Genomic DNA, 57671 nt, shown 5'->3' with positions numbered 1-57671 from the left:
CCGAGATGAGGAGTATCGAGTTAAGAGGCGGTTATGGTCGCGCCAGCTCAATCGCGCAGATCTTTAATCAAAAGGGATACCGGCGCACGCAGCACTGCGTTATTCTGCAATGTCGCAATCTTAACCGGAGCGACGCCCGACCGCTCCAGGAACACTGTTGCTCGGTGGTTGCGGACTTCGTGCATGATAGCATCGTATCGCAGCGTCAGAGGAAATGTGGCCTGTGACGCTGAAAGTTGGACTACCAACACTTGGTAATCGCCAACATGATCGTCAAACGCCCCCTCAATCCGAGCTGACAACACCGAGAACTGAACAATATTTTCTTGTAAATCGGCCACAAAGAGGTGGCTCATTAGATAGTTGGAAATGCGCTGTACCTCAGCTTCCGAGAGCGCAGGCAAATCCTGATTGAACGCGACGTCACCCAGTTTACCTAAAACAAGGTTTAACTCTTCGAGCGGCATGGTGATACGCAATGCAACACGATCGCCTGTGGGTTGAAAGGTCAGCGAGGTCCCAGGAAGACCATGCGCCAAAAGCGCTTGTCCCCATAGCGCGAGCCCGAGGAAAAGAGCCATTCGCACGACACTTTTCATCCGGCTCACTCCGTATTCCCGCCGTAATCAGAGGATTTGTCACGCCAGACAGAATGGGGGTGGATCCCGGGAATGGACCTTCCGGGCTGCAAGGAAAACTCGATCCAAACGGACGGCCCATCGATGCGGACGTAATCGTTCTCCGCATCAACCGACCGGGTCCCGGAGAAGCCGAGGAATGTGTCGCCAAGCTCGGCCTTGTACTTGGCCATGACCACGTCTGCGCCAGTATCATTGACGTCGCGGACATAAGTTTCGATTGCAGCCAGCACGAGGGACTGAACAGTGGGCGTAGCTTCTTGCAACCGCAGGCCCTCCTGAACGACCGGAATTGCATCGTCTTGCTGCGGACCAGCGAGAATGTTGGTGTAGGTGCCAGACAGAGTCGCCTTGCTGGCCTCCTCCTGCGACAATGCCTCGAGAGCGGCGGCGAAGGCGACCCGCTCCTGTGCCATCGGCGCGTTCTCGCGGCCGTTCATCGTGAAGGGAGTGAAGGGCTCAACCCCGCGAAACGAGGGTGTTGCACCAACCATCTGGCCATCACGATAAGTGTTTGAAAGCGCGAAATGATGGCCACCGAAGTAAAGTTGCCATGTCCCGGTCTCAGCAGGGCTACCAAGGAATGCTATATGAAAGTTTGATGATGAAAAGCCAGCTTCACCTGTTTCCTCCAGGAGATAGTCGTCGGCGTTCAGCACCTGCTCGAGTTCGTCGTAACCTTCATTCGCCGCAATACTGGCGGCAGCCTGTAGGATCGCTTTCACCAAGCCGCGTTGCTCCGGAGTAAAATCGCCAAGTGTCGGTCCAACACGCTCTTGGAATCCCATTGGCGGAAAGTTCGGGCATCCTGCAGGTCGATGGCTATGCCGGATACAACAGACTGATCGCATCAGAGCGCGTTGGGCCGGACATTCGGCTTGCCTACTGCTGGGCACACGCCCGTCGCAAGCTGGTGGAGATCACCCGCAACGGAACATCACCCATTGCCGAGGACGGCGTTAACCGGATCGGAGAGCTTTATCGGATCGAGGCCGAACTGCGTGGTCTTGATCAGGAGGCTCGACTTGCCGGAAGACGGGAACGATCTGCGCCGCTCGTCGCCGACATGCAGGCTTGGCTCGTCCATCACCGTGCCCTTGTCGCGACGAAGTCCCCGCTCGGCGATGCCTTGGCCTACATCGCCAAATACTGGGACGGCCTGAAGCTCTTCCTGACCGATGGCCGCATCGAGATCGACAACAATAGCGTCGAGCGGACCATCCGGCCGATAGCCCTCAGTCGGAAGAACGCACTCTTTGCCGGGCACGATGCCGGGGCCGAGAACTGGGCGACAATCGCCTCGCTGATCGAAACCTGCAAACTCAATTCCGTCGACCCACAAGTCTACCTGACCCGCACGCTCTCAGCCATCGTCAGAGGGTATAAGCAGAGACAGATCGATGATCTGCTTCCCTGGAATCATCAGGCCGAGTAACGTTTGTTAGGGACAGGGATAGGCCCACCAATGTTCTTCCAATTGTATTGTAGCCGCCGATTGCGCATTGGTCAGCCCCGTGAGGTCAGCCATACGCCAACCAAGGTCACCGCCAGCCCGGCGAACATCGCGAAGGTCAGAGGCTCCGAGAACAACATCCAAGCCCATAGCATTGTCACGGGTGGGCTGAGGTAGATGGCGGCGCTCACCTTGGCAACCGGGAACAGCCGAAGACTGGTATAGTAGACCGCATACGCTAGGAACGTTGCGATCAGGACTAGCCAGACCATCCCGATTGCAAAGTCTCGGGTCATCGGTGGAGCAAGGCTGCCCTGCGTCAATGCGCACAGGCCGAAGAGAACCGACCCCATCAGCGTCTGGATGCAAAGGCTCTGGTGGACCGGCATGTGTTGAGTCTTGCGTCTCCTATGCAGGACCGAGGCGACGGCGAACACCAGCATCGAACCTACCGTCAGACCGTACGCCCAGATCGGAGCGGTACCGAAACTGAGGCTGTCGAAGGAGACGATCAAGACGCCGACGACGGCAATCGCGGTGCCCAGCCATTGCCGTTGCGTCAGCCGCTCACCGAGGACGGGCTGGGAAAGGGCGGCTATGGCGAGCGGAAGAAGGTCGGCGATAAGCGCGACCAACCCGGTTGGCACTTTCTGCTCTATGGCAAGCGCGAAGCCTCCCAGATAAAGGAAGACCGCCATGATGCCGAATACCCCCGCTCGGGCTACGCCCTCCCGGGGTAGCGTCCGCGCACGTGGTGTAATTTCGGAGGCGCATTGAGGTGGAAACGGCGGTGGAGAATGAGCTGCCGAATTCGTTGAGCGCAAGGTGGGCACCGGGCCTGTCGGAGAAGGTGGAGTTGCAAAGCTTCAACCAGCCGAAAGGAACCCCGATGACCGACGACAGATTAGCTCTTTCCGAGCTTGCCGCGAAGAGTGGCGATAGCGATTTTCTGCGCACGATTGCCGAAAGCGTGCTGCAACTGATCATGGAAGCCGATGTTGATGGCCTGATCGGCGCTGGGCGCTATGAACGTGGCGACAGCCGCCAGACATGGCGCAACGGCTACCGCGACCGCTCGCTCGACACCCGGCTCGGCACGCTGAACCTGAAGATACCGAAGATGCGACAGGGAGCCTACTTTCCCGGCTTTCTGGAGCCGAGGAAGATGGTGGAGAAGGCGCTGGTGGCCGTGATCCAGGAGGCGTGGATCAACGGCGTCTCGACGCGCAAGGTCGATGAGCTGGTGCAGGCCATGGGCATGACCGGCATCTCCAAATCCTCCGTCTCCAAGCTGTGCAAGGATATCGACGAGCGGGTGAACGCCTTCCTCAAGCGCCCCCTTTCCGGTGACTGGCCATACCTCTGGCTCGACGCCACCTATCTGAAGGTGCGTGAGGGCGGTCGCATCGTGTCGGTGGCGGCGATAATCGCGGTGGCGGTCAACACGGACGGGAAGAGGGAGATTGTCGGCCTGCACATCGGCCCCTCCGAAGCCGAGCCGTTCTGGACGAGCTTCCTGCGTGATCTGGTCCGCCGAGGCCTCACCGGCGTCAAGCTGGTCATCTCCGATGCCCATGAAGGGCTGAAAGCGGCCATTACCCGTATCCTCAGCGCGACATGGCAGCGCTGCCGTGTTCATGCGACACGCAATGCGCTGGCCTACGTTCCCAAGGGCCAGCACACCATGGTCGCCGCCGCGATCCGTCAGGCTTTCATCCAGCCCGACCATGACAATGCCGTGCAGACCTGGCGGCATGTCGCCGACCAGCTCCGCGCCAGATGGCCCAAGCTCGGTACCTTCATGGACAATGCCGAAGCCGACGTGCTGGCCTACATGGCCTTCCCCGCCCAGCACCGCACGAAATTACATTCAACGAATCCACTCGAACGCCTCAACAAGGAGGTCAAGCGCCGTGCCGATGTCGTCGGCATCTTCCCCAACGAGGACAGCATCGTTCGCCTCATCGGCGCGGTTCTGCTCGAAGCCAACGACGAATGGCAGCTCCTGAGCCGATACATGCAGGTCGAGGCAATGGCCGAGCTAAACCCACCAACAATCGAAGAGGAAACTACACTTCAGATTACACCCAGAGCCGCCTGATCATGACGGCCCGGTCCTACACCCGAAATTACACCAACTTGACGGACGCTATCCCTCCCGGCCGTCTCAGGCCGGCGCCACAGTGGCCGACTTTTGCTCCGCCCCGTGGCCGGTTTTTACTCCGCCGTTGACACATTTCCGTGACGGAGAGCGTTACGGAAACTCCGCGCATCCAGATCGAGCCGCCAGCGCTTGACCCGGTGGAAATGCTTGAGGAGACCCAGGAAATTTGCGTGACGGAAAGCGTCACGGAAATCCCGACGACACCAGCGCCGGCACAGCCAAGGCGCGGGCGTCCGCCTTTGCCGGGTGGAGCGATGACATCGGCGGAGCGAGCGCGGCGGTATCGTCAGACGCATGCCGTGGATCGGATGATCAGGCTCCCTGCTACTCTCGCCGATCGGTTGGCGCGGATTGCAGATGAAGCGGGTATCACGTCGGATGACGTGCTCATGCGGGCGCTGGATGCGTTCGAGAGGGCACGGCAGGGAGTCGAAGCATCATGAACTTGTTCATGATGGTCTTTCCCCCTCTATACCGCCTCAAGTCTCCCTTGCATGGACCCTATAAGCCTTGGCAGATGCCCAGGAGGGCATGCCTTGCTGAAATACCACCCCTGCAGGTGGTCGCACTGCATGCCAGTCAGCAACTCCACCTGTTCCAGGGTTTCAACGCCCTCTGCTGTTACAGTCTTGCCGAGGCTATGGGCAATATCGATTATACCGCGGATGATCGCCCGATCCTCTGGACACGTTACCATATTGGCAACAAAGCTACGATCAATCTTCAGTTTGCCGAGTGGTAGCTGACGCAGATGGGTCAGGGATGCATACCCCGTTCCAAAATCATCGAATGCGATTTCCACGCCGGCATCGTGCAAGCGACGCAATCCCTGCTCGACGCGTTTCTGATGGGAGCCAAGAAACATGCTCTCCGTCACTTCTACGCAGAATTTTTCCGGGCGGATTCCAGTTTGAGCAGATAGCTCAAAAAAGCGTTCCAAGAAGACATCCGATCGGAAATCGGAATTCGTCAGGTTGATGGCGATCCGTTCAAGAGGGATTTGCGCGGCCAGCATATCAGCCGTATCCTTGAATGCTCGTTCGAGCACGAACATGCCGATTGCCGCTCGAACTGCGGGATCGGAAAACCCCTCCTGAAATGCGCTTGGCGTCAACAGTCCAAGTTGTGGGTGCTGCCATCGCATGAGGGCTTCAAGAGAGACAAGCCCGTTGCTGACGACAGGCACGATCGGCTGGTAGTGGAGTTCGAACGCGTCCAGTCGCAAGCCATCTTCGATCTCCAGCAGGAGTTGGGAACGATGCTCGGCAGCTTCTTTGAGTTTGGGATGGAAGATTTCGAGACGATCGCGTCCGAGAGCCTTCGCGTGGTAAAGAGCAAGGTCAGCAGCCTGGAACAGGTTCTCTGCATCGTTTCCATTGCCTGGGAAAACTGCAATGCCGAGGCTCAAGGAGAACCGCCGGGCGGCCGCGCCAATCTGAATCGGCTGCCTGGGGCTCCGTGGTCATTTCTGCAATAATACACGCTAAGGGGCGTCACGACACGAAAGTGGCGAATCTGTCCGGCTTTTAAGAACGTATCCGGAACTCAGGTTGGTTTGACCGTGGATGTCGTTGCTTTTTCGGCCTTGAGAGCTTCGTAGAGGGCGGTTTTCCCGATTTTCACGCGGGCCGCGGCTTCCCGGACGTTCAAACCGGCCGCCAGATGCTGGCGGGCTTTGGCAAGTTTGTCCGGGGTTACGACGACTTGTCGGCCACCGCGTCGGCCGCGTTCCTCTGCGGCTTGCAGACCGGCACGTGTTCGTTCCCGGATCAGATCGCGCTCGAACTGTGCCAGCGCGCCGAACAGGTGGAAGACCAGGCGACCGCCGGATGTCGTGGTGTCGATGTTTTCGGTGATGGATCGGAAGCCGACGCCTTTGGCCTCCAGTTCGGTGATGATCTCGATGAGGTGCTTCATCGACCGGCCGAGGCGGTCGAGCTTCCAGACTGTGAGCGTGTCGCCGTCGCGAACGTAGCGGATCGCCTCCGCCAATCCGAGTCGGTCAGTCTTCATGCCGGATGCCTTATCCTCGAACAGCCTTTCACAACCTGCTTTGCGCAAAGCGTCGAGTTGCAGGGCGGTGTCCTGGTCGCCGGTGGAGACCCTTGCATAGCCGATAGCGGTCATGAGACGTGGTTTGTCCGTTTTTCCGTTGAATACGGACATTGTCCGATTTGCCGTTTCATGACAAGGTTTGCGGACAAGAACTGTGGATGCCGCGAAACGTTCGTTTGTCGGACACGCATTTTCCGTTTCGCTGCACTCTCCGCGGCGAAACGGGAAGATCAGTGAATGGCGCGAAGAGCATTACTGAGCGAGGCATGGTGGCAACAGGCGACGACCATCCCGGATAACGAAAGGGAGATCGCCAAACATTATACGCTGGATCGATCGGATCTCGACCTGATCATGCGACAGAACAAGGCCGCGAACAGACTGGGCCTCGCCTGTGTTCTGGCCACGCTACGATACCCTGGCCGACCGCTTGCGAATGGCGAGGTCCTGCCGGCTGGCGTCTTACGATTTCTGGCGCGGCAGATCGGCGTCGATCACCATGAGATCGAACGTTATTTCGAGCGCCCACAGACGCGGCGCGAGCATCTGGCCCTGCTTTTCGACAGAATGCAGATGCGTCCGTTTGTGCCTTCGGACGTGCGGGCACTCACAGGCTGGCTGACACCTGCCGCACAAACCCTGCGCCAGGCCGATGTATTGGCGGATATGGTCGTGGAAGAACTGCGACGCAGGAGAATTCTCTTGCCAGCGCGGCCAGCGCTCGAAGCCATCATTCATGTGGCGATCAGGCGCGGCATTCGTATTGCTCATCGGGCCTTGGCCGGCGGGATCTCAGAAGGCCAAAAGCTCGATCTGGACAAGCTTCTCGATCCGCGTGAGGGGACAAGCGTGACCATTCTTGCCTGGGCGAGAACGCCGGCATTGTCGCCAGCCGCCGTCAACCTCGACAGAATTGCCGAGCGCATTCGCTTTCTCCGGTCTCTGAACCTGCCGACGACGTTGATGGATCGAATTCCGGCCAAGGTCTTTGACGAATTTGCTGCAGAGGGGACGCGAATGAGCGCGCAGCATCTGCGCGACCTTAACACCGAACGCCGACATGCTGTCCTGGCTGCAACAGTGCTCCACCTTTCCCGCCATCTCACCGATTGCGCGATCGACATGTTCAAGAAACTCATGGGCATCCTGACGCGGCGAGCCAATAACCAGGCGGCTGCTCGCGTCACCCGATCCGTTCGGGAAGTGCAGACGCCGTTGAAGGACGTTTCAAAAGTCTGCCATGCGATCATCAAGGCTAGAGAGAAGGGTGAGGACATGGCCAAAGCGCTTGATCTGGTCATCCAATGGCCAGCTTTTACAACCAGTGTCCAGGCGGTCGATACGCTGATCGCGCCGGATGTTATCGACGGTAAAATCGAAATGCTCCAGCGCTATCCGACGATCAGGAAACTGGCGCCACAGTTTCTCTCCACTCTCGTGTTCCGCGGTCACGCAGTGGCGGCGACCCTCTTGCGGGCGCTATCCGTGGTCGCGGGTCTATATCGTACGGGCAAAAGGACCATACCCGACAAGGCACCGATCTCCTTTGCGCCGAAGGGCTGGATGCCTCTCATACTCAAAGATGGAAAGATTGATCGCAGGGCTTATGAGCTTTGCCTGTTCAGCGAATTGAAGCGCCGGCTCGATGCGGGCGATGTCTGGGTGGAAGGAGCCAAACGCTTCCAGTCTTTCGAAAGCTTTCTCATTCCCACGCCGACATTCGAGCTGATGCGTGAGGAAGGACCGCTTCCAATCGCCGTTGATACCGATGTCGAGACGTATCTTCGCCAACAGCGCCAGCTGCTGAACGATGGACTGGCTGACCTCTCGCGTCTGGCCGCAGCCGGCGAGCTCGACGATGTAGAACTGACCGGGGCGGGGTTTAGCGTCACGCCGCACAAGGCTATGTTTCCGGACATCGCCAAGCCGCTGAAGCTAAAGGTGGAAAGCCGTCTGCCTGCGATCCGCATCACTGACCTTTTGCTCGAGGTTGACGCCCGAACGGAATTTTCGAACGCCTTTACCCATTTGCGCAGCGGTCGGACGGCCGACAACAAGCTTGCGCTCCTCACCGCCATCCTGGCGGACGGCATCAATCTCGGTCTCACGAGAATGGCGGACGTTTCCCCCGGCATTACGATGCGCCAACTCGCCTGGGCGCACGACTGGCATATTCGCGAGGAAGGTTACACGGCCGCGCACGCCATTCTCGTCAACGCCCAGAGGCAATTGCCTCTGGCAAGCTTGTGGGGCGATGGAACAACGTCATCCTCCGATGGCCAGTATTTTCCGGCGGGCGGACACGCCGAGGCGATCGGCGACCTCAACGGCCGCTATGGTCCCAACCCCGGCGCCAAATTCTACCGGTTCACCTCTGACCAGTACGGCGCTTTCTACATCATCGCCATGAATGCCAATGCGAGCGAAGCCATCTATGTCCTCGATGGACTGCTCTATCATGGCAGCGATCTCGCCATCGAAACCCACTATGTCGATACCGGCGGGGTAAGCGATATGAGCTTCGCCCTTTGCCATCTCGTTGGTTTCCAGATTGTGCCTCGGCTGCGCGGTCTCAAGGATCGCAAGCTCTATCTCTTCCCGGGCGACGCGCCTCCCGAAAACCTGGCGCCGCTCGTTGGCGAGCACATCAACGTCGAGCGGATCAAGGCAAACTGGAACGACATCCTGCGGCTGGTCACGACGATCCGTTCCGGGCAGGTTCGGCCTTCGACGGTGTTGGCAAAGCTGTCCGCATTCCCACGCCAGAACGGACTGGCGTTGGCGCTACGCGATCTCGGTCGCATCAATCGGTCCATCTTTCTGCCCCAGTGGTGGCAGAACCCCGAAATGCGCAGGAACGCGACGGTCGGCCTCAACAAGAGCGAATCCCAGAACACCTTGGCCCGCGCACTGTTCTTCAATCGCCTCGGAGAATTGCGCGACCGGACTTTCGAGAGCCAGTTCTACCGAGCATCTGGACTGAACCTGCTAATCAACGCCATCGTCTACTGGAACACACTCTATCTCGAACCGGCGTTCGCCGAGCTCAACCGAGATGGCATTCCCACGCCGCTTGACATCATCAAACACATTACCCCACTCGGCTGGCAGCACATCAGTCTCACCGGCGATTACATCTGGACCCCAACAGACGGCGTTGATCTCAGGCCATTGCGGCGCGAAACATCTATCCTCGCAGCGTGATCACCATACGTTCTCAAAAGTCGGACAGATCCAACACTTTCGTGTCGTGACGCCTAAGGGCCTTTTGCATGTGACGGGAAACACATGATTTCCGTTCACCGCTGTCGCGTGACAAAGTTGGTCACACAATAGGGCGATTTTTTGCGCGACAAACCCTGTCGGAATGTGAGACTGTGCGGCAACTCCTGATTTGAGGTTTACCGTACATGTTGATCGGTTACATGCGGGTATCGAGTAGTGACGAGCGCCAGTCGGTAGCCTTGCAGCGGGATGCCCTACTCGCGGCCGGGGTCGATGAGCGCCATCTTCATCAGGATCGCGCTTCCGGAGCGCGTGATGATCGACCAGGCCTGAAGGCCTGCCTCGGCGAATTGCGCGAAGGTGATGTCCTGGTCGTCTGGAAGATAGATCGGTTAGGCCGGTCACTCTCCCATTTGATCCGCATCGTCGAGGATTTGAAGAAACGTGGTGTCGCCTTCCGCTCTCTGACGGAGGCGATCGACACCACGAATTCGCACGGCGCGTTCCTGTTCAATCTTTTCGGCTCGCTTGCCGAATATGAGAGAGTGCTGATCACGGAGCGGGTCAATGCCGGCCTGGCCGCCGCTCGCCGACGCGGCCGGAAAGGCGGGAGACCTCCGTCGATCGATGCGGAAAAGGTCGAGCAGGTTCTGGCTGCCTTGGAAGCTGGCGCCAGCAAGGCATCCGTCTGCCGGACGTTCAAGGTGGCACGCTCGACGTTGATCGACACGTTGAAGCGGACAGGATGGACAGGTCCCGGCAAGATCGGCCCCCCGAACTCGTGGTTTGACGAGTGAACGTGGCTGATGGCGTTTCTCGATGCGCAATCGCGTGCCGTTTTATTCGAACCACCCGAAGCTTATGAAGATGCCCAGGCGCGCTATGCCCTGAGTTGCGAGGATATTGCCTTCGCCAGGCAACATCGCCGGTCGCATAATCGGCTTGGCTTCGCGATCCAGGTCGCACTGGTGCGTGATCTGGGCCGTCTGCTGCGGACAGGTGAAGTTCCACCTCAAGCAGTTGTCTCGGTTGTCGCCGAGCAGCTTGGCGTCGATCCTGCGGTGTTCGGGCTATATGCCCAGCGCGAGGAAACGCGCCGGGAGCATGCGCGCGAGATCGTCTCTGCGCTGGAGCTTCAACCTGTCCGGACGAGTGATTATCGTGAATTGATTACGGCGGCGGCACGCGAGGCGGCGGCCACTGAACAAGGTGCGCCGATCGCCAAGGCCGTGATCGAAGCCTTGAAGGAACGAAAGTTGCTCGTTCCTATGCCGGAGCTACTGATCCGTCTGGCACTGGCCGGCCGGGCAGCGGCGCGTCGACAAGCCTATCGCGAATTGATCCGGGATCTGGAGCAGCCCTCGATCGAGGCGCTTGATCAGCTTCTCGCTGAGCGGGCCGGCGATCGGAGCCACCTTGGCTGGATTGCGGAAGCACCTGAAGGGGCGAAGCTGAAGAACCTCAAAGGCTTGATCGCCCGCCTAGAGGTATTGCGCTCGACCGCCATTCCTGACGACCGTCGCAAGACGATCCATGCCAATCGCTACGGCATCATCGCCAGGGATGCACGCATTCTGCATGCCCGCGAGATAAGACGCCTGACATCCGAACGTCGTCACGCCACGCTGGCTGCCTTCGTCATCGAGAGGCAGGCCGCAATTACCGACCTGACGATCGACATATTCTGCAAAATGATTGGCAGCAACCGCCGCAAGGCCGAGATCAGCCGCACGGAACGCCGGCTGAAAGAGGCCGAGGTTCTTGATGGGGTGGCGCTCGATCATCTCAAGCTCGGCGAGGCGCTTTTGGCCGCCCGAGAGGGCAAGACCGATCTTGAATTCGCGATCGCGGCCTCCCTCGGCTGGGACGGATTGATCGCCAGCATGGCGGCAGCCAAGTCTGTTGTCCATCCTGATCGCAGTGACGAATTCGACGAGCTCATTGAACGGCACAAATCGTTGCGCAAGCTGGGCAGACTGATATTCCGCACGTTCTCGTTCCGCTCGTTTCGTGCTGATGATCCGATCCTTGCGGCGGTGGACCATCTGCGCGCTCTCTATGGTGGCCGGAAATTGCCGGCACATTTGCCGCTCGCCTTCCTGACCCGCAAATGGCGACGCCGCGTGCGCCCGAACGGTACCGATATCGACCTGCGCGCCTGGGAAGTGGCGGTACTCGTTCACCTGCGAGACCGTCTGCGGGCCGGTGACATCTGGGTCGAAGGCAGCCGGGCATGGCGCAGTTTCGAAGATTATCTTCTGCCTCGGCCGATCTTCGACCTGATGCGCGCCGAGGGGCGGCTCGGGCTCGCACTCCCAGACAGCTTTGCCGAATGGCGAGCAGAACGGACCGCCACGCTCGATGCGAAGCTGAAACAGCTGGCAAAGGCGGCCGCAGCCAATGCCATTCCGGATGCGGCGATTTCCGACAAGGGGCTGTCGATCTCGCCCATCCGCGAGGAGGAACGCGACAGGATTCTTACGCTCAGCCGCCGACTTTATGTTCTGGTGCCACGGATCAGGATCACCAGCCTGCTTGCCGAGGTGCAAAGCTGGACGAGGTTCCTCGACAGCTTCACGCATTATCGGACCGGTGAGACGGCGAACGACGAGGCGGCGCTGATGGCTGCGATCCTTGCCGACGCCACCAATGCCGGAGCCGAACGGATGGCGGAAAGCTCACGCGGCGTCACGATCCACCAGATGATGCTGATGGTGGACCGGCATCTGCGGTCGGAAACCTATGCCACGGCGACCGCCGTACTGGTTGATGCGCAGCAGGCCCATCCCTTTGCGGCAATCTGGGGTGACGGCCATATCTCGTCCTCCGATGGCCAGTTCTTTCCGGCAGGCGGCCGCGGCGAAGCCAGCCTCGACTACAATGCAAAATATGGCAAACGACCGGGTGCGTCGATCTACGGCTTCCTGTCCAACCGTTTTGCTTCCTTCTTCTCCCGCATGATCCAGGCATCCGAGGGCGAAGCACCCTACGTGCTCGACGGCCTTCTTCACAACGAAAGCTCCGTCGAAATCCATGAGCACGCAACCGATACAGCCGGCGCGACCGAAACGACGTTCTCCATGTTCCATGCCTTCGGCTACAGGCTCATTCCCCGTATCCGAAATCTCGGCAATCGCAGGCTCTTCGTCATCGATCGCTATGCGGCTTACGAACCGCTCGATGCGCTGATCGCGGGATCCGTCAACATGGATGTCGTTGAGCAGCACTGGGATGAAGTGTTGCGGCTGAAGGCATCGATCGCTGCAGGACTGGTCCCGCCTTCCGTGATCCTCAAAAAGCTGGCAGCGTCGCCGCGACAAAACCGGCTGAACCAGGCCCTGCGCGAAATGGGCCGGATCGAGCGCTCGATCTTCATCTGCGACTGGCTGCTCGATACGAAACTGCGCCGTAGATCTCATGCAATCCTCAACAAGGGCGAAAGCCGTCACGCTCTTGCACGCGCCATCTTTCTCCACCAGCTCGGTGAATTGCGCAACCGCGTCGCCGAAACTATGGCTTACCGCGCGTCCGGTCTCAACCTCGTCGTCAATGCCATCATCCTGTGGAACACCGTCTATCTCAGTCGCGCCGTCGACTATATCCGCAGCCAGGGCATCATCATTCCGGACGAGCTGCTTTCCCAGGTCGCCCCCTTGCCATGGGCGCATATCGCGCTGACCGGCGACTACCTCTGGAACGAAATTGACCGACCCCTCGAACGCTTCAGGCCAATCCGAGCTAACCGCTTCAATCCAAACAACTTCAAATTCCCTTAGCGTGTATTATTGTAGAAATGCCCACGGAGCCCCATGTATGGCAAATGCACGGCATGTCAAAGCGCTGTCGCGCATCACTCCAGCCGCAGCCGCGCCGCCGCGATATCCGCCACGACCGACAAAGCGAGCGCATGGGAATCGCGCGCCTTGTCGAAGATGCCGATCGGGGCCTTGATGCGGGCGAGCGCCGCATCGCCATGGCCGTGCGCGCGCAGCGCCTCGCAGCGCTTGACATGGGTGCGGCGGCTGCCGAGCGCGCCGATATAGAAGACGGGCGCGGCAAGCGCGGCGTCGAGCATCGGCAGTTCGCGGTCGATATCGTGGAAGAGCAGCGCGACGGCCGTGTCGGCGTCGAGCTGGTCGGGCGTCGGCGTCTGGCCGCGCTCGAGGGTGACGACCTCGTAGCCCGAGGCGGCGGCCACGCGCGCCACCGTGCCGGCCTCCAGCGGGGTTCCGGCCAGAAGCAGCCGTTGTTTCGGGCGATAGGCGCGCACAAAACTCTCGCCCTCCCAGCCGCTCGTCCCCGCCCCCGGCTCGAAGGAAAGGACCTGCTGGCCGGGATGGTAGCGAAGGCGGGCGGCCGTGCGGCGTTGCAGGGCCGAAAGGGCAAGGCGCAGAACGGCGGCGTCGCGCAGGACATGGATGGCGAGCGTGATGCCGCCCCCGCAGGGCAGCACGATATCGAAGAAGGGCGAGCCTTCGCCGAGCTTGAGATTGCGGTCGAGGCCTTTTTGCAGGGCGATCACCGCGTCGGCGGCGACGGCCGCCTCGGTGCAGCCGCCGGAGACATAGCCGCAATAAAGGCCGTCGCCGCGCACCGCCATCTGCGCGCCGATGGCGCGGGCGGCCCCGCCGCGGATTTCCACGAGGGTGACGAGAGCGGCGGCATGGCCTTGATCGAGCGCATCCGCCGCGAAGGCGAGGATGTCGATCGCATCGTCCGAGAGGAAGGCGGCGCGGGGTTCGGGCGCGAGCGTTTCCGGGTCGGGAGCGATGCGGACGGCCATGTCATTCCCCTCCTTGCGTTCCTTCCCAGCGGCGCACGATGCCGGGGTCGAGATCGAACAGGTCGAGCACGCGGCCGACCGTGTGGTCGACCATCTCTTCCAGACTTTTCGGCTTGGCGTAGAAGGCGGGCACGGGCGGATAGATGATGCCGCCCATTTCCGTCACCTGCGCCATGTTGCGGATATGGCCGAGATGCAGCGGCGTTTCACGCAGCATCAGGACCAGCCGGCGGCGCTCCTTCAGCACCACGTCGGCGGCGCGCGAGAGCAGGTTGTCCGTGGTCCCGGTCGCGATCTCCGCCATGGTCTTGACCGAGCAGGGCGCGACGATCATGCCGAGCGTCTTGTAGGAGCCGGAAGAGCAGACCGCGCCGATATCCTTGTTGGAATGGGTGGTCGTCGCCAGCGCTTCCAGTTCCTGCTTGGTGAAGTCCGCCTCGGCGGCGAGCGTGATGCAGGCCGCGCGCGACATGATCAGGTGCGTCTCGATTTCGAGGTCGCGCAGCACTTCGAGGATGCGCTTGCCGTAGATGACCCCGGAAGCCCCCGAAATGCCGACGATCATGCGTCTTGGCCGTGTCATGCCCTTTTATCCCACGCTTTTGAGGAGCGCCGCGGCCCGGGCCGTGGCCTCGTCGCTGATGCGGGCGCGTACCCCATGGAAGTTCGGTCCGCGCGTGGCGTCGAGGCCCATGCGCGAAGTGGTGCCGATGCCGCTGGCCGACGGATCGAGCGCATTGCCCGGCAACCCCTCGATGATAACGACATCCTTGTGCGGCTGGAAGTGGGTGGCGAGCGCCCAGAGCACTTCACTGTCCTTGGTGATGTCGACATCCGCATCCACCACGATGACGTTCTTCAAATACTGGTCCCAGCCCAGAAGCCCGAGCATGACCTGCCGCGCCTCGCCCTCGCGGGTCTGGTTCATCGCGATATAGGCATGGAAATGGGTGCCCGAGGACGGGTAGTGAACGGCGGTGATCGAGGGGAAGCGGGCCTTCAGCTTCTCCACCACTTCCGCTTCGCGCGGCACGCGGCCGAGGTTGAGGTGTTCGGCCGAATTGCCGCCCGCGACGGAGACGAGCATGGCGTCGCGCCGGCGCATGACGGTCTCGACGGTGAAGAGGTTGTTGGTCGAGCGGTCGGAGGAATAGCCGGTGAACTCGCCGAACGGGCCTTCCTCGACATGCGCTTCCGGGTCCAGCACGCCTTCCAGCACGATTTCCGCATAAGCGGGAACGCGGATGCCGTATTTCGGCGTGCGCACGACCTGCAAGGGTTCGCCCATCAGGCCGCCGGCGACGTCGCGCTCGTCCTCGCCGAAGGCAAGGCGGGCGGAGGCGGCGATCATGAACAGCGGATGGCCGCCGATCACCATGGCGACCGGCATCGGCTTGCCCTTCTCCTTCGCCATGTTCATCAGGCGCCAGAGATGGCCGCGCGAATGCAGCGAGGTGGCGAGCGAATTCTTCGAATGGATCATCGCGCGGTGATAGCTGAGATTGCCGGCCCCGGTTTCCGGGTGCTCGCCGATGACGATGCCGGACGTGATGTATTTCGCACGGTCGGTGTCGAAGTGCTTGAGCATCGGCAGCGCATGGAGGTCCACGTCGTCACCGGAGATGATCTCCTCGGTGATCGGGCCGCTTTCCAGCACTTCCGGCGCGAAGGGCTTGTTGGAACGCGCCTGATAGGCCTCGTGCAGCTTGTCGGCGGTCGAGCCGAGAAGGCGGGCGATACGGTCGCGCGAGGCGAAGATATTGCAGACGACTTCAGCGCCGATGCCGCTGACATTCTTCAGGTGCAGCATCTGGTGCTGGCCCTTGTCCGCGAGGTTCCAGATCAGCGCGGTGGCGTCCTGATCGTCCGAGACCGGCCGGTCGATGGTGATGACGTCCTCGGGATGCTCGGCGCTGTAATCGGCCAGGAAGCGGCGGACGTCTTGCTTGTGGTACTGGGTCATGTTCGGCCTCGGGTCGCTCGGGGTTGGCGGCGCGTCTGTCCGCCCGATATGGAAAAGCCCCCTCATCCGCCTGCCGGCACCTTCTCCCCGGGGGGAGAAGGGGGAAAACCGTGAGGTCCGCACTCCCCTTCTCCCCTCGGGGAGAAGGTGGCCCGCAGGGCCGGATGAGGGGGCCTTCGCCCGCCGCTTGAGGCGGCGGGCGTCATTGTCAGGCCGGCTGCAGCAGGTGCTTGCCGGTGGCGCGGTCGACGCCGGCATAGGAGTCCGTCAGGCGCGCCTGGGCGTCCTTCAGGTCACGCGGCGGCGGGGACGGGTCGATGCCTACGAGCTTGGCGATGTTGTTGCCGAGATAGCCTTCCAGATCGTCCTCGGAGAGGTTGATGCCGTGCGGCGGATCCTTGCAGAGCACTTCCAGTTCGCGCAGCCACATGCCCGGGTCGTTCGGCGGGCTGTCCGTGCCGAAGACGATCTTGTTCTTCGGAAGCTGCTGGGCGAACTCCACGATGCGCGACTGGAAGCACCAGCCGGATTCGCAGTAGACGTTCGGCGTGTCCATCGCCATCCAGAAGGACTCGAACGAGTAGTTGCCGCCCGTCTGGATGCCGAAGTGACCGATGATGAAGTTGACCATCGGGAACTCGCGGATGATCGGGTAGAACATCGTCGGGATCGTGTAGGGGCCGTCGCCGGTGTGGATGAGGACGACGACGCCGAGTTCGGCGCACTTCTTCATCGCCGGACGCAGCCATTCCAGCGCGCGGTCGGGACGGTAGCCGTGCATGTTGGCATGCAGCTTCAGCATCTTGAAGCCGTATTCCTTGACGTGGAATTCCAGCTCCGCTGCGCCGTTTTCAGGCCCCCAGCGCGGGTTGTAGTTGAAGTTGCCGATGAAGCGGTCCGGGTACTTCTCGCACAGCTCGGCAATATAGGCCATGTAGTCGCGAATGCCTTCGCGGCCCTTGCGGTTGCCGTCACGGTAGCCGGTGTTGCCCGGCGGCGGCTGGATGAAGCCCATGTCGATACGGCGCGGCTTGCCGTTGATCATGTAGGGGCCGTCCATCAGCTTGAGCATGCGCTCGCCCGTGAAGGGCGTACCCGTATGACGCCACGCCTCGTCGACGAGGTTGGTCGGGTGAAGATGGGTATCGATGATCATTGTTCACTCCGTTCAGTTTACGCGGCGATGGAGATGCCGTGCTGGCGCAGATACGCCTCGGCTTCCTCGACGCTTGCCGGCGGCTTGGTCGGCTCGAGGCCGATCATGCGGGCGAGGTTGTTGCCCAGATAGTCTTCCAGGTCGTCCTCGGAGAGGTTCAGGCCCTGCGGCGGCTCGTGGCAGAGGACTTCCAGAAGGTTGATCCACATGCCCGGCTCGTTCGGCGGGGTGTCGGAGCCGAAGAGGATCTTGTGCTTGGGCAGGACCTTGGCGAATTCGACGATACGCGACTGGAGGCACCAGCCCGATTCGACGTAGACGCTCGGCGTGTCGAGGGCCATCTGCATCGGCTCGAACACGTAAACGCCGCCCGTCTGGACGCCGAAGTGGGCGAGGATGAAGTTGACTTCCGGGAACTCGCGGATGATCGGGTAGAACTCGGTCGGGATCGAGTACGGGCCGTCGCCGGTATGTACCTTCACCATCAGGCCGAGCTCGGCGCACTTCTTCATGGCCGGACGCAGCCAGTCGAGCGCGCGGTCCGGGCGGTAGGCGTGCATGTTCGCCTGCAGCTGGACCATCTTGAAATCGAACTCCTTGGCGTAGCGCTCGATTTCGTCGACGCCGTTCTGCACGCCATAACGCGGATTGTAGACGAAGCAGCCGAGGAAGCGGTCGGGATGCTCGGTCACCATCTTTTCCGTGTAGCCCATGTACTGGCGGATGGCGGCCTTGCCTTCCAGGTCCATGATCTCGTGGGTGTAGATGGTGTTGCCCTGCGGCGGCTGAATGAAGGCCATGTCGACGCGGCGCGGCTTGCCGTTCACGTAGTACGGGCCGTCCATCATCTTCAGAAGCTTGTCGCCGGTGAAGGGCGGTCCGTCATGGCGCCAAGCCAGGTCCACCAGATCGGTGGGGTAGCAGCTTAGGTCAATTATCATTGCGTTCTCCTGTCGTAGAGGGTCCGGTCGATGCGGGGCCGCACGATGTACGCCACGCCGGGACAAGCCGGGCGTGGATTCGCGATCTCAGGAAATGCCGGGGACGGGAGGAAACGGCCGGGACCCCGCAGGGGGTACGAACGGCAGACGTTCCTTTCGCAATCAGCATCGACATCGCAGCCTCATCTTCCAACAGACGGTGAGCAATTGTCGGTGCTTATACTCGACCTCAAAGGAACCACGACGGCGCCTTTATGTCAATAAAATAATCAATCCAACCGATTGTTTTTAAAGTAATTATATAGACAAACACAAAAGTCCGCCCGCGCGCTGGAGGGTGCGCGGGCGGTTTAGACAGAACGAGTTGAGCTAGGTTTCCTGGGGCGGGAGAAGCGCCGTCAGGAGACCAGGCATGCGCGCAAGCTTCTGTCGATGCCGTCACGGTCGAGGTTGCGGCCGATGAAGACGAATTTCGACTTCCGCGCATCCTCGCCCCAGGCGTGGTCCGGCCGGAAATCGACCAGCTTGTGGACCGCCTGGAGCACGAAGAAGCGGTTGTCGCCCGCCACCGAGACGATGCCCTTGGTGCGGAAGATGTCGTCGCCGTGTTCGCCGAGATAATCCTTCAGGAACGCGCCGAGCTTCTCGCCGTCGAAAGCCTCGGGATAGACGAAGGAATGGGACTTCACCGTCGCGTCATGGCTGTGCGGGCGCAGCGCTGCGGTGTTCTTGTGGCCGTGGTCATGATCGTGGTGGTGATGATCCGGGTTGTCGCAGGACGCATCGGTGCATGCATGGTGATGATGGCCGTGGTCGTGGTCCGGATGGTCGCAGGCCGCGTCGTGGCAATCGTGGGCATGATGGCCATGCGCATCGCTGTCGTCGTCCATGTCGATGTCGAGGATTTCCGCGCGCTCGCGCACGTAGGACGGGCGGAAGCCCTTGACGCCGAGGATGTTGGAAAGGTCGACCTGGCCATAGGTGGAGCGCAGGATCGGCGCGGTCTGGTTGAGCTTGCGCAGCGAGCCTTCCAGCGAGCCGAGCGCTTCCTCGGAGGCGAGGTCGATCTTGTTGACGAGGATGCGGTCGGCCGCGACGATCTGGTTGACCGCCTGGTTGTCGCTGCCGTCGAGCACCGGATCGTAGAGATGCTGGTCGATATGCATGGCGTCGACCAGCGTCACCACGGCGTCTAGCTCCACTTCCTCGGCGACGTTGCGGTCGACGAAGAAGGCGGTGGCGACGGGCGTCGGGTCGGCAAGGCCTGATGTCTCGACGATGATGTGATCGAACTTGTCCTTGTGGCTGAGGAGCTTCTTCATCACGTCGATCAGGTCGTTGCGCACGTCGACGAAGCAGCAGATGCAGCCGTTCTGCATCTGGAAGATCTCTTCGTCGGAGGCGAGCACGAGGTCGCTGTCCACATCCACTTCGCCATATTCGTTCTCGATCACCGCGATGCGGTGGCCGTGGCGCTCGGTGAGGATGTAGTTGAGCAGCGTCGTCTTGCCCGATCCAAGGAAACCCGTGAGGATCGTGATCGGGAGCTTCTGCTGGCTCGCAGCTTCGATATGCATGTTCATTGGCCCTTCTCCCTCAAGGCTTTCAGTACGTCTTCCGGGGTGATCGGATAGTGGTGGAACCGCACGCCGATCGCGTCATAGATGGCGTTGGAGATCGAGGGGCCGATCGCGATGATCGGATCCTCGCCCACGCCCTTGGCGCCCCAGGGGCCGCCCGGATCGGGTGCAGCTTCCAGGATAATAGTCTCGATATCGGGCATGTCCATGGACAACGGCATCTTGTAGTCGACGAGGCCGGCATTGAGCGAGCGGCCGGTCTTCTTGTCGATGACATAGTCCTCGGTCAACGTGTGGCCGATGCCCTGCTGGATGCCGCCCTCGATCTGGCCCTGCGCGGCGATCGGGTGGATGACCTTGCCGATATCGTGCACCGGCACGACGCGCTTGACCTCGACGATGCCCGTTTCCGTATCGACATCCACCTCGGTGAAGTGGACGGCGAAGGAATAGGACTTGGTCGGCTCATAGGTGCCGTTCGCCACGATGTTGGCGGCGGGAATGCCCCGCGAGGGACCCATCGCCTCGGCGACCGTCATGAAGCGGCCCGGCTCGGCCGAAACGAAGACCTTGCCTTCGGAAAGGTCCAGTTCCTCGGCCTTGACCTGCAGCTTCATGGCCGCGCGGTCGAGAACCTCGGCGCGGACCTTGGTGGCGGCCATCTTGGCGGCGGTGCCGACGAGATAGGTCGTGTGGCTGGCGAAGGCGCCGATATCCCACGGCACGACGTCCGTGTCGCCGTGGATGGTGCCGACGTCCTCGAAGCGCACGCCGAGTTCTTCGGCGACGATCTGCGCCAGCGCGGTATGCGCGCCGGTGCCGAGGCCGGCAGCGCCGGTGAGCAGCGTCACCGTGCCGTCCTCGTTGACCTTCACGGTGGCGTTGCCCTGTTCCTTGATGCCCGGATAGGCGGAGGAACCGTGCATTTCGCAGCCGATGCCCCAGCCCTTGCGGATATGGGGACGCTTGGAATCCGGCGTGCGGTCGCGGCCGCGCAGCTTCTTCCAGTCGACCACGTCAAGGCCGTGCTGGAGGCAGATTTCCAGGCCATGGCCGAGGATCGGGTGACCGGAGGGAGCGATATCGCCCTCGCGCACCACGTTCTTCAGCTTCAGTTCGGCCGGGTCCATGCCGAGCCGTTCGGCGGCCTCGTCCATCTGGATGTCGAGCGCATAGTAGCTCTGCACCACGCCATAGCCGCGGAACGCGCCGTTGATCGGCGTGTTGGTGTAGAGGCAGCGGCCTTCAAGACGCACGTTCTCGCAGCGATAGAGCGAGGTCGCGGCATTGGTGCCGACGATGGTCACGCCCGGACCGTGCGAACCGTAAGCGCCCGAATCGTAAACCAGCTTCATGTCGCGGGCGACGAGCGTGCCGTCGTTCTTGAAGCCCTGCTTCAGCCAGATCCGGCAGGGATGGCGCGCGCGGCCGGCCACGAAGGTCTCGTGGCGGGTGAACTCCATCTTGACCGGACGGCGCGTCTCCTTGGCGAGAAGCGCGCACAAAAATTCGTGCTGGAAGCAGTCCTGCTTGGCGCCGAAGCCGCCGCCCATATGGTCGACGAGGACGCGCACCTTGGTGAGCGGCAGGCCGAGCACTTCGGCAAGGATGCCGCGCACCATGAAGGCGGTCTGCGTCGAGGTCCAGAAGGTCAGCTTGTTTGTGCCGTCCCAGTCCGCGATGCAGACATTCGGCTCCATGTAAGCGGGATGCGGACGGCCGCCGGAGAAGGTGCCTTCGAGGATGAAGTCGGCTTCGGCGAAGCCGGCCTCGACGTCGCCGCGGTTGACGCGCACCGGATCGAGCACCAGGTTGCCGCCCGGGCCGACGTCGTGGATCAGCGGCGCGCCCGGCAGGGCGGCGTCTTCCGGCTCGAAGACGGCCGGCAGGGCCTCGTATTCGACCTCGATCAGGTCGAGCGCCTCGTCGGCGATCTCCTCGCTGATGGCGGCGACGGCGGCGACGCCCTCGCCCCAGAAGCGCACCTTGTTGTCGAGGATGTACTGGTCCTTGGTGCAGGAGGCCGAGCGCGGATGCGGCGAGCCGTAATGCAGCACGCGCGGCACGTTCTCATGGGTCAGCACGGCCTTGACGCCCGGATAGGCGAGCGCCTTGCTGACGTCGATGCTCTTGATGCGGGCATGGGCGATGGCGGCGCGCTTGATCTTGCCGTGCAGCATGCCGGGCAGCTTGACGTCGCCGGTATATTCGGCCTCGCCCGTCACCTTCTCGACGACATCCTCGCGCTTGACGCTCTTGCCGACGATCTTGAAATCGCTCTTTTCCTTGAAGTCGCGCTTTTCGACAGGGGTTGTTACGTTCATGATCTTGCAGCCTCCATCTCGAGCGCGGCGGATTTGATCGCGTCGAAAATCTTCGTGTAGCCGGTGCAGCGGCAGATATTGCCGCTGAGACCGAAGCGGATTTCCTCGTCGGTCGGGTTCGGATTGTCCTCGAGCAGCTTCTTGGCCATCATCAGGATGCCCGGCGTGCAGAAGCCGCACTGGGACGCGCCGTGGCGCATGAAGGCGTCCTGCAGCGGGTGCAGCACGTCGACGCCCGGCTGAAGGCCCTCGATGGTCTCGACGGTGCGGCCCTCGGCCTCGACGGCGAGCATGAGACAGGCATTGACCGGCTGGCCGTCGACGATGACGGTGCAGGCGCCGCAGTCGCCGACGTCGCAGCCCTTCTTGGTGCCGGTGAGGCCGACATCGTCGCGCAGCGCGTCGAGCAGCGAACAGCAGGTCTCGACCGCCATCTCGCGCTCTTCGCCGTTCACGGTGAATTCAACGATCCGTTTCATGCGAAAGTCTCCAAAGCCTGTTTGATGGCGCGGCCCGTAAGCACGCCCACCATGTCGCGGCGGTAATCGGCGCTGGCGCGCACGTTGCTGATCGGCGTGCATTCCTCCATCGCCTTGTTGGCGGCGCTCTTGACCGTGGCGTCATCGAGCCTGCTGCCGCGCAGCATGGCCTCGGCCTCCGGCGCGCGCAGAACGGTCGCGCCGACCGCGCCGAGCGCGATGCGGATATCGCTGCACACGCCGTCATCCATGGAAAGGCTGACGGCGACGCCGACGGTGGACAGTTCCATCGCCTTGCGGCGGCCGTGCTTGATATAGGCCTTGCCGGCATTGTCGGCGGCCGGCGGCACGGTGATGCCGGTGACGATCTCACCCTTGGCGAGCACGGTCTTGCCGGGGCCGGTGAAGAATTCGGCGAGCGGCACGACGCGCATGTTCGTGCGGCTGTAGATGTGGATGAAAGCGCCGTCGGCGATCAGCGGCGGGATCGTATCGGCCGAGGGCGAGGCGCGACAGACATTGCCGACCACCGTGGCGCGGTTGCGCACCTGGATGGAGCCGAGCGAGGCGAGCGCCGCGCGCAGGTTGGGATAGAGCTTGCGCACCAGCGGCAGGCGCTCCAGCCGGCCGACCGTGACAAGCGCGCCAAAACTCAGGCCCCGCGTCTCGTCATAGGTGATGTCGGACATGCCGGGGATCTGCTTGATGTCGACGACGTGGCGCACGCGGCGCAGCCGCTCGCGGATCTCGACCAGAAGGTCCGTGCCGCCGTTGAACAGGAAGGTATCGTCACCGAGATCGGTGAGGAGACGGGATGCATGCTCCAGCGTGTCCGCCCTATGGTATTCAAAGCGCCTCATGGCATTCCTCCGGGATCAGGCCGCCGGCCGCTCGGGGCCGGGGTTCGGGGCTCCGGCGGCCGAGGCCGCCGGACTAATACGGGTGGTTTTCAGGCAGCGTCGGCAGCGGCTTGCGAGACCTCGTCCGTCTCCGCGGCGGGCACGCCGTTGAAGAGGATGTTGAGCAGGGCCGCCGCGAAGGTGCCGACCAGAACGCCGCTGTGCAGGAACTTGCCGAGCGCCTCGGGAAGCTGGGCGAAGATGTTGTCCGCGACGACCGGCACCATGGCGAGACCGACGCTGACGGCGACGATGTAGAGGTTGCGCCGGTTGGCGGTGAAATCCACCCGGGCAAGGATCTTCACGCCCGTGGCCGAGACCATGCCGAACATCACGATGGCCGCGCCGCCGACGACGTAGCTCGGGATCGAGGCGCTGATGAAGGCGACCTTCGGCAGCGAGCCGAGCAGGATCAGGATGACGCCGCCCGCCGCCACGACCCAACGGCTGAGCACGCCGGTGATCTGCAGCAGGCCGACATTCTGGGCATAGGTGGTGTAGGTGAAGGTGTTGAGCAGACCGCCGATGATGTTGCCGACGCCGTCGGTGCGAAGACCGCGGGTCAGCTCGGCCTGGGTGATCTTGCGCCCGGCCATGTCGCCGACCGCCAGGAACTGGCCGGTCGATTCGATCATCATGACCACCATGACGGCACAGAGCGAGAAGATCGACCAGAACTCGAAGACCGGCCAGCCGAAGGCGAGCGGATGGATGATCCGCACCCAGCCGGCATCTCCGACGCCGTGGAAATCCACCTTGCCGAAGGCGATGGCGATGGCAAAGCCGATGCCGATGCCCATGAGAACCGCAAGGTTCGCCAGGAAGCCCTTCAGCACGCGGGTGAGCAGCAGGATCGACAGGAGAACGATGGCCGCGACGGCGAGCGCGAAGGGCGCGCCATAGGCCGGGTTCGGGATCATGCCCTCGGGGCCGCGGATCATCGGCTGGCCGCCGGCGGCCCAGTTGACGCCGACGCGCATCAGCGAAAGGCCGATGACCAGCATGACCGTGCCGGTGACAAGCGGCGGGAAGAAGCGCACCCATTTTCCGAAGAAGGGCGCGGCGAGAATGGTGAAAACGCCCGAGCCGATGACCGCGCCGATGACGCCGGGCATACCGAGATCGGGATTGGTGCCCGTCGCAATCAGCGTCGGCACGGCGGTGAACGAGATGCCCATCATGATCGGCAGGCGAATGCCGACATAGCGGCCGAAACCGAGCGACTGGATCATGGTGACGATGCCGCAACAGAACAGGTCCGCGCTGACGAGCATCGCGATCTGGTCTTTCGACAGGTGCAGCGCGGTGCCGACGATGAGCGGCACGGCGACCGCGCCGGCATACATGACAAGAACGTGCTGAAGACCCAGAGCGAAAAGGCTCGGGATAGGATACTTCTTCTCGACGGGATCCGCCGTTGCAGGATTGGACATTCGCTTTCCTCCCAGCGAATAGCGTTCCGGCGCGGTGGGGGCATCTTGGCCTTGTATCTTGGCACCGCTCGCCGTACCCGGGGATCATGCGGCTGGCCAAATCAGTAAACAATCGGCATAATTATATTTATTCATCCAATAACTGAATGAATGGATGTCATGGACATAACGCTGAAGCAGCTTCGCGCCTTCGTCACGGTGGCCAATCTCGGGCAGTTCACGCTGGCCGCCGACAAGCTCGGCTCCTCGCAGTCGGCCGTGAGCACGCTCGTGCGCCAGCTTGAGGCGAACCTGAACCTGCGCCTCTTCGACCGGCACACGCGGCTGCTGCGCCTCACGCAGGCGGGCATGGACATCCTGCCCATCGCCGCGCGCGCCGTCGCCGATATCGAGGGCATGGTGGAAAGCTCGCGGGAGCTGAATGCGCTGCGGCGCGGCAAGGTGACGATGGCGGCCGGCACGGTGCAGGCCGCGCTGATGCTGCCGCAGCTCGTCCACGGCTTCAACAAGCTTCACCCCGAAATTGCCGTGGAGCTGCACGACGTCGCGGAGAAGACCGTGCTGGAGCAGGTCGCCAACGGTTCGGTGGACCTTGGCATCGGCACGGTGCCGGACGACGATACCGAACTCATGGCCACGCGCATGGCGACCGACGAATTCCTCGTCGTGCTCCATGCCGAAGACCCGCTGGTGAAGCTGCCGGAACTGCGCTGGACCGACCTTGCCGACCGCAAGCTGATCGGCCCGCAGCGCGGCAACCCGATCCGCGACCGGCTGGAAAGCGAGCTGACCCGCCACGGCATCATCCTGCCGCTCGACAAGGCGATGCAGGAGGTGGCGCTGCCGCTGACGATCATCGGCATGGTGGAAGGCGGCCTCGGCGTTGCGATCATGACCTCGGCCGTCACGCGGCTGGCGACCTCGATGGGTCTCATCGTTCGCACGCCGACCGAACCGCATATCAAGCGCGAGGTGAGCCTGATCCAGAAACGGGCGCGCACGCTCTCCCCGGCCGCCCGAAGGTTCCGCGACTACCTGCTCAAATCGGTGCATTGACCGCCTGAAAATTTGCGCGTTATCTGAGGGCGCTGCTGGACCGCGCAGGGCGCGGGCAGGCAGGGCGCGGCGATGCCAGGCCGTGCGCGGAGGCCGGCGCTCCAGCGCCGCATGGCCCGCCGCCGCTCCCAGCCACGCCAGACCAGGAGCACCCATGGCCCACTCCCTGAAGGACCGCGCCGCCTCCGCCGACGAGCGCGTCCGCCCGAATCGCCCCGACCTTTCCACCGACGCCATCCGCACCGTGAAGGAAGACCTTGCCGCCTGTTTCCGCATGGCCGCGCGCAACGGTTTCGAGGAGGGCATCTGCAACCACTTCTCGGCCGTGGTGCCGGGCCATGACGATCTCTTCGTCGTCAATCCCTACGGCTACGCCTTCCGCGAACTGACCGCCTCGAAGCTGCTGGTCTGCGACTTCAACTGCACGGTCGTCGACGGCGAGGGCGAACCGGAAGCCACGGCCTTCTACATCCATGCCGAAATCCACCGCCGCCTGCCGCGGGCGAAAGTGGCCTTCCACACCCACATGCCCTATGCGACGGCGCTGTCCATGACGGACGGCCCGCCGATGATCTGGGCGGGGCAGACCGCCCTCAAATTCTACGGCCGCACCGCCGTCGACGAGAACTACAACGGCCTCGCCCTCGACTATAGCGAGGGCGCGCGCATCGCCGGCACGGTGGGCGACGCCGATATCGTCTTCCTGAAGCATCATGGCGTGCTGGTGCTCGCCCCCACGGTCGCCGAGGCCTGGGACGATCTCTACTATCTGGAGCGGGCGGCCGAGGTGCAGGTCCTCGCCATGTCGACGGGCCGCACCGTCAGCCCGGTCGATCCGGCCATCGCCGAGGCCGCCTACCGGCAGATGCGCGAGGGCGACGCCGACTCCGCAAAAGCCCATCTGGCCGCCATCCGCCGGCAGCTCGACGCCGAAGAACCGCAATATCGGCACTAGGATTCTTCGTCCGATTGCGCCGCGGCGCTTCGTGCGGCGCGGCGTTTATCAATCCTTAATCGCTTGATTCACTTTGCTCTTCATCAAGAAATCTCGCACTTGCAAAACCTCTTAGCACGCGCAATTGTTTCCGATAGCGTATCAAACAATTGAAATAATGAATTTGTTTAAATTAACGCTGCATGGTTACGTTTGAGGCATAACGAGAAGGTGGGGACGAATGGAACGTGTGAATGCAACCGTGTCGCTCGCAAATCTGGCTCCCGGCCAGTCCTTTGCACTCACTGGCGGAACCGTCCTCCTTGAGGACGGCTCGCAATCGGTCAGCGACATCATCGTAGGGGCGGACGGGCGCATCGTTGCCGTCGGCCCGGCGCTCGACACGGGGTCCTGCGGCGCCTGCATCGACATTACCGGCATGCTCGTCACGCCCGGCTTCGTCGATGCGCACCAGCATCTCGACAAGACCGGCGTGCTGCGCTTCACGCCCAATCCGTCCGGCACCCTGCAGGGCGCCCGCGACGCCTTCGCCAAATATGCCCGCACCGCCGGCCCGGACGACATTCACAAGCGCGCCACCCGCACGGTCGAGCGATGTCTCTCCCGCGGCACCACGGCCATCCGCAGCCACATCAATGTCGACAAGGACGCCGGCTTCCACGGCATCAGGACGCTGGCTGAAATCCGCGATGGCGCGAAGGACCGCATCACGCTCCAGCTCGTCGCCTTCATGACGCCGCATCCCGGCCAGGACTTCGACTGGCTGGCCGCAAATATCGACGGCGCGGTGGAACTGGCCGACGCCGTGGGCGGCACGCCCGCCGTCTCCGAGGACCCGCCGCGCTATCTCGACATCCTGTTCTCCGCCGCCGTGAAGGCCGGAAAGCCGGTCGACCTGCATCTCGACGAGCATCTGCGCGCCGACGTGCAGCTTCTCGACGCCGCCCTCGAACGGGTCGAGCGCTTCGGCATGCAGGGCCGCACCGTGTTCAGCCACGTCTCCGTGCTGAGCGCCCTGCCCCGCTCGGAATACCAGCGCATCGCCGAGCGCATGCTGGCCCTTAATGTCGGCGCGGTGACGCTGCCGGCGGCCAATCTCTATCTCCAGGCCCGCGACTACGAGATGCTGCCGCCGCGCGGCCTGACACGCGTCGCCGAAATGCACCGGGCGGGCATCACCATCGCCACGGCCTCGGACAATATCCAGGACCCGTTCGTGCCGACCGGCTCGGGCGACATGCTGGAAATCGCCCGCTGGACGCTGCTGGCCGGCCATCTGCGCGGCGACGAGCTTGCGGCCGCCCACAAGATGATCACCTCCGCCCCGGCCCGCCTGATGGGTCTTGGCAAGGACTACGGCCTTGCGGCCGGCGCGCGCGCCGACTTCGTCGTGACCGATTGCATCGACACCGACACGCTGGTTGCCGGCGGGCCGGACCGCGCCTTCGTCTTCACCAAGGGGCGTCTCGTCTCGCAGAGCGCGACGGAGAACCTTCCCGCGAAGGAGATCGCGTAACCGAACGGCGTCTCCGGGGGATTGGACCTCAATCGAATGGGAGGTTTGAAATGAAGAAGACCGCATTTTCACGTCGTTCGCTGCTCGCATCCGCCTTCGCACTGACCCTTGCCGGCGCGCTACCCGCCCATGCCGACGACTTCAAGATGGGCCTTCTGGTGCCCGGCAGCATCGGCGAGGAAGGCTGGAGCCGGATCGGCTACGACGCGCTGAAGCGCGTCGAGAAGGAGCTTGGCGCCAAGGTCAGCCATGTCGAGCTGCCGGAAAACCCGGACGCCTTCGAAAAGGCGTTCCGCGATTTCGCCGGTCAGGGCTTCCGCGTCGTGCTGGGCCACGGTTTCCAGTTCCAGGAAGCCGCGCTCGCCGCGGCCGAGGACTTCCCGGACACCGTCTTCCTCGTTTCGCAGAGCCGCGTTCACGAGGCCAATGTCATCGGCCTCAACACCGATGTCAGCCAGCCCTTCTACCTGATGGGCATCGTCGCCGCCACGATGGGCCACAAGGCGGGCCTTGTCGGCGGCGCGGAAATCCCGCCCGTCACGCAGGCCTTCGAGGGCTTTGCGAAGGGCGCGAAAAGCGTGAAGGCGGACTTCCCGATCTCGACCGTCTTTCTCGGCACCTTCACCGACGCCACCGCAGCGAAGGAGGCTTCGGTCAGCCTGATCTCGCAGGGCGCGGATTTCGTGGTTCCCAACGCCAACGCGGCGGGCATGGGCGTCATCCAGGCGGTCAAGGAAGCGGGCGCGGGGGTCAATACCTTCAACGTCTACAGCGACTACACCAATGCCGCGCCGAAGAACGTGCTCGGCACGTTCCTTGCCGATTACGGCCAGGGCATCGTGCGCGTCGTCTCGGACATCAAGGACGGCAACGTGCCGAAAGCCAATATCGAATTCGGCCTGAAGGACAGGGACGTCGTCAAGTTCACCTTCAACGACCAGGCCGAAAGGCCGATACCGCAAGAGCTTCGCAAGCACCTGGAGGAGGTGACCGCGAAGATCGTCTCGGGCGAGGTTCGCACGCTCGCGCAATAACGCGCCGACGGGAAACACTGGGGGAGGAAGTGCATGAGACTTTCAAGAAGACAGGTCCTGGAATGCGTCGCCGCCTTGTCGATCGCCGTGTCCGTCCCGACCTTCGCCAGTGCGGCGGAAGAGTTCAAGATGGGCCTTCTGGTGCCCGGCAGCGTGGCGGAGGAAGGCTGGAACAAGATCGCCTATGACGCGCTGAAGCAGGTCGAGAAGGAACTCGGCGCCAAGATCAGCTATGTCGAACTGTCCGACAATCCCGCCGCCTTCGAAAAGGCGTTCCGCGATTATGCCAGCCACGGCTACCAGGTGGTGCTGGGGCACGGCTTCCAGTTTCAGGACGCCGCCCTGACGACGGCCGAGGACTTTCCCGACACCGTCTTCCTCGTGTCGTCGAGCTATATCCACGAAGGCAACGTCATCGGCCTCAATACCGACGCCAGCCAGCCCTTCTACCTGATGGGCGTCATCGCCGCATCGCTGGGCAAGGGTTCGGGCCTTATCGGCGGCATGGAAATCCCGCCCATCGCCCATGCTTTCGACGGCTTCGAGCGTGGGGCCAAGAGCGTGAACCCGGATTTCCCGGTGTCCAAGGTCTTCATCAACAGCTTCACCGATGCGAGCGCCGCCAAGGAGGCCGCCGTCAGCATGATCGCACGCGGCGCCGATTTCGTCGTCCCCAATGCGAACGCGGCGGGGCTGGGCGTCATCCAGGCGGCGCAGGAAGCGGGCGAGAAGGCGAGCACGTTCAGCGTCTATAGCGAATATACCGACGTCGCCCCCAAAAACATCCTGGGCACGTTCCTTGCCGATTACGGCCGGGGCATCGTGCGCATCGTCTCGGACATCAAGAACGGCAACGTGCCGCAAAGCAATGTCGACTTCGGCCTGAAGGACAAGGACGTCATCAAGTTCACCCTCAACGACGAAGCCGCCAAATCGATACCGCAAGATCTGCGCAAGCACCTGGAGGAGGTGACTGCGAAGATCGTGTCGGGTGAAATCCAGACGCGCGCGCAATAGCGCGCTCCTGGCAACCATCAACGGGAGGAATTGCAATGAAACTTTCAAGAAGACTGTTCCTGGAAGGCGTGGCAGCGCTGTCCATCGCCCTGGCCGCTCCGGGCATGGCGCAGGCCGACGACTTCAAGATGGGCCTTCTCGTGCCCGGCAGCGTTTCGGAAGAAGGCTGGAACCGCATCGCCTACAACGCGCTGAAGGGCGTCGAGGAGCAGCTTGGCGCGAAGATCAGCTATGTCGAGCTGCAGCAGAACCCGGCCTCCTTCGAAAAGGCCTTCCGCGACTATGCCAGCCAGGGCTACCAGGTCATCCTCGGCCACGGCTTCGAATTCCAGGACGCCGCGCTGGAAGTGGCCGCCGACTATCCGGACACCTACTTCCTGATCTCGTCCAGCTCCATCCATGAAGGCAATGTCATCGGCCTCAACACCGATACCAGCCAGCCCTTCTACCTGATGGGCGTCATCGCCGCGAAGATGGGCCGCAAGGCCGGTCTCGTCGGCGGCATGGAAATCCCGCCGATCCAGCAGGCCTTCGCCGGCTTCAAGGCCGGCGCCAAGAGCGTCAACCCGGACTTCCCGGTCAGCGAAGCCTATATCGGCAACTTCACCGATACGACGGCCGCCAAGGAAGCCGCCCTCAGCATGATCTCGCAGGGCGCCGACTTCGTCGTGCCGAACGCCTCGGGCGCGACGGTCGGCGGCTACCAGGCCATCGCCGAATCCGGCCCGGACGTGCGCACCTTCTCCATCTTCTCCGACTTTACGGAAGTCGCGCCCAACAACATCCTCGGCCTCTATGTCGCCGACTATGCGCAGGGCGTGATCCAGGTGGTCCAGGGGATCAAGGACGGCGCGCCGCCGACGGAGAACGTCGTCTTCGGCCTCAAGGACCCGAAGGTCATGTCCTTCACCTTCCGCGACGACGGCCCGGTCTCCGTGCCGGAGAACATCCGCGCCGAGGTCAAGGCGATCAGCGACAAGATCGCTGCCGGCGAGATCAAGACCGACGCCCAGTGACGACCCCGGGCTGCGGCCGCCTCATCCGGCCGCAGCCTGCCGTCGAACGTAACCGAACATCTGGACCGATCCCATGGCACAGGTAGATCAGGGAGTGCGCGAGAACGTGTATCCTCAAGCCACCAATCCCCTCCTCCGGACGCTCTCGCAAATCGCGATCAGCGCCGTTACCCCCATCGCGGCGGTCCTCGTCGCCCTCGCCTTCGGCGCGCTTCTTCTGTGGCTCAACGGCTTCAACGGCAGCGACGTCGTCACCGTCATGATCTTCGGCTCGTTCCAGGACATGCGCTCCTTCGGCGAAATCCTCCTGAAGGCGACACCGCTCATCCTCATCGGCGCGGGCCTGTGCGTCGCGTTCCGGTGTTCGATCTGGAATATCGGCGCGGAAGGCCAGCTCTATGTCGGGGCGATCGCCGCGACGCTCGTCGGCACCAGCTTCGACGGCCTGTCCGTCTGGGTCCATGCGCCGCTCGTCATGCTGGCCGGCGCGCTGGCGGGCGCGGCCTGGGCCGGCATTGCCGGCTACCTGAAAGTGCGCTTCCAGGCGAGCGAGATCGTCACCACGATCATGCTCAACTATATCGCCATCATCATGACGAGCTACCTCGTCACCGGCCCGATGCGCGATGCAAGCGCCGCCTATCCGCAGTCCGCCCGCCTCGTGCGCGAGGCCTGGACGCCGCGCATCGTTTCCGACATGCGCCTGCATATCGGCATCCTGATCGCGGTGGTTCTTGCGGTCGCGCTCTATATCTTCCTGCAAAGGAGCAGCCGCGGCTTTGCGCTGCGCGTCGTCGGCCTCAACCCGCACGCCGCCCGCTATGCCGGCATGGACGTGCGCCGCAACGTGATGATCGCCATCTGCATTTCCGGCGCTCTGGCCGGCCTTGCCGGGGCCTTCGAAGTGGCCGGCGTCACGCACCGCCTCTACCAGAACATCTCGCCCGGCTACGGCTACGAGGGCATCGCGGTGGCGCTGCTAGCCAACAACAACCCGCTGGCGGCGATCCTCTCGGGCGGCCTGTTCGCGGTGCTGCGCTCCGGTTCGGAAGTGTTGCAGATCACCTCGCAGGTCCCCCAGGTCCTCGTGCTGGTCATCCAGGGCATCGTCATCCTCTCCGTCGTCGCCTTCGCCAAGCTCCGCGATATTCTCAGGATCGTGGCCTGACAGAATGGAAACTCCCGCAGGGGCCGAAACCCTGCGGGAAAACAAAATCTTAGTCGCTGTTCCTGAAGGGTCTTCACAATGGACGACATGATGTTTCTCACCTTCCTCGCGACGCTTGCCGGCGCCGCCTGGAGGCTTGCGACCCCCCTCATCTTCGCCTCGATCGGCGAGGTCTTCTCCGAGCGGGCGGGCGTGCTCAATATCGGCCTGGAAGGCACCATGCTCGTCGGCGCGTTCTGCGGCTTCGCCGTGGCCTTCGCCACCGGCAGCGTCCCGCTCGGGCTTGCCGCCGGCATTGCGGGCGGCATGGTCTTCGGCCTGATCTTCGCCTTCTTCACGATCACCATCAAGGCGGACCAGATCGTGGTCGGCGCGGCGCTCAACCTGCTCGGCATGGGCCTCACGGCCTTCCTCTTCCGCACCTACTACGTCTCGACGGGCAAGGGCATCGAGATCGCCCAGCCGGTCCATATCCCCTTCCTCAGCGACCTGCCCTTCTTCGGCGAAGCCTTCTTCCGGCAGAACCTCATCGTCTATTCGACGATCCTCGTGACCATCGTCGCCACGCTGGTGCTGTTCCGCACCTCCTTCGGCCTGACGCTGCGCGCGGTCGGCGAGCATCCGAAGGCCGTCGACGTCGCCGGCCGGAACGTGGCGGCCTACCGCTACGGCGCGGTGCTGATCGGCACCGGCCTTGCCGGGCTCGGCGGCGCGTTCCTGACGCTCGGCCACTCCAACCAGTTCGTCGAGGGCATCACCTCGGGCCGCGGCTTCATCGCGCTCGCCGTGGTCGTCTTCGCCCGCTGGTCGCCCATCGGCGCCTTCTTCGTGTCGCTGCTCTTCGGCATGTTCTACGCGCTGCAGCTGATGCTCCAGGCGCAGGCGTCCATCGTCGTGCCCTACCAGCTCCTGCAGGCGCTCCCCTATCTCATGACGATCCTCACGCTCGTCGTGGTCCGCGGCAAGGGCGCCGCCCCCAGCAAACTCGGCCAGCCCTACGAGATGAGGTAACGGACATGTCCCAGAAACCCTTCCTGCGCGTCGACAATATCCGCAAGCGCTTCGGCCCCATCATCGCCAGCGACGGCGTGTCGCTGGAAATCGAGGAGGGCGAGATCCACTCGCTGCTCGGCGAGAACGGCGCGGGCAAGAGCGTGCTGATGAGCATGATCTGCGGCATGGTCCGCCCCGATGAAGGCGAGATCGTCTACAAGGGCCAGTCCGTGCGCTTCAACAGCCCGCGCGAGGCCATCCGCCAGCGCATCGGCATGGTCCACCAGCACTTCATGCTGGTGCCCAACCTGACGGTGGCCGAAAACTACATTCTCGGCCAGGGCTCGGCGCTGCGCGTCATCAACGACATGGACAAGGTTCATGCGAAGATCCGCGAGCTTTCCGACCGCTACGCCCTCGACGTGCGCCCGGACGCGCTGGTGGAGGACCTTTCGGTCGGCGAGCAGCAGCGCGTGGAAATCCTGAAGGCCCTGTTCCACGGCATCGACCTGCTGATCCTCGACGAGCCGACCGCCGTGCTGACCCCGCAGGAAACCGACCGCCTGCTCGCGCTGATGGGCGATCTCGTGAAGGACGGCAAGACCGTCGTCTTCATCTCGCACAAGCTGGACGAGGTAATGCGCGTTTCCAACCGCATCAGCGTCATGCGCGACGGGCGCGTGGTGCATACCGTCAATGTCGGGGAGACCAATGCGCGCGAGCTTGCCCGCATGATGGTCGGCCGCGACGTGCGCATGGAGCTGCCGCGCAGCCCGGAGCCGGCCGGCCGCGTCGTGCTCTCGGTGGAAAACCTTACCTGCCGCGCCGAGACGGGCCTGCCCGCCGTGCGCAATGTGAGCCTCAATGTGCGGGCCGGCGAGATCGTCGGCATCGCCGGCGTCTCCGGCAACGGCCAGACCGAGCTTTCGCTGGCGCTGTCCGGCCTGCTGCCGGTCGATTCCGGCCGCGTGATGCTGAACGGCAAGGACATTACCGGCCTGGACCCCGCCAGCATCAATGCCTGCGCCTTCTCCCATATCCCGGAAGACCGGCACAAGCACGGCGTCGTCCTGTCGCTGTCGCTGAGCGAGAACACCATTCTCCAGCGCTACGACCAGGCCCCCTTCGCCAGCCGCGGCATGCTGAACCGCCGGGCGATCAGCGAGCATACCCGCGACCTCATCCAGCGCTTCCGCGTGAAGAGCCGCGACGAGAACCAGGCCATCGGCGCGCTTTCGGGCGGCAACCAGCAGAAGCTGGTCGTCGCGCGGGAGCTCGCCCGCAAGCCGGACTTCATCCTCGTCAACCAGCTTGCCCGCGGCATCGATATCGGCGCGATGGAATTCGTCATGGAGGAAATGCTGAAGCAGCGCGACAACGGCCGCGCCATCCTGCTCATCTCCACGGAACTGGAGGAGCTGTTCGCGATCTGCGACCGCATCCTCGTCATGTTCCACGGCGAGATTCTCGGCGAGCTGCCGCCGGACCGCACCCGCCTCGACGAACTCGGCCTGCTGATGGCAGGCAACACCGATCAACCGGCGCTGGCAAGCTGAAGCGCCGCCGCACCGCCCAAACTCCGCTCCGGCGAACCGCATTTCGCCGGAGCGGGTCTAGACAGGCACGGGGCCGGCAGGGTTTTATGGAGCCGCAAAACAGGAGGGCCGCGCGTCCATGAACATAACCCTGCGGCAACTCAGGGCTTTCATCGCGGTGGCCGAGCTCGGCCAGTTCAATCTCGCCGCACGAAACCTCCATCTCACCCAGTCGGCGGTCAGCATCCTCATTCGCGATCTGGAATCGGAGATCGGCGTGCGCCTCTTCGACCGCCACACGCGCATGGTTTCGCTCACCCTCGTCGGCCAGGAATTCCTGCCGCAGGCGCGCAAGATCCTGAAGGACCTTGAGCTCGCCGTCGGCGACGTGCGCGACAACGCCTCGCTGAAGCGCGGACAGGTGACCATCGCCGCCGCCATCGTTCTGGCGGCGACCATCGTGCCGCCGGTCATCGCGCGGTTCCTGCGCATGTATCCGGAAATCTCCGTCAATATCCGCGACATGCCGGAAGAGCAGATCAGCCCGGCGCTGAAGCGCAACGAGGTGGATATCGCCCTAGGCACGCTCTCGGAAGAAGACCCGGAGATCACCGGCACCTCGCTGATGCGCGACAAGCTGATGCTCGTCTGCCGCGAGGATCACAAATTCGCCAAGCGCAAGTCCGTGCGCTGGGCCGAGCTGAAGGACGAGAAGCTCATCACGCTCGCCGCCTCCAACCCGCTGCGCAACATCGTCGATCACAACCTCATCCGCGTCGTGCCGAACTTCAAACCGAAATACGAGGTGCGCTTCTCGACCACGGCGATCAGCATGATCGGCGCGGGCATGGGCGTCGCCGTGCTGCCGGAAAATTCCAGCCTGCTCGCCTCCGACGTCACGGTCACCACCGTCGACCTGATCGACCCGCCGGTGATGCGCGACGTCTCCCTCCTCCAGCGCCGCCACCACAGCCTTTCCCCGGCCGCCGAGCACCTGAAGAACGTCTTCATCGCCTGGGCCGCCGATCACCCGGGCGCAACGCCTCGGGGATAGACTGCATCGGGTGTGGGCCTAGAGAAGGCCGCTCAGAACCGGACGTCGAGGCGCGCCTTCAGGGACTGATCGATTGCATCGGATGCGAACTGGGCGGCATAGGAAAGGCCGAGCATTGCCTCGGGTGCGAGTGCTATATCGAAGCCGGCCTCCACGATCGCGGCATCGCGCGCAACGGGAACGCCCGCAACCGTAAAATCGCCTCCCCCCTGGAAGGCATGGGTGCTCGTCGGCAGCGCGCCACCGAAAGCATGCCGCCAACCGGCCATGCCCTTGACCGTTGCCGCCACACCCTCAAGCTCCAGGGTCGTCGCGACGCGCAGGCCCAGTGTGCTGAAGGTCACATGGCTCGTGTCGCCGGCGCCCGACAGCGCAGCCGAGCCACCTCCTTCATGGAAATCGTGCGCATTCACCGCGACATGGGCGAGGTTCCCGAACGGCTCGAACCGGCCCGCATCCATCTCGATGCCATAGCCGAACTCTCCGAATATCTGGGCCGTACCCGCATCGTAACCAGCCTCAAGGCTCTCGTTCAGGCCAGGAATTGCGACCTCGCGCTCAATCTGCATTTCGTGCCAAGTATAGGCTGCGCCCGTGCGGAACGCGAAACCGTCGTGCATCGTGCCGCCGTAGACGCCAATGTGATAGTTATCGCTCGCGCCGGACGAACCTCGCGCCGCCACGTCAAAGCGCGTGTGGCTGTAACCGGCGACAGCGCCAAAACGCCAGTCCGCGAGTGCCGCCATGTCTCCACCCATGAGCAGGCCGCCAGTCGAACGGGTGAGCCGCGCCGCATTGCCGTCGTCGCTGGTATGTCCCCAGGCACCGAAACCGTGACTCCAGATCGTGGCATGCTCCACGTCAGCGTCGCTGAACACACCGTATAACCGGTCGTTCATCGCATTGCGAAGAAAGCGGCTGTCCTCGATAAGCGCCGTCTTCGCCGAGGCGTGGATTTCACCCGACAGCACATCGAAGCCCGCCCGAGCGGCGCTCGCGCCCCCGGCCAGTGCGACGCCCTGCCAGGCCGCACTGGCGCTGTCCAGCATATCGACGGCGGCAGCAGTCGAGACCTGATTGCGCGTGAGACCGACACCCGAGAAAGCGAGGCCGTTGCGTTGCAGTCGCAGCGTCACGTCGTTGCCATCGCCGCCAGCATAGTCGAGGAGGGGCTCGAGGAACAACAGGTTTTGCGTCACCGAGAGGAAAGGACCACTGACGGCACCGGCGCTCGTTTTCTCGATGATGGTGAAAGGGGTGCTGAAGATATTGCTGCCCGGCCCGCCGCCCGGCGAAACTGCCAGATCGAGCGCTGCACTGGAAATATCGACGGACCCGGCGACGACGACCCTGTCCGTCGCGAAGGGCGTCGCCTCGATGCGCAGCGTGCCATTGTTGATGTAGTTGCCGGCAATGGTCTGGACACCGATTGAGTTACCGGGCGCATGCACGCCACCGCCCGCAACCGTCAACGTGGAGCCGGCGGAGCCGAGCGTACCGACCCCGCCGAGGAAGGCGCCGGAACCAATGGTGCTCGAACCGCCGAGCTTGCCGTTCACCACGAACGCGCCGCCGAGGATGGTGGAAGTTCCGGTAAAGCCGGAACTGTCGCCGAGCAGGCGCGTGACACCGCTGATCTGGCGGATCGAACCGTTGCCGGAAATCTTCGGGGCGAAATTGTAGCCCGTATCCGTATGGTTGAAGACCAGTTCACCGGCGCCCGCACCAAAGACAAGCGTGCCGGCCTGCACGCCGCCGGCCGCGGCGGCGGCCTGCCCTTCTGCGGCGCCGATATTGAGCGTGCCGGACGAGCCGCTCTTGTTCGCGATCTGGATCGTCGGCCCCAAGGCGAGCGTACCGCCATCGCCGACCGTCACAAGGCCATCGCCAAAATAGCCGATTATCATGCCGTAGGCCGATGTGACGCGCGAATTGGAGCCGGTAACATCAAGGCTGCCGGAACCGGTTGCATTGAACCCGAGATAGACCGCACCGGCCTCCACGTTCCCTCCCCCGGAAACAACGGTCGTGCCGATCGAACTGACCCCGATCCTGACGTCGATCGCGGATTTCAGCGTCGAGCCTGCGCCTGCCACTGTGAGCATCCCAGAGGAATTCGCGCCGGAGCCTATCCATGTGCGGTACGCGGTATCGACATTGGCTCCGTCGGAAATATGGAGTTCACCGGTACCCAAGTTGCCAACTACGATGTTGGCCCCGGTCACCTTCCATTGCGAACCACTGCCGGAAATATTGGCGACCCCATGGCCTGCCGCATAATAACCCAACGCGGCCGCATGGTTTGTCACGGAAGCACCCTGGCTTACATTCAGGGTGCCGTCTCCCTCATTGCCGATCACCATCTGGCCGGTCGTTTGCCATAAGGAACCCGACCCGATGACATCGACCGTCCCGCTACCGCTTGAAATGGCCCCGATCATGCCTGTTTGTGAAGTGACACGACCGCCTTCCTTGACCGTCAGAGTACCTTGCCCATAGAAACCGACATCGATTGAATTGCTCGTCCACTGTGAACCAGCACCACTGACCGTCACCGCACCATATTCGCTGTCGGACCACAGTTCCTGGGCGTTTGAGCTATTGGCGATGATCGCAGTGATCGATGTAAGCGTGCCGCCATCGGTGATATGGAGCGATGCGCCGGGGACACCACTGGCAGGGACCCCGCCGATATAAAGCAGCCCCGCGCTTGCTCCGGCCGCCTCAATTACCGGCGCGTTGGACGTACCCACATTCCCGATAATCGCCGTAAAGCCGGCCGACGGCAGGCTGTTCGTCGACCAGTTGCCGCTATCGAACCAGTTGCCGCTCAGGTCACCTTCCCACGTCTGGCCATGCACCGACGAGACGAAGCCAAGCCAAGTGGCGCCAGCGAGCGCGGTTGCCGAGAGGGCGCGCAGTCCAGGATGCAGGATACTCATACGACCGCTTTCAATCTTGAATTTCAAAGGCGAACATGCACCAGAACACCGGATAGCCGGAATCACCCGGCGCCAAGCTCCGGCGATACGAGATTCGCGTTGAAATATGCCCCCGCTCGTCTGCACGACAAGTTCGCGCATTCCTAGCAATCGTCAAGTTGCACATCAAGCTCCCATGCACGAATTCCTCGCAATTTTATTAATGAGATCGCAAGGTCTGGGAAATTTTGTTGCTAGAGCCCGTCACACCTTGAGGAACAGCAGCGCCCGCAGAATTTCGGAAAAATCCTTGTGCTCGAAGGCGACGGCGCGGGGGCCGTGGGCTTTTGCGCCGGGATACCAGGCGGCGCGGTAGGCTTCGGTCGGGGTGCAGAACTCGATGACCACCTCGTAATGGTCGGCCGTTGCCGGCAGGGCCCTGGCGAAATCGCCCGACAGAGCGGCCGTCACGCCTTCGCGGATCAGGCGGCGCGCGCGGGTGGGGGCGATGGAGTTCGAGGCCTTGCCGCGGCCGTCCAGCGTTTCCACCGTCGCAAGGCCGGGCACCATGGCCTTAGCCTCCGCACACATGCCGACATCGCCGGACAGGAAGACCGAGGGCACGCCGTAGCCGGCGGCGCAGAGCGCGTTGAAGGTGAATTCGGAGGCGACCTCGCCATTCAGGAGCAGCCGCGAGATGCGCAGGTTCGAGGTATGGGCGAGCGGATTGACCTCCGTGCCGGCCTTGGAATGGTAGCCGGTATAGAGCGCGGCGGAAAAGCTCTCGTCGATGCCGTACATCATCTCGTCCGGGTGGCCGGACCAGCCGCGCACGATGCGCGTATAGTCGGGCAGGCGGTCGAGGATGAGGTTGCGGCCGCTCTCGTGGGCGTCCTTGATCACCACTTCCGTTGCCCCGGCGGCGCGCGCGCCCTCGCAGGCGGCGACCACTTCGGCGGTCATCAGGGCGCGGAACTCGGCCCAGTCGGGATGGGTGCGCTCGGCCTCGTTCCAGTGGGCGATGCCGGCGGTGCCTTCGATATCGGCGGAAATGAAGACTTTCATAGAAGCGGGTTCTCCTTCAGCCAGTCGGCGAGCGAGGGGTAGATGCGGCCGCTGCGAGCCGGGGTGGCGGGCGCCATGCAGAGCGCGTTCAGCACCGCCTCCTGCGTCGCCTCGGCGGCCGCGCGGAAGGCGATGTCGATATGGTCGTCGGCAAGCCGCTGCTGGGAGGCAAAAGCCTCCGCCGGCTCGTGCTCGACGGGATCGGCGGTGGTGAAACAGAGCACGATATCGCCGCTGCCGTGGCCCCAGAACGCGCCGAGCCGGGCAAGGCCAGCACCGCCGCGCCGCGCGCCGCGCTGGAGCTGGCGGTCGGAAAGCGGCAGGTCCGTTGCGAGAACGACGATGACGGAGCCGCGCTCGGGGCTGGAGGGCGCACGCGGATCGGGCCAACGGCCATCCGGCAGGACGAGATCACCCGTGCCGCCGAAATTGGCGAGCACCAGAGCGCCGAGCGTGAAATCGCGCTTGTCGATGCGCATCAGCCGGGAGGCCGTGCCGATGCCGGCCTTGAAGCCGAAGGCGGTCATGCCGGAGCCGGCACCGACAGCGCCCTGCTCCACCGGCCCGCCCTTTGCCGCGTCGAGCGCCGCGTCCGCATCGGCGGGCGTTACCGCCAGCGCCTGGATATCGTTGATGCTGCCGTCGTTGCATTCGAAGACCAGCGCGTTGACCGTCGAGGTCTTGCGGCCGATGGCGGGATTGGCGGCGATGGCGCGGCGGACCAGCGCCTCGGTGCAGGCGGCAACGCCGAAGGTGTTGGTCAGCAGGATCGGCGTTTCGACGGTGCCGAGTTCGGCCACCTGCATCAGCCCCGCCGACTTGCCGAAGCCGTTGATAACCTCCACGGCCGCCCGCGGCTTCAGCCGGAAAAGATCGCCCGGATGAGGAATAACCGCCGTCACGCCGGTGAAAAGCCCCTCGCCGCGCAGCGAGCGATGGCCGACGGAAACGCCGGCGACATCGGTAATGGCATTGCCCGGCCCCGGCCGCAGCCGGCCTTCGGGCATCAGTCCCCATTCGCGCGCCGTCTTCATATCCGCTCCCCAATCCTGCAGGACGTTCCTAGACCGGAATGCGCGGCGCTTCCAGATGGAAGCCCCGGCACTTGCCCGCGCCGGGCAGGATCAGGCGCAGCGTGCATAGTCGATGCCGCGCGCCAGCCAGCAGCCGAGCGTAAGGCCGGCAATCGCGCCCGCCTCGTCGCGGACGGCCTTGAGGGTCCAGTCGCCGGGGGCCGGCGCGTCCATGGAGCGGCGGGTGACGACGAGCCAGAGGTCCGGCCCGATGGGCTGGACGATCTCCGGCCGCCCCGTGCCGAGAAAACCTTCGGCCGTGAGATAGGTGCCGCCGTCCCGGCATTCGACGACGATATCCGCCGCCAGTTCCGCCGAACGGTAGCGGCCGGCGATCTGCGGGTCGGCAACGGCGGGAGCCGGGGGAACGGGCGTCAGCCGCTCCGCATGGTTCTCCGAGGGGCGGCGCATGACGATATCGTCGCCTTCGCGGTCGATCGTGGTGGCTGTGGAGGCAAGGCTGCCCTCCGCCGTCTCCGAAAGGGCTTCGGGCGAGGTGCCGAAGCGCAGGGTCGCCGCGTCGTAGCCGGACTCCAGCCGCGCCAGCAGGCCGGTCTCGGCGCTGATCCATTGCCCCGTCCAGCGCTGCCGAAGCGGCTGCGGGACCGGATGCGGCAGGCCGAGCGCCGCGCGCAGGATGCGCTGGGCCGCGCCATAGGCGTCGCCATGATGGTTGAACAGCACGACGACCGACAGCCGCGCCTCGGTGGAGACGGCGCGATAGGCACGGAAGCCGCGCAGCGCGCCGCTATGGGCCGTGAAGGCGACATCGCCGAGGCGCGAATGCTGCAGGCCGAAACCATAGGCCGCCGGCGCACCGTCGCGGAAGGCCTGCGGCTCGGCAATGCGCCGGTAGAGGCTTTCCGGATCGTCGCGCGTCGCGTCGATCCAGCTTTCATAGGCGAGCATGTCGTCGAGCGAGGCGGAAATGCCGGCGTCGCCCCGCCAGTAGATGCCGTTTTCCGCCGGCAGGTAGCCGGCCGCGTCATTGCCCTCGTAGCCGGTCACGCCGTCTTCCGGGTGGCGCGTATCGGCCGTCAGCACCGCGCCCGCCATGCCGGCCGGCTGCCAGATATGGCGCGCATAGAGCGCTTCCAGCGTCTCGCCCGAGGCCTCTTCCACAAGGTTCGAGAGAAGGCGGAAATTGCCGTTGCTGTAGGAATAGCGGGTGCCGGGCGCAAAGTGCCCCGTGCGGGTGCGGGCGAAGACCCGCGCCGCATCCTCGCGCGTAAATTCCTGCTCGGCCTTCGCGCCGTGCAGCACCGTCAGCGCCCAGTAGTCGCGCAGGCCCGACTGGTTGTTGCAGAGGTCGCGCACCTTCGGCAGCGGTCCCTCGAAATTCGGCAGATGCGCCGCAAGGCGCGCATCCAGCACCTCGGGCGCGCCGCAGGCGGCCAGCATCGCCGCGCAGGTGAACTGCTTGGAGATGGAGCAGATCGGCAGGCGCGTTGCGGCGGTCATGGCAAGGGCCGTGTCGAGATTGGCGAAGCCCCAGGCACGTCGGGCGATGACGCGCCCCTCGCTCACCACCCCGGCCACGCCGCCCGGCCCCGGGAACCGCGCGGCAAGCCCATCCATCTCCGCCTCGAGCCGCTTGCCGTCGATCATGTGCCTGCCTTCCAGATCCATTGCGATTCGCGGCGGATATTGGTCAAAGGCCGGCGGCATGGCAACGCTTCAAACTCAGCTCCGCTCGATATCTCGCCGCAGCACGATGGAGGTCGTCAGGTCCTCCACATTGTCCATGGTCGAGACCTCGTTGCGCAATTCGTTGAGCGCATTGATCGAGCCGACCTCCACCTCCACGACCAGATCGAGCTGGCCGCTGACCGAGGAGACCTTGCGCACGGCGGAAAAGCCGGCGAGCCGGTCGAGCACGCCGATGGAGGGCGTGCGCTTCAGCGTCACCAGCAGGAAGGCCTGGATCTGGCCGTCGTCGAGCTGGCCGATATCGGCGCGGTAGCCACGGATGATGCCGGCCTTTTCCAGCCGGTTGACGCGCTCGGTGGTGGCGCTGCGCGACAGGCCGATCCGCCCGGCGAGCGACTTCATGGGAATGCGCGCTTCCCGCGAGAGAATGCTGAGGATCGTCCGGTCGATTGCATCCGTATCCTGCACAAGTCTCTCCTGATAGGCGCCGACAAGATGACGGTTATTATAAACAGAGTGCCGGCACAACCGGCATAATGCCGGATGCGCGGAACCGGCGTCCATGCAACTCTTCCGCCCATCAAGAGGATTGCCATGACCGACCTGCTGACGACGACCCCCGACTTCTCCCTCGATGCCGCCGCCGCGCTGCTTTCCCAGCATTACGGCCTTTCCGGCAAGCTTTCGCCGCTCGCCAGCGAGCGCGACCAGAATTTCAAGGTGGAGACGGCGGCCGGCACCTTCATCCTGAAGATCGTCAATGCGGGCGAGCCGGACGTCGAGAGCGATTTCCAGACGGCGCTTCTCGCCCATATCGGCGCGCAGGCCGGCGATCTGCCGGTGCCGCATATCCGTCCGACGCTTGCCGGGGAAAGCCTTGCCCGCACCACGGGCGAAAACGGCGCGAGCCACCGCATCCGCCTCGTAAGCTGGGTCGACGGCCAGCCGCTTGCCGAAACGGGCCGCAGCGATGCCGCGCTCGAATCCCTCGGCCGCATGCTCGGCCAGTTCGACGCGGCGCTGAAGGGCTTCATGCATCCCGGCGCGCTGCGCGATCTCGACTGGGATATCCGCAAGGCCGGTCGTTCCGCCGGACGGCTGCACCACGTCGCGGACGCCGGGGACCGTGCCCTGCTGGAACGCTTCCTCACGCGCTTTGCCGCCATCGAGCCGCGTCTTGCCACCCTGCGCTCCGCCGTCCTGCACAACGACGCCAATGACTGGAACGTGCTGGTCGACGCGGCGAACCACGACCGCATTTCCGGCCTCATCGATTTCGGCGACGCGCTCTATTCGCCGCTGATCGCCGAAGTCGCCATCGCCGCCGCCTATGCCGGCCTCGACCATGCCGACCCCATCGGCGCGGCCGCCGCCATAGCGCGCGGCTTCCATGCGGAATATCCGCTGCTCGCCGAGGAAATCGACCTCCTCTACGATCTCATCGCCATCCGGCTCGTCACCTCGGTGACGATTTCCGCCTCGCGCCGCTCCCATGCCGAGGACAACCCGTATCTCGCCATCAGCGAGCGCCCGGCCTGGACGCTGCTGCGCAAGCTCGACCGCATGAACCCGCGCTTCGCCGCCGCCATCCTGCGCAAGGCCTGCGGCTTCGAGGCCGCGCCCGGCGCGCGCGCCGTCACGGACTGGATCGCCGCCAACCGCAAGGCGCTCGCCCCGCTGCTCGAACGCCCGGCCGCAAGCTACCCCGCCGCCCTCGTTCCCTATGGCGACCCGGCCCATCCGATGACCGTCGCCTCCGCCGCCGAGCGGCCGGACGAGGCGCAGGCCCTCTGGCAAGCCCATGCGAACGCAAACGGCATCGAACTCGGCGTCGGCCCCTGGGGCGAGGAGCGCACGGTCTATGCCGGCGAGATGTTCGTCTCGCGCTTCATCGAAGAGACGCGCCGCACCCGCCATCTCGGCCTCGACCTCTTCATGGCCGCCGGCACCAAGGTCTTCACGCCGCTGGCCGCCACGGTCGCCAGCGTCGAGATCGAGAAGGACCCGCTCGGCTACGGCTGCCTGATCGCGCTGCGTCACGAACCGGACGGCTGCCCGGCCTTCACCTCGCTCTGGGGCCATCTCGGCCACGAGGCGATGGGCCGCCTGAAGGCCGGCGACCGGCTGGAAGCCGGCGCGCTGGTCGGCGAAATGGGCGCGCCGTCGGAGAACGGCGGCTGGGCGCCGCATCTCCATCTCCAGCTTTCCACCGATACGAACCTTTCGGCGACCGAAATCCTCGGCGTCGGCGAGCCGCGCTATCTCGACGTCTGGGCGGAACTCTTCCCCGATGCCAGCACCTTCGGCGGCATCGCGCGGGAATTTTACGCGCGGCAAGGGCGCTCGCATGAGGAGATCGTCAAGCTGCGGCGCGAGCTGCTGCTGCCGAACCTCTCCATCTCCTACGACAAGCCGATCAAGTTCGTGCGCGGCGAAGGCGTCTGGCTGATCGACGACAGCGGCCGGGCCTATCTCGACTGCTTCAACAATGTCTGCCACATCGGCCACGCCCATCCGGCCGTGGTGGAGGCGATGGCGAAACAGGCCGCGACGCTCAACACCAATACCCGCTACCTGCACGACAATATCGTCGCCTATGCCGAGCGCCTGACGGCGACGCTGCCGAAGGAACTGACGGTCGCCGGCTTCGTCAATACCGGCTCGGAGGCCAATAGCCTCGCGCTGCGCATGATGCGCGCCCATACCGGCCGCGAGAACGCCATCACGCTCGACTGGTCCTATCACGGCACGACGCAGGAGCTGATCGACATCAGCCCCTACAAGTTCCGCCGCAAAGGCGGCAAGGGTCCCAAGCCCCATGTCCATGTCGCGACCGTGCCGGACAGCTACCGCGCTCCCGCCGACTGGCCGCTCGAAGAACACGGCAAGCGTTTTGCCGAAAGCGTCGCGGAGCTGATCGCCGCCATGCAGGCGAAGGGCGAAGGCCCGGGCTTCTTCATCGCCGAGTCCATCCCGAGCGTCGCCGGACAGGTCTTCCTGCCGGAAGGCTACCTCAAGGAGGTCTACCGGCTGGTGCGCGAGGCGGGCGGCGTCTGCATCGCGGACGAGGTACAGGTCGGCTTCGGCCGCGTCGGCAGCCATTGGTGGGCCTTCGAGACGCAGGGCGTGGTGCCGGATATCGTGACCATGGGCAAGCCCATCGGCGACGGCCATCCGATGGGCGCGGTCGTCACGACCCGTGAGGTCACCGACAGCTTCAACAACGGCATGGAATATTTCAACACCTTCGGCGGCAACCCGGTTTCCTGCGCCATCGGCCTTGCCGTGCTCGACGTGATCGAGGGGCAGGACCTGCGCGGCAATGCGCTCACCATGGGCAACTACCTGATGGACGCCTTCCGCGACATGCAGAAGCGCTATTCGGTGATCGGCGACGTGCGCGGCCTCGGCCTCTTCCTCGGCATCGAGCTGGTGACGGACCGGAGGAGCAAGACGCCCGCGACCGATTTTGCCCGCGCCGTCTCCAACGGCGCGCGCCGCCGGGGCGTGCTGATGGGCACCGAAGGCCCGCATGACAACGTGCTGAAGATGCGCCCGCCGATGATCTTCTCCAAACGCGACGCCGATCACCTGATCGCCGTGCTGGAGGAAACCTTCGCCGACGTCGAGAAGACGCTGGGCTAAGGCCGACACTATCGAAAATCGATCCTTTCAGCCGGGGAAGCCCTTCCCCGGCCGGGATGACGCATGCCCAAAACCAACGGAGGAGGAAACCCCATGAAGACAGGCATTCTGGCAATGGCCATTGCCGCACTGGCGGGCGGCACGGCCGCGCAGGCCGCCGGCACGCTCGATATCATCAAGGAACGCGGCGAAGTGCGCTGCGGCGTCAGCCAGGGCGTGCTCGGCTTCTCCGCGCCGGACAAGAACGGCGCCTGGAGCGGCTTCGACGTCGACTTCTGCCGCGCCGTCGCCGCCGCGACGCTCGGCAACCCGGACAAGGTGGCCTATGTGCCGCTCTCCACCAAGGACCGCTTCACGGCGCTGCAATCGGGCGAAGTGGACCTGCTCTCGCGCCAGACGACGTGGACGCTCTCGCGCGATACCGACCTCGGCATGAGCTTCGTCGGCACGATCTACTATGACGGCCAGGCCTTCATGATCAACAAGGAGCTTGGCGTGAAGAGCGTCAAGGAGATCTCGGGCGCCTCGGTCTGCACGGAGACCGGCACGACGACCGAGCAGAACATGGCCGACTATTTCAGCGCCAACAAGATCGAGTACCAGGTCATCGCCTTCGAGAAGCCCGACCAGACGGTGCAGGCCTTCAACACCGGCCGCTGCGACGTCTACTCCACCGACGCTTCGGCGCTCTACGCCCAGCGCCTGACGCTGAACGACCCGGAGCGCTTCGTCGTGCTGCCGGAAGTCATCTCCAAGGAGCCGCTCGGCCCGGCCGTGCGCCAGGGCGACGACCAGTGGTTCAAGGTCGTGCGCTGGACGCTCTTCGCGCTGATCGAGGCGGAAGAGATGGGCATCACCAAGGAAAACGCCGCCTCGCTTCTCGAAAGCGGCACCGTCGCCCAGAAGCGCTTCCTCGGCATCGATAACGAAGCCGGCAAGACGATGGGCCTCGATCCCAAATGGGCCTATCAGGCGGTTTCCGCCGTCGGCAATTACGGCGAGGTCTTCGAACGCCATCTCGGCAAGGACAGCCCGCTGAAGATCGACCGCGGCCTCAACCGCCTGTGGAGCGACGGCGGCCTGATGTACGCCCCGCCGCTGCGCTGAGCGGCAGCCTCCAAGGAACGAAACGCCGCGGCATTCCCTGCCGCGGCGTTTTCCGTTTCAAAAAGCGTGCAGTGCCCCCTGCGCAGGGCCGGAAATCACCTATATAGAACGGGCAAAGCAGCAGCCGGCCCCCATGCGCCGCCCTTAAGAACAAGGATCGATTTCATGACCGAGAAGTCCCCCGCCGACAACTTCCCCGCCGGTTACGAACTGCCGAAAGTCTGGACCTGGGAGCAGGGCAATGGCGGCGCGTTCGCCAATATCAACCGCCCCATCGCCGGCGCGACCCATGAAAAGGAACGCCCGGTCGGCAAGCATCCGCTGCAGCTCTATTCGCTCGCCACGCCGAACGGCCAGAAGGTGACGATCATGCTGGAGGAGCTTCTGGCCGCCGGCCATACGGGCGCGGAATACGATGCCTGGCTCATCCGCATCGGGGACGGCGACCAGTTCGGCTCCGGCTTCGTCGAGGTCAATCCGAACTCCAAGATTCCCGCACTGATGGACCATGCGCCCAAGGGCGGCGGCGCGCCGGTGCGCGTCTTCGAATCCGCCTCCATCCTGCTCTATCTCGCCGAAAAGTTCGGCGCCTTCCTGCCGGCCGATCTGCGCGCCCGCACGGAAACCTTCAACTGGCTGTTCTGGCAGATGGGATCGGCCCCGTTCCTCGGCGGCGGCTTCGGCCATTTCTACGCCTATGCGCCGATGCGCATCAAATACGCCATCGACCGCTATGCGATGGAGGTGAAGCGCCAGCTCGACGTGCTCGACCGGCATCTGGCGGAAAACCGCTACATGGCCGGCGCGGACTACACCATCGCCGACATGGCGATCTGGCCCTGGTACGGCAGCCTCGCCCAGAACAAGCAGTATGGCGACGCCGGCGCGTTCCTCGAGGTCGAGACCTACAAGCATGTCCAGCGCTGGACGGCAGAGATCGCCGCGCGCCCGGCGGTCCAGCGCGGCCGCATGGTCAACCGGATGACGGGCGATCCGTCCGAGCAGCTTCGCGAGCGCCACGACGCCTCGGACTTCGACACGAAGACCGAGGACAAGATCGGCGCGGCCGCGAAGTAAACAGGAGAGAACGATGGCGAACCTGCCCGACATGACCAAACACCGGGGCTTTCCGTCCGGCATGCCGGGCACGGGGGTCCAGTTCACCATTCGCCGCGCCAATCCGCGCGGGGTGACGCCCATCAAGGCGCTGCCCCGCCGCGCCCGGCCCGGCACGGCCGAGCACCGCATCGACGCGGCGTTCCTGCATGCCCTCTGGCACCATTTCGGCGACGAGCCTTTCGAGCGCGGCAATCTCGACGCCGCGCGCCTCAACCTGCTGTTCGGCCGCGAGGTCGTGGCGGCGGACAAGGATTTCGACCCGCTCTCCTACGAGGCCATGCTCGTCATAGACGAGAAGGTCGCCCGCCAGAGTTTCCCGGAATCCTTCGAGGATGTCTTCGAGGTCTAACCGCCCTTGCGGTAGAAGGCCGGGTCGGGGATCGGGATCGCGGCCATCAGGTTGCGGGTATAGTCGTCCGCCGGGTTTTCGAAGACCTGGCGGCGCGTGCCCATCTCAACGATGCGCCCGCCGCGCATCACCGCGACATGGTGCGACATCTTCTCGATGACGGCCATGTCGTGCGAGATGAAGAGATAGGCAAGGCCCATCTGTTCCTGCAATTCCAGCATCAGATCGAGCACGCGGGCGCGCACCGACACGTCGAGCGCCGCGACGCTTTCGTCGGCGACGATCAGCTTCGGCTCCAGCGCGAGCGCCCGGGCGATGCAGATGCGCTGGCGCTGGCCGCCGGAAAATTCGTGCGGATAGCGCGAGCCAGCATCGACCGGCATGCCGACGCGGATCAGCAGCGCCGCCACGCGGTCCTTGCGTTCGGAAGCATTACCGACATCGTGGATGACCAGCGGCTCGGCAATCGCCGCGCCCACCGTCATGCGCGGGTCGAGCGAGGCATAGGGATCCTGGAAGATCATCTGCGCGATGCGGCGCACCGGGCGCATGGCGGCGGGCTTCAGGCCGCCCGTCTCGCGCCCGTCGATGGCGACGCTGCCCTCGAAGGGAATGAGGTTCAGCACGGCCTTGCCGGTGGTCGACTTGCCCGAGCCGCTTTCCCCGACGAGGCCGAGCGTCTCGCCCGCCTTGATGGAAAAGGAAATGCCGCTGACCGTGGCCGGCGCATGGCTCTTGCGCCCCAGCCAGCCGGAGCGCGCGCCATAGGTCACGCTGAGATCGCTGACGGCCAGCACGGGCTTGTCCGCTGCTGGCGCGGCGGCAACGGCCGTCAGGCGTGGCGGCCCGTCCGTGCCGGCATGGGCGCCGAGCCGTGGCACGGCGGCGAGAAGCTGGCGGGTGTAGGGTTCAGCCGGTCGCTCGAAGATATCGAGCGCATCGCCCGCCTCGACGATCCGCCCCTGCTGCATGATCGCCACCCGATCCGCCATCTCCGCGACCACGCCCATGTCGTGGGTGATCATCAGGATGGAGGTGGAGAACTCGCTTCTCAGTTCCCGCATCAGCGTGAGGATCTGCGCCTGCACGGTGACGTCGAGGGCGGTGGTCGGCTCGTCGGCGATCAGCACCTTGGGGCGGCAGGAGAGCGCCATGGCGATCATCACGCGCTGGCGCATGCCGCCGGAAAGCTCGTGCGGATATTGCTTCAGCCGGCGCGCGGCCTCGCTCATATGCACGGCGTCGAGCATGTCGCGGGCGATGGCCTCGGCCCCTTGCGGCATGTCCTCGCGGTGCTCGCGGATCGCCTCGACCATCTGGTCGCCGATGGTCATGACCGGGTTGAGCGAGGTCATCGGCTCCTGGAAGATCATCGCCACCTCGCCGCCCCTGATCCGGCGCAGCGCCTTGTTGGGGATGCCGAGGATGTTGCGGTCCTCCAGCCGGATTTCCCCCAACGCCACCTTGAGCGACGCCTTCGGCAGAAGCCCCATGATGGCGAGCGATGTCACCGACTTGCCGGACCCCGATTCCCCCGCAAGGCAGAGCGTTTCGCCCGCCGCAAGATCGAAGCTCACCCCGTCGAGGATACGCTTCAGCCCTTCGGGCGTGCGCGCATCGACGGAGAGGTTGCGGACGGAAAGAACCGGGGCGGCTTGCTGGCGCATCACGCGAAGACGATCCTCGGGAAGTAGAAGGAGACGACCCAGTTGGGCACGTCGACGATCTCGCTGATCCTCAGATCGCCGCAGACCGAGCAGAGCATGTAGGCGTCGACCGGGCTGTAGCCGTGTTCGACGACGAGCAGGTCGATCATGCGCATCAGCGCCTCGCGCGCGCCCGTCATCAGGTCCGGGCCGATGCCCGTCGTCACCTCGTAGCCCGCGCCGTCGAGATGGCGCGTCACGGGTTCGGTGGTGGTGAAGCGCGGCGTCTGAAGGTTCGCGCCCTTCACGAGGTCCAGCGTCAGCTCGACATTCATCTGGCTCTCGATGGCCGTGCCGCAGACCTCGCCGTCGCCCTGCGCGGCATGGGTATCGCCGACGGAGAACAGCGCGCCCTCCACCTCGACCGGCAGGTAGAGCGTGACGCCCGCCGTCAGGTCGCGGATATCCATGTTGCCGCCGACGCGGCGCGGCGGCACGACGGAATGCAGGCCCGGCTCGGCCGGCGCGACGCCGATGGTGCCGGTGAAGGGCTTCAGCGGCACGCGGCCGCCGGGGCCGAAGGCGGACGGGGCCATCGACTGCGTGTCATAGGACCAGACATGCAGCGCCGGGTCCTTGAACTGGTCGGCGAGCAGGCCGAAGCCGGGAATATTGGCCGTCCAGCCATGGCCGGAGGGATGGAACTTGCGGATCGTCACCTTCAGCGCGTCGCCCGGCTCGGCGCCCTCGACATAGACCGGGCCGGAGACCGGGTTCACCTTGCCGAAATCGAGCGCCGCGAGCGTTTCGAGCGTCGCGTCCCGGCCGATCTGGCCGCCGGAGGAATCGAGGCATTCGAACAGGATGGTCTCGCCGGCCTTTGCGGTCAGGGCCGGCGGAAAGTCGCGGTTCCAGCCGAAATTATGCTGCGCGCGGTGAATGGTGTGGGTGCAAGCGACGCACATGGAATGCCTCCCGGTCGTTGTTGTTCTTGAAGGCCCTCCCCGCGCGAAGCGGGGAGAGTTTGCCCAAAAGGCTTACGGCTTCACATAGATCGCGTCGTAATTGATGACGCGCGTCGGATCGATATAGATGTTGTCCGGGCCGCCCATGCGCGGCGACTTGGCGACGACGCGGCGCTCGTTGATAACAGGCACCCAGGGCGCATCCGCCATGATGTCGGTGAAGATCTTGCCCCAGGCGGCCTGACGCTCGGCGGCCTTGGCCGGGTCGGACATGGCGTCCGCCTCGCCCGCGCGCTTGTCGATCGCCTCGTTGCAGTACCACGACCAGTTCCAGCCGCCCGCGACCGCGCCCGAGCAGCCGAGGATCGGGCCGTAGAAGTTCGACGGATCCGGGAAGTCGGCGATCCAGGCCATGCCGCCGGACCAGATCATCGGCGCCTCGCCTTCCGTGCCGCCGGCGGCGATCACGTTGCCCTGCGCCAGCGCGCGCACCTCGGCCTTGATGCCGATGGCGGCGAGATCCTGCTGGATCGCCTGGGCGATGCGCGGCTGCGGATCGGTGTTGGTGGAGTAGAGCACCGTCTCGAAACCGTCCGGATGGCCGGCTTCGGCAAGCAGCGCCTTGGCCTTCTCCACGTCGAAGGGATAGCCGGTAAAGGCCTTGTCATGGCCCGGCATCAGCGGCGGCAGGATCTGGTTGGCGGGCGTCGCGCGGCCGTTCAGGATGCGCGAGATGCGCTCCTTGTTGATGGCCATGTTGACGGCCTGGCGCACCTTCACGTCGTCGAAGGGCTTCACCTTGGTGTTGAGCGCGATATAGCCGGTATGGAGCTGGTCGCCGTCGACAATCATCGCCGCGCCTTCGGGCGAGTTCTTGATCTCGAGGAATTTCGCCGGCGGAATGCCGTCGCCGGCAATGTCGACCTCGCCCTTCTGCAGGCGCAGCAGCGCGACGAGCGGCTCCTGACCGACCTCGATCGTCACCTTGTCGACATGCGGCACATCCTTGACGAAATAATCGGGGTTGCGCTCGAAGACGAGCTTCTGGCCGATGGTCCAGTCCTTCAGCACCAGCGGACCGGAGCCGAGCGGCTTCTTGCCGAAATCGCCGCCCGCAGCCTCGACGGCCTCCTTCGGCACGACGGAGGCGAAGTTGATCGCCAGAACGTGCAGGAAGGTCGCGTCGGGACGCGAGAGGTGGAAGATGACCGTGGAATCGTCCGGCGTCTCGATGCCGGCGAGAACCTCGGACTTGCCGCCCGAAAGCTCGTCGAAGCCCTTGATCGCGCCGAAGAAGCCGGCGCCGGGGCCCTGCGTCTTCGGGTTGACGGCGCGCTCGATGGAATATTTCACGTCGGAGGCGACAAGCTCGCGGCCATTGGTGAACTTCACGCCCTTGCGCAGCCTGAACGTATAGGTGAGGCCGTCCGGCGAGACCTCGAAGCTTTCGGCCAGCGACGGCACGAGGTTGGCGGTGCCCGGCTCGTAGTCCATCAGGCGCGAGAACAGGCTCTTGATCATCGACCAGTTGACCCAGTCGTAGCCGATATGCGGGTCGAGCGTGGTGATGTCGTCCTTGTAGGTGACGACGATCTCGCCGCCCTGGGCGGGCGTTTCGGCCTGCGCGGCAAGCGGCGAGAAGGCGAGCACGGCAGCGGCCGCCGTGGACAGTAACCAGCGATTGAACATTCTCGGTTCCCCTTTTGGTTTCAATGCGAACGGATGCGCGGATCGATCATCGGCGCGATGAGATCGGCGATGAGATTGCCGACGATGATGGCGAAGGCGGAGGTGAGCGTGACGCCCATGATGATGGGAATGTCGACCTGCTGGATCGCCTGCCAGGCAAGCTGGCCGATGCCCGGCCAGCCATAGACCGCCTCGACCACCACGACCCCGCCCATGAACTGGCCGATATCGATGCCGATCATCGCGACGACCGGCAGGATGGCGTTGGGCAGTGCGTGGCGCAGCACGACGCGGCGGCCGGAAAGCCCCTTGGCGCGCGCGGTGCGGATGAAATCCTGGTTGAGCACGTCGATCATCGCCGAGCGCGCCATGCGGGCGTACCAGCCCGCGCCGAGGATGCCGAGCGTCATGGCCGGCAGCACCACATGGGCCAGGGTGCCGTAGCCGCTCATGGGGAACCAGCCGAGCGTGGCGGCAAAGACATAGAGCAGCAGCAGCGCGACGACGAATTGCGGCGCGGAGACACCGACGAAGGCCGAGGCCATGACGAAGCGGTCGATGGCCCCGCCGCGGTTCAGCGCGGCGATGATGCCGAAGGTGAGGCCCAGCAGCACTTCCACGGTGATGCCCGCCGCCATCAGCGTCAGCGTCGCCGGCAGGCGGGCGGCGATCAGCGTGATGACTTCGGTCTTCTGCGCATAGGAGCGGCCGAGATCGCCCTGCAGGAGATTGCCGAGATAATGCAGGAACTGGGTGAGAAGCGGCTGGTCGAGGCCGAGTTCGCGGCGGATGTTCTCCACCGTCTGGGCGGTCGCGCTGCGGCCGGCGAGCATGCGCGCCGGATCGGCCGGCAGCGCGTAGAGCAGAACGAAGGTGATGGCCGCGACGCCGATGAGGATCAGGCACGACTGGACGAGGCGCTTTGCAAGAAGACGTGCCATCAGCCGCGGCCCCGCTGGGTCGGGTCGAGGATGTCGCGCAGCGCATCGCCCACGAGGTTGAAGGCGAGCGCCGTCAGGAGGATCACCGCGCCGGGGATGAAGACGAGCCAGGGGGCGGCCTGGAAATAGCTCTGGCTCTCGAAGATGATGTTGCCCCAGGAGGGTTCCGGCGGCTGCACGCCGATGCCGAGGAAGGAGAGCGTCGCCTCCAGCAGCACGGTCGTCGCGATGCCGAGCGTGCCCCAGACGATGGCCGTCGGCACGAGATGCGGCAGCACATGCAGGAAGACGATGCGGGCATTGCCCGCCCCGAGCGCGCGCTGCGCCATGATGAAGTCGCGCTCCACCAGCCCGCGCGTCTCGGTATAGACGATGCGCGCCACCTGCACCCAGTTGACCAGCGCGATGACCATGGCGACGATCCACAGGCTCGGCTTGAGGATGGCGGCAAGCACGATGGCGAGCAGCAGCGCCGGAAAGGCCATCATCAGGTCCGTGAAACGCATCAGGCCGCCGCCGACCCAGCCGCGCATATAGCCGGCCGTGACGCCGACGAAGAGGCCGATGGTGACGGCGATGCCGTTGGCGACGAGGCCGATGATCAGCGAGGTGCGCGCGCCGTAGAGCAGGCGGGAGAGAAGATCGCGGCCGAGCGTATCCGTGCCGAGCAGGAACTGCTCGCCCGGCGGCATCGGCGCGCCTTCCAGCGTCAGGCCGTCGAACATCTGGTTATCGGGCGCAAAGGGCGCGAGCCACGGCGCGGCGATGGCCGCGACCACCACGGCAAGCACGATGACGAGACCGAAAACCGCGGCGGGCTGGCGGCAAAGTTCCTTCAGTACCCGCATCAACCGACCTCGCGCAGGGTTTCGGAGCCGCCGAGGAAGACGGCGGCAAGCTGTTCGATGGACATGCGGCGGCGCATGGCGCAGTCGCGGAGAATGGCATAGGCGCGCTCGTCGTCGACATGCCGCTCGGCCTTGAGGCGGGCGACGGCGGCGAAGACCAGCGGGCGCAGCTTCAGCCGCTCTTCCAGATGGGCGATACGGCGGGCCGCTTCCGCCCGCTCGGCATGAATGGAGACGGCAAGCACCAGCGCCGGATAGACCGCCGAGGCGGCGACGGGCTTGGGTATGATCGCCCCTGCCCCGTGGCGCAGCGCAAAGGAGATGCGGCCCGGCGCTTCCGAGCCGAGCAGCGCCACCACCGGGCAGGCTGGCAGGGCGTCGGAGAAGGGCAGCAGCTCGTCCCAGCCGCGGTCGGCGTCGATCAGCACGAGATCGGGCACGTCCGTGCCGGCAAGCGGCGTCCACTGGATCGTCACGGCCATGCCGAGCAGGCCGAGCTGGCGGCGCAGGCGATCCGTATTGCCGTCCTCCTCGCTGAGGACGGTGACGCGCCAGCCGGTGAAATTCGGGGTCCGCGTCGTCATGACACCACCCTCAGGCGCGGGGCCGGCCTTGCCGGCGCGCCGGTGAGGTAGGGATCGGCGGCGAGCGCCGGGGCGCTTGCGATGACGTCGAAGCCGCGCCGGTCGTTGATGCGGCCGAGCAGGAAGGGCAGCGCCGCATGGTTGGTCGCCGCATCCACCCGCATGTCGCCGAAGAGCGAAGGCCAGTTACGGGCGAGAACCTCAGCGCGCACGCTGTCCGGCGCGTCGGAACCGGCCGCCTCGATGGCCTGTATGCACAGGCTGACGGCGGTATAGGCGGCGGCGAAGAGGCTGGAGACGATGCGCGTCCCCCCGCTCCAGGCGTCAAGCCGCACCTTGAAGGCCCGGTTGTCGGGCGTATCCAGCGTATCGAAATAGGAGGCGGCGCAAAGCTGGCCAACGGCCGCGCCCGCGCCGATATCGCCCAGCTCGCATTCCTGCAGGTCGCAGCTCGCGACGGGGCAGTTTTCCGGCAGGAAGGCGGGGTCGCGCGCACCGAGTTCGCGCATAGCGGCGAGGAAGGCGTAGCTCGACGGGCCGACGAGGTTGTTCAGCACGAAGCTCGGCCGCTTCTCCTCGATATCGGCGACGATGCGCTCGACGGCGGTTTCCTCCAGCGGCAGATAGCGCTCGCCGAGCACCGTGCCGCCGGCATTGTGGATCAGCTCGCGCGCCAGCCGGTTCATCTCCCAGCCCCAGACATAGTTCGCGCCGACGAGATAGGGCCGCACGCCATGGCGCGGCAGGAGATAGTCGAACAGCGGGATCAGATGCTGGTTGGGGCAGCCGCCGATATAGATGACGTTCTCGTTCGCCTCGAAGCCCTCATAGGGGCACATGTACCAGAGCAGGCCGTCATGCTTCTCGACGAGCGGGATGACCTCCTTACGCGCCGAGGACGTGATGGTGCCGACGATGTGCCGGCAGCCATGGTCGCGGATGAGGCCGCGCGCGCCTTCGAGATAGGCGGCAAGGTCCGCGCGCGGATCGAAGAAGACCGGCTCGACGCGCGCGCCGCCGCGCGCGCGATATTCGTGAAAGGCGAATTCGGCACCCGCATGCGCATCCCGCCCCATCGCCCCATAGGGGCCGGTGGTCGAGTAAAGGATGCCGATCTTCACGCTGTCTTGCATCAGCCACCAAAACAGAAAGCCCACAGCGACGGTCCCGGAAGCCGGGTCGCTGTGGGCGCTATTGCCCTTCGACAAACGAGGTCATGTGAGAAACGGCGGACCGGCAAGGTCCGCAATTAAGGCGATTGAAATACGCCCGTCACAGGTTTGTCAAGAACCGCGCCGCGCCGAATTCCAAGGCAGGGCCATCTTCCGTATCCGCGGCCCTCGGCCTATCGTGCGGCGAAATGATTCCCGACACGCTTTCGCCGCGCTTGCGCGCAAGCGTACCCCACTCCCCGCCGAGACCGGACCGATTTGGAAGGACTGACCATGGATGTGATTTTTACGCCGGAACTGACGATTTGCGGGATCGAGGAGCTGCCGGCGCAGCGCGAGCGGAAGGTCACCCATGTCCTGTCCCTGCTCGATCCCGAGCTTCCCGAGCTGGAAGCCTTCGCCGCTTATGGCGCGCACCACCGTACGACGCTGCGCTTCCACGACATCATCACTGACGCGC

At 64.3% G+C, this 57671-nt stretch carries 45 protein-coding genes and 2 pseudogenes (1 of these 47 only partly in view); 20 read left to right on the top strand and 27 right to left on the bottom strand.

Features of this window, described 5'->3' with window-relative positions; translation table 11 throughout:
• Positions 1 to 47 precede the first annotated feature (47 nt).
• Positions 48 to 599 carry a hypothetical protein gene (locus K8M09_RS22235; protein WP_160788207.1) on the bottom strand — a complete coding sequence of 184 codons (552 nt, stop codon included), beginning with the start codon at positions 597 to 599 and terminating at the stop codon, positions 48 to 50.
• A 5-nt stretch (positions 600 to 604) separates the two neighbouring features.
• A complete protein-coding gene (locus K8M09_RS22230; RefSeq protein ID WP_160788206.1) occupies positions 605 to 1489 on the bottom strand; it encodes a DUF3500 domain-containing protein in 885 nt (294 codons plus the stop codon).
• On the opposite strand from K8M09_RS22230, the pseudogene tnpC reads away from it, so the two are divergent.
• Positions 1405 to 2073 (top strand): annotated as a pseudogene (tnpC, locus tag K8M09_RS22225) (IS66 family transposase); the annotation flags it as partial. The gene K8M09_RS22230 and the pseudogene tnpC overlap by 85 nt on opposite strands.
• A 71-nt stretch (positions 2074 to 2144) precedes the next feature.
• On the opposite strand, the pseudogene K8M09_RS22220 reads toward tnpC, so the two are convergent.
• Positions 2145 to 2798, bottom strand: a pseudogene (locus K8M09_RS22220) (DMT family transporter); the annotation flags it as partial.
• A 182-nt stretch (positions 2799 to 2980) separates the two neighbouring features.
• Between K8M09_RS22220 and K8M09_RS22215 the strand changes: the two are divergent.
• Positions 2981 to 4192 carry an IS256 family transposase gene (locus K8M09_RS22215; RefSeq protein WP_160788268.1) on the top strand — a complete coding sequence of 404 codons (1212 nt, stop codon included), beginning with the start codon at positions 2981 to 2983 and terminating at the stop codon, positions 4190 to 4192.
• A gap of 532 nt (positions 4193 to 4724) precedes the next feature.
• Here the strand turns inward: K8M09_RS22215 and K8M09_RS22210 are convergent.
• Together K8M09_RS22210 and K8M09_RS22205 are read right to left on the bottom strand one after the other, a co-directional pair.
• The gene (locus K8M09_RS22210; protein WP_229342504.1) at positions 4725 to 5663 is read right to left on the bottom strand and encodes a putative bifunctional diguanylate cyclase/phosphodiesterase; all 939 of its coding nucleotides are present in this window, start codon (positions 5661 to 5663) and stop codon (positions 4725 to 4727) included.
• Between the two features lie 137 nt (positions 5664 to 5800).
• On the bottom strand, positions 5801 to 6382 hold the full coding sequence (locus K8M09_RS22205; protein WP_035218831.1) for a recombinase family protein: 582 nt from the start codon (positions 6380 to 6382) through the stop codon (positions 5801 to 5803).
• A 165-nt stretch (positions 6383 to 6547) separates the two neighbouring features.
• Here K8M09_RS22205 and K8M09_RS22200 point away from each other — a divergent pair, with 165 nt between their 5' ends.
• From K8M09_RS22200 to K8M09_RS22190, 3 genes are all read left to right on the top strand, one after another.
• The gene (locus tag K8M09_RS22200; protein ID WP_160788232.1) at positions 6548 to 9514 is read left to right on the top strand and encodes a Tn3 family transposase; all 2967 of its coding nucleotides are present in this window, start codon (positions 6548 to 6550) and stop codon (positions 9512 to 9514) included.
• A 206-nt stretch (positions 9515 to 9720) separates the two neighbouring features.
• On the top strand, positions 9721 to 10332 hold the full coding sequence (locus K8M09_RS22195) for a recombinase family protein (protein WP_160788233.1): 612 nt from the start codon (positions 9721 to 9723) through the stop codon (positions 10330 to 10332).
• 9 nt (positions 10333 to 10341) lie between these two features.
• Positions 10342 to 13311, top strand: a complete 2970-nt coding sequence (locus tag K8M09_RS22190; RefSeq protein WP_035228724.1) for a Tn3 family transposase — start codon at positions 10342 to 10344, stop codon at positions 13309 to 13311.
• A 74-nt stretch (positions 13312 to 13385) separates the two neighbouring features.
• Here the strand turns inward: K8M09_RS22190 and K8M09_RS22185 are convergent, their stop codons facing one another.
• From K8M09_RS22185 to K8M09_RS22140, 10 genes are all read right to left on the bottom strand, one after another.
• Positions 13386 to 14318, bottom strand: coding sequence for an XdhC family protein (locus K8M09_RS22185; protein WP_160786440.1), 933 nt, complete (start codon positions 14316 to 14318; stop codon positions 13386 to 13388).
• 1 nt (position 14319) lies between these two features.
• Positions 14320 to 14901: a UbiX family flavin prenyltransferase gene (locus K8M09_RS22180; protein WP_160786441.1), complete on the bottom strand. Its 582-nt coding sequence runs from the start codon at positions 14899 to 14901 to the stop codon at positions 14320 to 14322.
• Between the two features lie 6 nt (positions 14902 to 14907).
• A complete protein-coding gene (locus K8M09_RS22175; protein WP_160786442.1) occupies positions 14908 to 16281 on the bottom strand; it encodes a UbiD family decarboxylase in 1374 nt (457 codons plus the stop codon).
• Between the two features lie 208 nt (positions 16282 to 16489).
• On the bottom strand, positions 16490 to 17437 hold the full coding sequence (locus tag K8M09_RS22170; RefSeq protein WP_160786443.1) for an amidohydrolase family protein: 948 nt from the start codon (positions 17435 to 17437) through the stop codon (positions 16490 to 16492).
• Between the two features lie 17 nt (positions 17438 to 17454).
• Positions 17455 to 18378, bottom strand: coding sequence for an amidohydrolase family protein (locus K8M09_RS22165; RefSeq protein ID WP_160786444.1), 924 nt, complete (start codon positions 18376 to 18378; stop codon positions 17455 to 17457).
• A gap of 398 nt (positions 18379 to 18776) precedes the next feature.
• Positions 18777 to 19955: a CobW family GTP-binding protein gene (locus tag K8M09_RS22160; protein ID WP_170299510.1), complete on the bottom strand. Its 1179-nt coding sequence runs from the start codon at positions 19953 to 19955 to the stop codon at positions 18777 to 18779.
• 2 nt (positions 19956 to 19957) lie between these two features.
• Positions 19958 to 22282, bottom strand: coding sequence for a xanthine dehydrogenase family protein molybdopterin-binding subunit (locus tag K8M09_RS22155; protein ID WP_160786446.1), 2325 nt, complete (start codon positions 22280 to 22282; stop codon positions 19958 to 19960).
• Complete coding sequence (locus K8M09_RS22150; RefSeq protein ID WP_160786447.1) at positions 22279 to 22761, bottom strand: (2Fe-2S)-binding protein; 483 nt, start codon at positions 22759 to 22761, stop codon at positions 22279 to 22281. Before K8M09_RS22150 ends, K8M09_RS22155 begins: the two co-directional genes overlap by 4 nt.
• Positions 22758 to 23621 (bottom strand): FAD binding domain-containing protein, encoded by an 864-nt coding sequence (locus K8M09_RS22145; protein ID WP_160786448.1) that lies wholly within the window; start codon positions 23619 to 23621, stop codon positions 22758 to 22760. The genes K8M09_RS22150 and K8M09_RS22145 overlap by 4 nt, the downstream gene beginning before the upstream one ends.
• An 89-nt stretch (positions 23622 to 23710) precedes the next feature.
• Positions 23711 to 25093 (bottom strand): nucleobase:cation symporter-2 family protein, encoded by a 1383-nt coding sequence (locus K8M09_RS22140; protein WP_160786449.1) that lies wholly within the window; start codon positions 25091 to 25093, stop codon positions 23711 to 23713.
• Between the two features lie 159 nt (positions 25094 to 25252).
• On the opposite strand from K8M09_RS22140, the gene K8M09_RS22135 reads away from it, so the two are divergent.
• From K8M09_RS22135 to K8M09_RS22090, 10 genes are all read left to right on the top strand, one after another.
• Positions 25253 to 26149, top strand: coding sequence for a LysR family transcriptional regulator (locus K8M09_RS22135; protein WP_160786450.1), 897 nt, complete (start codon positions 25253 to 25255; stop codon positions 26147 to 26149).
• A 154-nt stretch (positions 26150 to 26303) separates the two neighbouring features.
• A complete protein-coding gene (locus K8M09_RS22130; RefSeq protein ID WP_160786451.1) occupies positions 26304 to 27104 on the top strand; it encodes an aldolase in 801 nt (266 codons plus the stop codon).
• 220 nt (positions 27105 to 27324) lie between these two features.
• Entirely contained in the window at positions 27325 to 28620 is a 1296-nt protein-coding gene (locus K8M09_RS22125) for an amidohydrolase family protein (protein ID WP_160786452.1), read from the top strand.
• A gap of 50 nt (positions 28621 to 28670) precedes the next feature.
• On the top strand, positions 28671 to 29654 hold the full coding sequence (locus K8M09_RS22120; RefSeq protein ID WP_160786453.1) for a BMP family protein: 984 nt from the start codon (positions 28671 to 28673) through the stop codon (positions 29652 to 29654).
• A gap of 33 nt (positions 29655 to 29687) precedes the next feature.
• On the top strand, positions 29688 to 30671 hold the full coding sequence (locus tag K8M09_RS22115) for a BMP family protein (protein ID WP_160786454.1): 984 nt from the start codon (positions 29688 to 29690) through the stop codon (positions 30669 to 30671).
• A gap of 35 nt (positions 30672 to 30706) precedes the next feature.
• Positions 30707 to 31687 carry a BMP family protein gene (locus K8M09_RS22110; RefSeq protein WP_160786455.1) on the top strand — a complete coding sequence of 327 codons (981 nt, stop codon included), beginning with the start codon at positions 30707 to 30709 and terminating at the stop codon, positions 31685 to 31687.
• A gap of 73 nt (positions 31688 to 31760) precedes the next feature.
• Positions 31761 to 32855 (top strand): ABC transporter permease, encoded by a 1095-nt coding sequence (locus K8M09_RS22105; protein ID WP_160786456.1) that lies wholly within the window; start codon positions 31761 to 31763, stop codon positions 32853 to 32855.
• Between the two features lie 78 nt (positions 32856 to 32933).
• The gene (locus tag K8M09_RS22100; RefSeq protein WP_160786457.1) at positions 32934 to 33866 is read left to right on the top strand and encodes an ABC transporter permease; all 933 of its coding nucleotides are present in this window, start codon (positions 32934 to 32936) and stop codon (positions 33864 to 33866) included.
• A 5-nt stretch (positions 33867 to 33871) separates the two neighbouring features.
• On the top strand, positions 33872 to 35404 hold the full coding sequence (locus tag K8M09_RS22095) for an ABC transporter ATP-binding protein (RefSeq protein WP_160786458.1): 1533 nt from the start codon (positions 33872 to 33874) through the stop codon (positions 35402 to 35404).
• 118 nt (positions 35405 to 35522) lie between these two features.
• Positions 35523 to 36437: a LysR family transcriptional regulator gene (locus K8M09_RS22090; protein WP_160786459.1), complete on the top strand. Its 915-nt coding sequence runs from the start codon at positions 35523 to 35525 to the stop codon at positions 36435 to 36437.
• Positions 36438 to 36469: 32 nt separating this feature from the next.
• Here the strand turns inward: K8M09_RS22090 and K8M09_RS22085 are convergent, their stop codons facing one another.
• The 5 genes from K8M09_RS22085 to K8M09_RS22065 all read right to left on the bottom strand — a co-directional run bounded on the left by K8M09_RS22085 (position 36470) and on the right by K8M09_RS22065 (position 43614).
• Positions 36470 to 39520, bottom strand: coding sequence for an autotransporter outer membrane beta-barrel domain-containing protein (locus tag K8M09_RS22085; RefSeq protein WP_160786460.1), 3051 nt, complete (start codon positions 39518 to 39520; stop codon positions 36470 to 36472).
• Positions 39521 to 39622: 102 nt separating this feature from the next.
• Positions 39623 to 40423 carry a M55 family metallopeptidase gene (locus K8M09_RS22080; RefSeq protein ID WP_160786461.1) on the bottom strand — a complete coding sequence of 267 codons (801 nt, stop codon included), beginning with the start codon at positions 40421 to 40423 and terminating at the stop codon, positions 39623 to 39625.
• Entirely contained in the window at positions 40420 to 41457 is a 1038-nt protein-coding gene (locus tag K8M09_RS22075) for a DmpA family aminopeptidase (protein ID WP_160786462.1), read from the bottom strand. Before K8M09_RS22075 ends, K8M09_RS22080 begins: the two co-directional genes overlap by 4 nt.
• Positions 41458 to 41547: 90 nt before the next feature.
• Positions 41548 to 43104 carry a D-aminopeptidase gene (locus K8M09_RS22070; protein ID WP_160786463.1) on the bottom strand — a complete coding sequence of 519 codons (1557 nt, stop codon included), beginning with the start codon at positions 43102 to 43104 and terminating at the stop codon, positions 41548 to 41550.
• A gap of 75 nt (positions 43105 to 43179) precedes the next feature.
• A complete protein-coding gene (locus tag K8M09_RS22065; RefSeq protein ID WP_160786464.1) occupies positions 43180 to 43614 on the bottom strand; it encodes an Lrp/AsnC family transcriptional regulator in 435 nt (144 codons plus the stop codon).
• Positions 43615 to 43740: 126 nt separating this feature from the next.
• Between K8M09_RS22065 and K8M09_RS22060 the strand changes: the two genes are divergently transcribed.
• From K8M09_RS22060 to K8M09_RS22045, 4 genes are all read left to right on the top strand, one after another.
• Entirely contained in the window at positions 43741 to 46791 is a 3051-nt protein-coding gene (locus K8M09_RS22060; protein ID WP_160786465.1) for an aminotransferase class III-fold pyridoxal phosphate-dependent enzyme, read from the top strand.
• A 93-nt stretch (positions 46792 to 46884) separates the two neighbouring features.
• Complete coding sequence (locus tag K8M09_RS22055) at positions 46885 to 47898, top strand: amino acid ABC transporter substrate-binding protein (protein ID WP_160786466.1); 1014 nt, start codon at positions 46885 to 46887, stop codon at positions 47896 to 47898.
• A gap of 165 nt (positions 47899 to 48063) precedes the next feature.
• Complete coding sequence (gene yghU / locus K8M09_RS22050; protein ID WP_160786467.1) at positions 48064 to 48975, top strand: glutathione-dependent disulfide-bond oxidoreductase; 912 nt, start codon at positions 48064 to 48066, stop codon at positions 48973 to 48975.
• Between the two features lie 13 nt (positions 48976 to 48988).
• Positions 48989 to 49366, top strand: a complete 378-nt coding sequence (locus K8M09_RS22045) for a hypothetical protein (RefSeq protein WP_160786468.1) — start codon at positions 48989 to 48991, stop codon at positions 49364 to 49366.
• On the opposite strand, the gene K8M09_RS22040 is transcribed toward K8M09_RS22045, so the two are convergent.
• From K8M09_RS22040 to K8M09_RS22010, 7 genes are all read right to left on the bottom strand, one after another.
• Positions 49363 to 51033 (bottom strand): ABC transporter ATP-binding protein, encoded by a 1671-nt coding sequence (locus tag K8M09_RS22040; RefSeq protein WP_160786567.1) that lies wholly within the window; start codon positions 51031 to 51033, stop codon positions 49363 to 49365. The genes K8M09_RS22045 and K8M09_RS22040 overlap by 4 nt on opposite strands.
• Positions 51033 to 51977: an acetamidase/formamidase family protein gene (locus tag K8M09_RS22035; RefSeq protein WP_160786469.1), complete on the bottom strand. Its 945-nt coding sequence runs from the start codon at positions 51975 to 51977 to the stop codon at positions 51033 to 51035. Before K8M09_RS22035 ends, K8M09_RS22040 begins: the two co-directional genes overlap by 1 nt.
• A gap of 72 nt (positions 51978 to 52049) precedes the next feature.
• On the bottom strand, positions 52050 to 53666 hold the full coding sequence (locus tag K8M09_RS22030) for an ABC transporter substrate-binding protein (protein WP_160786470.1): 1617 nt from the start codon (positions 53664 to 53666) through the stop codon (positions 52050 to 52052).
• 20 nt (positions 53667 to 53686) lie between these two features.
• Complete coding sequence (locus K8M09_RS22025) at positions 53687 to 54607, bottom strand: ABC transporter permease (RefSeq protein WP_160786471.1); 921 nt, start codon at positions 54605 to 54607, stop codon at positions 53687 to 53689.
• Positions 54607 to 55455, bottom strand: coding sequence for an ABC transporter permease (locus K8M09_RS22020; RefSeq protein WP_160786472.1), 849 nt, complete (start codon positions 55453 to 55455; stop codon positions 54607 to 54609). Before K8M09_RS22020 ends, K8M09_RS22025 begins: the two co-directional genes overlap by 1 nt.
• Positions 55455 to 56039 carry an ANTAR domain-containing response regulator gene (locus K8M09_RS22015; RefSeq protein WP_160786473.1) on the bottom strand — a complete coding sequence of 195 codons (585 nt, stop codon included), beginning with the start codon at positions 56037 to 56039 and terminating at the stop codon, positions 55455 to 55457. The genes K8M09_RS22020 and K8M09_RS22015 overlap by 1 nt, the downstream gene beginning before the upstream one ends.
• Positions 56036 to 57172 carry a transporter substrate-binding protein gene (locus K8M09_RS22010; RefSeq protein ID WP_160786568.1) on the bottom strand — a complete coding sequence of 379 codons (1137 nt, stop codon included), beginning with the start codon at positions 57170 to 57172 and terminating at the stop codon, positions 56036 to 56038. The genes K8M09_RS22015 and K8M09_RS22010 overlap by 4 nt, the downstream gene beginning before the upstream one ends.
• Before the next feature lie 312 nt (positions 57173 to 57484).
• On the opposite strand from K8M09_RS22010, the gene K8M09_RS22005 reads away from it, so the two are divergent.
• Positions 57485 to 57671: the start of a tyrosine phosphatase family protein gene (locus K8M09_RS22005; RefSeq protein ID WP_160786474.1), read on the top strand. 398 nt of this gene lie beyond the right edge of the window; the window shows 187 of its 585 coding nt (coding positions 1-187); it begins with the start codon at positions 57485 to 57487; its stop codon lies beyond the right edge, outside the window.

The organism is Shinella zoogloeoides, from assembly GCF_020883495.1.
Classification (GTDB): domain Bacteria; phylum Pseudomonadota; class Alphaproteobacteria; order Rhizobiales; family Rhizobiaceae; genus Shinella; species Shinella zoogloeoides.
The sequence above is the reverse complement of the archived record's forward strand: the minus strand, read 5'-3'. Positions and strand labels throughout refer to the sequence as shown.

Excerpts from the sequence above, each read along its gene's own strand:
- K8M09_RS22075 (WP_160786462.1), bottom strand. The coding sequence starts at position 41,457 with ATGAAGACGGCGCGCGAATGGGGACTGATGCCCGAAGGCCGGCTGCGG.
- K8M09_RS22235 (WP_160788207.1), bottom strand. The coding sequence starts at position 599 with ATGAAAAGTGTCGTGCGAATGGCTCTTTTCCTCGGGCTCGCGCTATGG.
- K8M09_RS22165 (WP_160786444.1), bottom strand. The coding sequence starts at position 18,378 with ATGATAATTGACCTAAGCTGCTACCCCACCGATCTGGTGGACCTGGCT.
- K8M09_RS22035 (WP_160786469.1), bottom strand. The coding sequence starts at position 51,977 with ATGTGCGTCGCTTGCACCCACACCATTCACCGCGCGCAGCATAATTTC.
- yghU (WP_160786467.1), top strand. The coding sequence starts at position 48,064 with ATGACCGAGAAGTCCCCCGCCGACAACTTCCCCGCCGGTTACGAACTG.
- K8M09_RS22100 (WP_160786457.1), top strand. The coding sequence starts at position 32,934 with ATGGACGACATGATGTTTCTCACCTTCCTCGCGACGCTTGCCGGCGCC.
- K8M09_RS22045 (WP_160786468.1), top strand. The coding sequence starts at position 48,989 with ATGGCGAACCTGCCCGACATGACCAAACACCGGGGCTTTCCGTCCGGC.
- K8M09_RS22030 (WP_160786470.1), bottom strand. The coding sequence starts at position 53,666 with ATGTTCAATCGCTGGTTACTGTCCACGGCGGCCGCTGCCGTGCTCGCC.
- K8M09_RS22120 (WP_160786453.1), top strand. The coding sequence starts at position 28,671 with ATGAAGAAGACCGCATTTTCACGTCGTTCGCTGCTCGCATCCGCCTTC.
- K8M09_RS22090 (WP_160786459.1), top strand. The coding sequence starts at position 35,523 with ATGAACATAACCCTGCGGCAACTCAGGGCTTTCATCGCGGTGGCCGAG.
- K8M09_RS22195 (WP_160788233.1), top strand. The coding sequence starts at position 9,721 with ATGTTGATCGGTTACATGCGGGTATCGAGTAGTGACGAGCGCCAGTCG.
- K8M09_RS22015 (WP_160786473.1), bottom strand. The coding sequence starts at position 56,039 with ATGACGACGCGGACCCCGAATTTCACCGGCTGGCGCGTCACCGTCCTC.
- K8M09_RS22040 (WP_160786567.1), bottom strand. The coding sequence starts at position 51,033 with ATGCGCCAGCAAGCCGCCCCGGTTCTTTCCGTCCGCAACCTCTCCGTC.
- K8M09_RS22085 (WP_160786460.1), bottom strand. The coding sequence starts at position 39,520 with ATGCGCGAACTTGTCGTGCAGACGAGCGGGGGCATATTTCAACGCGAA.
- K8M09_RS22185 (WP_160786440.1), bottom strand. The coding sequence starts at position 14,318 with ATGGCCGTCCGCATCGCTCCCGACCCGGAAACGCTCGCGCCCGAACCC.
- K8M09_RS22150 (WP_160786447.1), bottom strand. The coding sequence starts at position 22,761 with ATGAAACGGATCGTTGAATTCACCGTGAACGGCGAAGAGCGCGAGATG.
- K8M09_RS22205 (WP_035218831.1), bottom strand. The coding sequence starts at position 6,382 with ATGACCGCTATCGGCTATGCAAGGGTCTCCACCGGCGACCAGGACACC.
- K8M09_RS22180 (WP_160786441.1), bottom strand. The coding sequence starts at position 14,901 with ATGACACGGCCAAGACGCATGATCGTCGGCATTTCGGGGGCTTCCGGG.
- K8M09_RS22095 (WP_160786458.1), top strand. The coding sequence starts at position 33,872 with ATGTCCCAGAAACCCTTCCTGCGCGTCGACAATATCCGCAAGCGCTTC.
- K8M09_RS22105 (WP_160786456.1), top strand. The coding sequence starts at position 31,761 with ATGGCACAGGTAGATCAGGGAGTGCGCGAGAACGTGTATCCTCAAGCC.
- K8M09_RS22200 (WP_160788232.1), top strand. The coding sequence starts at position 6,548 with ATGGCGCGAAGAGCATTACTGAGCGAGGCATGGTGGCAACAGGCGACG.
- K8M09_RS22190 (WP_035228724.1), top strand. The coding sequence starts at position 10,342 with ATGGCGTTTCTCGATGCGCAATCGCGTGCCGTTTTATTCGAACCACCC.
- K8M09_RS22175 (WP_160786442.1), bottom strand. The coding sequence starts at position 16,281 with ATGACCCAGTACCACAAGCAAGACGTCCGCCGCTTCCTGGCCGATTAC.
- K8M09_RS22125 (WP_160786452.1), top strand. The coding sequence starts at position 27,325 with ATGGAACGTGTGAATGCAACCGTGTCGCTCGCAAATCTGGCTCCCGGC.
- K8M09_RS22160 (WP_170299510.1), bottom strand. The coding sequence starts at position 19,955 with ATGCATATCGAAGCTGCGAGCCAGCAGAAGCTCCCGATCACGATCCTC.
- K8M09_RS22025 (WP_160786471.1), bottom strand. The coding sequence starts at position 54,607 with ATGGCACGTCTTCTTGCAAAGCGCCTCGTCCAGTCGTGCCTGATCCTC.
- K8M09_RS22130 (WP_160786451.1), top strand. The coding sequence starts at position 26,304 with ATGGCCCACTCCCTGAAGGACCGCGCCGCCTCCGCCGACGAGCGCGTC.
- K8M09_RS22010 (WP_160786568.1), bottom strand. The coding sequence starts at position 57,172 with ATGCAAGACAGCGTGAAGATCGGCATCCTTTACTCGACCACCGGCCCC.
- K8M09_RS22110 (WP_160786455.1), top strand. The coding sequence starts at position 30,707 with ATGAAACTTTCAAGAAGACTGTTCCTGGAAGGCGTGGCAGCGCTGTCC.
- K8M09_RS22115 (WP_160786454.1), top strand. The coding sequence starts at position 29,688 with ATGAGACTTTCAAGAAGACAGGTCCTGGAATGCGTCGCCGCCTTGTCG.
- K8M09_RS22060 (WP_160786465.1), top strand. The coding sequence starts at position 43,741 with ATGACCGACCTGCTGACGACGACCCCCGACTTCTCCCTCGATGCCGCC.
- K8M09_RS22080 (WP_160786461.1), bottom strand. The coding sequence starts at position 40,423 with ATGAAAGTCTTCATTTCCGCCGATATCGAAGGCACCGCCGGCATCGCC.
- K8M09_RS22215 (WP_160788268.1), top strand. The coding sequence starts at position 2,981 with ATGACCGACGACAGATTAGCTCTTTCCGAGCTTGCCGCGAAGAGTGGC.
- K8M09_RS22140 (WP_160786449.1), bottom strand. The coding sequence starts at position 25,093 with ATGTCCAATCCTGCAACGGCGGATCCCGTCGAGAAGAAGTATCCTATC.
- K8M09_RS22230 (WP_160788206.1), bottom strand. The coding sequence starts at position 1,489 with ATGCGATCAGTCTGTTGTATCCGGCATAGCCATCGACCTGCAGGATGC.
- K8M09_RS22055 (WP_160786466.1), top strand. The coding sequence starts at position 46,885 with ATGAAGACAGGCATTCTGGCAATGGCCATTGCCGCACTGGCGGGCGGC.
- K8M09_RS22170 (WP_160786443.1), bottom strand. The coding sequence starts at position 17,437 with ATGATCATCGATACCCATCTTCACCCGACCAACCTCGTCGACGAGGCG.
- K8M09_RS22155 (WP_160786446.1), bottom strand. The coding sequence starts at position 22,282 with ATGAACGTAACAACCCCTGTCGAAAAGCGCGACTTCAAGGAAAAGAGC.
- K8M09_RS22135 (WP_160786450.1), top strand. The coding sequence starts at position 25,253 with ATGGACATAACGCTGAAGCAGCTTCGCGCCTTCGTCACGGTGGCCAAT.
- K8M09_RS22020 (WP_160786472.1), bottom strand. The coding sequence starts at position 55,455 with ATGCGGGTACTGAAGGAACTTTGCCGCCAGCCCGCCGCGGTTTTCGGT.
- K8M09_RS22145 (WP_160786448.1), bottom strand. The coding sequence starts at position 23,621 with ATGAGGCGCTTTGAATACCATAGGGCGGACACGCTGGAGCATGCATCC.
- K8M09_RS22070 (WP_160786463.1), bottom strand. The coding sequence starts at position 43,104 with ATGATCGACGGCAAGCGGCTCGAGGCGGAGATGGATGGGCTTGCCGCG.